We start from the raw sequence: 56,239 nt of genomic DNA, 5'->3' as shown, positions 1-56,239 counted from the left end.
GGAGGAGTTTTCCATCACATCTCTCGACAGGATTAGTCCGTATGCGGACTATGACCATTACAGTAGGCATGCTTAATCACCATCCGAGACCGAAGCTCCGTTATGGCTCAAAGCACCCGTCTGGGAAATCTGATCAAATCTCTACCCGGCTACGCCCCTGGCAAGGTAGTGCCTGGTTGGGGCACTACCCCAGTGATGGCTGTGATCGGCTTCATGTTGCTGATTTTCCTTGTGACCATCTTGCAGATCTACAACCAGTCGCTTCTCCTCCAAAGCATCAGCTTTGAATAGACTGTCCTCGGCTCTGCTGGGCTGAGGTTCGCCTATGAATGTGTTCGGCATCGGTCTCCCCGAGATGGCGGTTATCGGCGCCATAGCACTGCTTGTATTTGGACCTAAACGACTTCCAGAGTTTGGTCGCACCCTTGGTAAAACCTTGAAAGGTTTTCAGGCAGCCTCAAAGGAATTCGAGCGCGAGATTCATAAAACGATGGCAGAACCTGAGTCCATCGAACAGGCTGCGACGGAAGAGTTCAAGCAGCAAGACACCAATGCAATAAGTGAAACCCCTCAGGAGGCTAAAAACCCTCCCGCCAGCTGAGAGTGGTATGAGGCCGGGTCGTTTACGTCTATTGGTAGGCCTAGGTAATCCAGGCTCAAAGTATGTCGGTACCCGTCACAACATCGGCTTCATGGCCCTCGATAAGTTGGCTGCGCAGAAGTCAGTCAGTTTCAGGCCGCAAACAAAGTTCCATGGACTGATGGCGGAAGTGGGGGTTGGCTCAGAGAGGGTTCGATTGCTGATGCCTCAGACTTATATGAATGAAAGCGGTCGGGCGATTCGTGCAGCCATCGATTGGTTTGGCTTGGAGGTTGATCAGTTGCTGGTGCTAGTAGATGACATGGATTTGCCTTTGGGTCGACTGCGGCTTCGCGCCCAGGGAAGTGCAGGAGGTCACAATGGTTTGCGCAGCGCGATTCAACATCTGGGGACTCAGCATTTTTGTCGTCTGAGGATCGGGATCGGTGCTCCAGGTTGTACCTCTGAGGAACGAAGAGCTCGAACCGTCTCGCATGTGCTCGGGGTGTTTAGTCGGCAGGAGAGCCTCCTAGTCGATCGAGTGCTCGATGAGGTGCTGATGGGTTTGGATCTGATTCAGTGCCTTGGGTTGGAACGGGCAGGTAATCGTCTCAATGCTTTTCAACCGGAGGGTTGTTCTGCCTGCTGATGAGTCATTTGCCTGTTACCACGGCTCGCCTCTGTGTTCACCGGCAAAGCTTTGCCGACCAACGCTTGGATGGGGAGGTCTCCGCTGGGGGGTTTCAGTGGCAGTTCAGCTGGGCTTTCGATCGGGGTGAACTGAAAGTGGAACCCTCTCTTGGTCGAGCACTGATTGAGGATGCTTTACTGCGCTTCCTCGTTAAGGCTGACTACCACCTTGAGCCTGGTGGGGATTATATGTTCACTGTTAGGGCCCGATTCTGAAGTTGGGTGGTCCGGGCCAAAGGAGTTGTTGCCCGAGGTGGTCTTCAAGCAACACCATTGCGGCTATGGCGTCCAGATGATGGGGAGGCAGGATCATTCCTCGGGGTAGCCAGCGGCGCCAGTTGCTTGGGGGCCATAGCTCCCAATAGCGATGGCGGGCGCGCAGTGTGCTCCCACGTTCTTCGACTACATGCAGGGGGGCAATGTGCAGCAGAAGGTTTTGCCAGTATTCACTGCTGGTGCCGTTGCCGATCAAGATGCCTTCTAAGGGTGCTTGGTTTTGCCAATGCATGATGAGGTCGAGCACCGCGGCTGCGGCCACCACTTTCCCCTCAAGCACAGCACTTGTTGCTGTATCGGCAAGAACTAATCCACATTTATTGCGACCAGGATCTACGGCCACAAGCTTTGTCATGGTTTGTCTACGGGAATCTTTGTCCAAGGACCACCCACGGGCTGAAGGACAACTGCTACCGGATCGGCCGTATCGCTGTTGCGGAGTGCCACGGCTTCTAGCTCAATCCGCTCTTGAGAACGGTTCAGTAATGCCTTGCCGAGCCGGTTCATTTCACTGCCATCGAACTGCAGTCCTGAACTGAGGGATCCGCGTCTTTTTACCTCTGCCAGAGTTGATGCAAGCAGGAGGCTAAGTCGGTTGCGTACGGTTTCGCTGCTCTTCTCGTTTTGGTCAAGAGTCGTTCGTGCGAGGACTTCGCCTTGTCGGACGATGTTGATATTTTGGCGAGCATCCGGGAAGGCATACACCACGTTCTCCCCACGCAACACGTTTGCGGCAGAGCGCACATAGACCACCCAGGTGCCTGGCTTTCGGATGATCTGTTCGATGCGGTTGATATCGGTGCGTGGCACGAGCAGGATCTGTCGATTGGCTTCTTCACCGGGACGTACGCGTCGAAAAGCCTCCAGGTTTGCATCCTGAAGTAGGCGGTCGATGACAGCTTTCGCCTGGCTGGGGTTGTCGAGCCGCAGGGTGGCTGCGGCAAGTTGCTGCCCACTGCTCAGCACAACATCCCCTCGACGTAAGGCAATGAGGTTGGTCTCGAGTTGCTTCAGTTCTTTTTCAGCCGAGCTAATTCTGCTGCGAACATTGGCTAGTTCAACTTCCGTTCGGCGGATGTCGGCATCTTTTTTGGAAATGTCGCGACTGAGACGAGCTCGTTCCGCTTCGAGCTGTTGTCTTTGTTTTTGTAGTGGTGCGAGTTCGTTGCGAAGGGCGTCAGCCCGCTTTTTGGCTTCCTTCAGTTCATTCTGAACCTGATTGCTGTCCGACCTGGCCTGCTTGAGATCAAGCTCGGCATTGAACTGGGCCGACCGACTTGAATTGAGGGCATCGCGGCTTTGTTGGAGTTTGGCCTGAAGGTCATCCAGTTCAAAAAGTCCTACTCGCAGTTGTCGACTGACCAGCAGCATCAGTCCTAGGGACAGGGCGCTAATCAGGCTGCCAGTGAGAACGGTGATGAATACGGCTGTCCTTCGCGGTCTGAGATTGAACAGGCTCAGCCTTGCTTTGCCTACACGGCTGCCAAGTCGATCGCCGAGGGTGGAGAGCACACCACCGAGGACGAGTAGGGAGAGGATCAGCAGCCAGCCGGTCACGACAATGGGCGGGTGGGATCAGGAATAGTTTCAACCCGTTTCACCATCCTGGACTGGGACGGGGATCAGTTGAATTTTTTAGCAAGGGCAATCGGATCAAGAACGGTGATTTTCTTGCGATCGATTTGCACTAGACCTGAATTGCGCAGGTCTCCCAACAGGCGAGTAATGGTGACGCGAGTCGAGCCGATTGCTTCAGCGATGGACTGATGTGAGAGGCGTAGGTCAATGGTGATTCCTTGTTCCCCTGGAACCCCGAAATCCCTGCAGAGGACTAGTAGGAAACTCACAAGCCTTGATGACATGTCGCGGTGAGTGAGGGTCTCGATCATGGTCTCGGTTTGCAAGATCCGACTTGAGAGACCCTGCAGCAGAAGTAACCCCACGCTGGTGTCGTTTTCGATCGCCTGGCGAACTGAGGTGGCTGGCGCTGTGATCATTTCCACTCGGGTGAAGGCTACGGAGTGATAAAAACGGTCTGAGCGATGGCCTGTGAGCAGAGAGAGCACGCCAAATAGGCTGTTTTCACGCAGTAATGCCACGGTGATCTCTTCACCAGATTCATAGACCCGAGATAGCCGAACGGCGCCGCGTCGAATGAGATAAACCTTTTCGGCAGGATCGCCAGGAAAGAAGATGGTTTTGGAACGCTCCACCATTTCGTTGCTGGCGCCATCCAGTTCACGGATGACTTCCAGCAGGGTTTTCTGGGTTGGAGCAGGCGAGTTGGCCATGCTTCCGGACCCTTGAACATAGGGTTGCTGGGCGTAACGGCTGAAGCCGCGGATGACGCCGGTCATGGCTGCGCAGCAAACGGCAGAAATATGAAGTTAGGGAGTGGACCTCCACCACCATGTAGCAATGGTGACGGTTTTTAGTCTTCTTGCATTAACGCTGAACGTTGGAAGGCTTGTAGATGTTGTAGGCCTGGTTCTGCCAGATTCAGCAAGTCGTTGAGTTGATTCCTGCTGAATGGAGCCCCTTCAGCGGTGCCCTGCAGCTCCAATAGGTGCCCATTGGAGCCCATTACCACGTTTAGATCCACATCAGCCTTGGAGTCTTCGCTGTAGTCGAGGTCAAGGAGGGGATAACTATCGACTAAGCCAACGGATACTGCAGCAACTTGGTCGATGACGGGTTGATGCGTGAGCAGGCCTTGTTCCAGCAAGCGATCGCAGCCTCGTTTTAAGGCGATCCAAGCGCCGGTGATGGCGGCTGTACGTGTGCCGGCATCAGCCTGAATGACGTCACAATCAATTCGCAGGGTGGTTTCCCCAAGAGCGGCCATGTCGATCACGGCGCGCAGGCTGCGGCCAATGAGGCGTTGAATTTCTTGAGTGCGTCCGGAAAGCTTGAGCAGTTCACGGTTCTGTCTTTGCGGTGTAGACCCAGGGAGAAGGCGGTACTCGGCGCTGAGCCAGCCTTTGCCTTGGCCTTTGCGCCAGCGGGGGACACCTTCTTCAACGCAAACACTGCAGAGCACTGCGGTGCGACCAGTGCGGATGATTAAGGAACTGAGGGCAAAGCCCATTGGATCCCATGTGATCTGAAGGGGCCGCATATCGTCAGCAAGGCGGCCGTCAGCACGTGACTGGGGGGATGTGAGCATCGTGCTGTTGGTGGGTGAGATGACCTGAGCCTGGCAGAAACAGGTGCTTTTACACCATGGATAGTGTCAAGAGCCTTGTTAAGCAGCTTCCCACCGCTACATTTGATTTCTGCTGGTTTAGTCGGGGCGATTGAGACTTTTATGACTGCCAGTCTGAGCCCTAGCCATCGCTCCGTGGATCCGTGCATAACGGACCATCGCTTGCAGGAGAGTGATGGGAGTCGGTCTTTGGCAGCAGTTGCTGATAGGCGTCTGCTGCATCTGGTAGCTCCTGAAGGGCAGCTTCAGGTTTATACAGCCCCCTATCGAGGCAGTTTTTCTGTTGTCTTGAGTCAGGCGTTAAGAGCGGCTGGTCTGGGAAGTCGTGTGTTGGTGGCTCAGTTCCTCAAGGGAGGAGTAGATCAAGGCCCAGATGGGCGTGTGCGCCTATGTGGGCGACTTGAGTGGCTGCGCCCGGCGGTTCCTGGCTGTCTGTCTGAGCCTGCTTCAACGCTTGCCGTTGACTCCAGCGCACCTGAGGCCGTGGAGGCCATTTGGCAGGAATGTCGGGATCGCATCTTGGCGAGTGATTTTGATCAAATGGTGTTGGATGAGGTTGGTCTGGCGATTGCTCTTGGTTATCTCAATGAAGCTGATGTGTTAACAACTCTGGAGCAGCGCCCTGGGTCGATGGATGTCATCTTGACTGGCTCAGTCATGCCATCGATCCTGATGGCAATGGCTGATCAGGTCACTGAGTTGCGTCGTGGTTTCTAATGCTTAAAAACGACCGTTGGATCACCGAACAGGCCGCAGCAGGGATGCTTGAACCCTTTCAAGCCGGATTGATTCGACATCTTGATCCTGAGCAGCATCAACGGCCTGTACTTAGTTTTGGCTGTTCTTCCTTTGGTTATGACCTAAGGCTCTCTGCGAAGGAGTTTTTGATCTTTCGCCATGTACCAGGCACGGTGATGAATCCGAAGCGATTTAATCCTGCAAATCTCGAATCCACCCCTTTGCATCAGGACGAGGATGGCGAGTATTTCATCCTGCCAGCTCATTCTTATGGTCTCGGTGTGGCGCTGGAGAAGATGAAGGTGCCATCAAATATCACTGTAATTTGCCTAGGTAAGAGTACCTATGCTCGCCTTGGCATCATCGTTAATACAACTCCCGCCGAAGCCAGTTGGGAAGGGCATCTCACGCTTGAATTCAGCAATAGTTCTGGAGCTGATTGCCGTATCTATGCCAATGAAGGCATTTGTCAGCTTCTTTTCTTCGAGGGTGATCCCTGCGATACCACCTACAGCGATCGCCAGGGTAAATATCAACATCAGCCAGAACGCGTCACTCTCGCCAGGATTTGAACGAAAAAGATCTGTTGAATGCATGTCTGCTCTCAACAGATCTTTTTGATTTTGTAGACATTGATAGAGTGAAGCTACTGATCTCCTCCCCCACTTATGTCAGACAAGCAGCCAAAGTCAGCACCTCCTGAGGTTGAGGTGAATACCTCAGGTGATTATCTTGGTGGATGGGGACAGTTTGGCAACTCTTTTGTCTTTTGGGTGAGTGCTGTCGTTCTCGCCGCTTGTGTAGGAGTTTTGGTGTTCAGTATTAGCCTGCTTCAAGGTTAAAGATGAGATTTTTTGCAACTTAACTCCATGAGACGGACTTCTTTGCTGTTCAGGCTTTCTGCTGGTTTTGAAATTCTTGGTGGGATTTTTGCTCTTGTTCTGCCGATTAAATTTTGTTCACTACTTTTTGGTTATACGCTAGTCACTGAACAGGTAGGTATTGCAAGATTATTTGCATTGGCAATCATTGCTCTTGGCGGGGCGTGCTGGGAAGCATCAAGCCATGCGCCGATGCAAAATCCGAGAAGATCTCTTTGTTATTATAATATTGCTGTTGGCCTTTTGTTAACGTCTATTGGTGTGAGCCAAGATGTAATTGGTGTTCTTTTGTGGCCAGGAGTATTTATTCATCTTGCAATAGGGATTTTGCTTTTGCCTGGCCTTAGAAAGCTAGAGATTTCCTAGGTAAGGGAATTGATGCTATTGATTTGGTTAAATGCCTAAATGGTTTATTTACAAATCAGTCCTAGATATAAGAAGAATTTGGCTAGACAAAGAAACTTGCGATTGTTTAGGGATTGGGATATTTGGCCTAATCGGCTTTTAACGCTAAGTTCAACAAGGCGCCTCAATAACACTGCTCTGACTCAGCAGAAGATGCTTGGCATGAAAGGATGTCTTTAGTATCGTATTGCCGAGCCAATTCTCCAATTATTTTTGGACAAAGGAGTATTGATATGGTTTTCTAAATGCAAAGGCATCAAGATATTTGCTGTTTGGCAAGTGATAACTATCTTCTAAGGCTAATGAAAATACCTCTGAGCATATACGAAGACGAAGCTGACTTTTCTATTGATGATTATTTCTCAGTCTGGCTAAGAATTGAGATTAAATTGATGCATGAGAACTGGAGCAACCATTGCAAATTAGGCCTGCTGAACTTGGATCATTTTGAAAAAGCCAGTCGCAAGGAAGTTGATCACCTTGATATACAAATAAATATTCAGTATCAGGGAATGTGTTTGTATAACGATCCAAAAAGTTATCAAAATTATCCCAACTCCAATGGCCAAAAATCTCTTTTCCACCACAGGGATTTGATTTGGAGGGATCTAAACTTCCGCCAAGACAACAACTGTCATCTCTGGAAATTGCAAATGCAGGAGCCCCTAGCTCTGGGGAGCCAAACTTATCTGGTGAATCAAGGTATGAAGCTGGACCTAAAATTGCATCATGGAATTCTTTGAAAGCCGCCTTTGGGTTGTCTACATTGGAGCTAAAAATGTTGTTTGTCCTAGCATCTGGCTGCGAATAGTATTCATAAACGTTTAACAAAGGAGCGTCCCAGTTGTTCTTGATGCCAAAAGCATTCCAAACTGAAATTCTAGAATAGTTTACATTTTTTCCGTCAAGTGCAGCCTTGAAATTATCAACAAAGTCCATTGCAGTGGCGGCCTTCATTGTCGGAGTGTCTTCTGCATCAACACCTAGCAGAAGCGGTTTTGTGTTGTTGAGCTGTGAAATAATGGTTGCAATATTCTCTAGGTTTTTGTTATAGTAAGGACTAAATTGCAATCCAACCGAAAGCCCAGAGCCCTCAGCTTTGGCCACAAATTCTTGAAGATAAGTCAATGCATCCGCCGGTAAAGTGGCATATCCGTCGAGCATTAGAGTAATCCCAACAGTATCAAATCTCTTGCTAGACGCTGTATCGACTAGCGCATCGATATAGTCAGGCCATTTTTCAGCTGTAAATAAGTCTTTAGCAGGGTCATGGTAACCATCATGCCAGAGCACTCTCTCAGTTGTCATGAGATGTTAAACCTTTTCTGAATGATAGCGAGTGAAAGATTGCCATATCAATCTCAGGAATATGGTTTCATTGATTGGCATTTTTTCTAATCACTTTGCTGTATTGCAATGGCAGGGCAATTGCTTTTGATTCCTTGAGTTGAATCATTTCTTGTAGGTTGTCTAAGAAGACAGCGGCAATCTAAGAAAGCACTTTAAAAACTTCACTGTAGCAAGGTTTGTTTTAGGGTTATGGCCCATAGACTGTTTGTTTAGGCTGCTTGCGATATCTTGTTCGAGCCTTATGCGACTAGAGTCTTAGTTTGCAGAAGGTATTGATATTTTGCTTGATCTATTGAGTCGATATAGTTACATTAGTTGATGGCTCAAGAGTTCATGCAATGGCTCGTCATGTTATCGATATTTGCTGATTGACTGCTTTTAGATTAGCCATGGCTCATTGGCCCAATGGCCTCTAAATCGTTTTGCTTCTCTGTTCGTTCTTGTGATGCATTCAGGTTGCTGATAGCGCCTACACCGGCGAATTTGGGTAGTGGTTGGTTTTGAATCAGAGCGTCAGTTAATTGCTGTAGTTGTTCTTGAGTGCGTGCACCCAGTGAGAGACCCTGCAGTTTGCCTTTGTTATCGAAGAAGTTCAGCTGGGGAATGCCGTTGACGTCGTAGCGATCGACAAGGTCTTGCCAGCGGGGGTTGTCGACGTTCACTAGCACAACGTCGAGCTGGTTTTCCCTTTCACGTTCCGTTGTGAGCATGGCTGGGGCCATTTCACGACAGGCTTGACACCAATCAGCATAAAATTCGATCACGGTCGGTCGACCATTGGTGAGTGCGACATCTGGGTCGAGGGAGCGTCGTGCCAGTTGCTCGAGCGGTGCCTCAGCATTGAGGCCGCCCCGCAGCATGAAAAGAACGACTGCTAATGCCAATGCTGTGAATAGCAGGATCAACCTTTGGCCTTGGCCGAGAGTGGAAGACGGGGAACTTCCGGTCATGATGGGCAAGATTCTCGATGCACTTTGGCAGGTCTGTTTTGTTGTTGTTGCTCGCTTCAATGGGCTAACTGTTCAGAATTGAAGCGTCTTTTCACCATTCGTTGAGGCTGATGCTGATGCTGCGTCTCCTCGTTGTGCCCTTTCGTGCCCCCTCGTTGCTGTTGCTCTTTGGGGTGGCGGTCGTTATGGGCAACCATTGGTCGTTGCTTCAGGCTGAGCAGATAGACAGCCTCGGTATTGATGTTGAGCTCTTCTGGATTGTTGAGGTCCTTCAGGCTGTCGTGTTGGTAGTGATTTGCACGATGCCGGATCTGATCTTGCGTCAGGTCTCCTTGCTGATGGCTGCCAGTCGTGCAATCAGTTTGCTGGTGGTTTTGTTGTTGGTGATCACCGCTGGCCTGTACCTACTGCACCTGAGCCTGCTTGCGGATGTTCTCATCCTTGCTTCTGCGGTATTGCTTGCGCGCTTGGATCTCACTCGCATTCGTGTGGTTCCACCACCGGTTGTGATGGCGATTGCTCTGGGTTTGATTTTGCTTGGTGGGATATGGATTGGCCAGCAGATCTCTACACCTTTACATCCCCGTCTCGCAGAGCTTTTGGCTGGATAGGCCTAAATAGCTCCAGAGGTTGCCGAGAACCTTTTTTGTATACAGCCGTGTCTCTGGGTAAGGGATTCGTTCTGCCCAGAGCTCAGGGTCCGCAGCCAGTTCTGGGGTTAGCCAGTCGGCTACTGCAGCTGGCCCTGCGTTGTAACTGCCCACTGTCAGCCATGGATTGCCTTGCCATTGCTTCAGCAGCATTGCTAGGTAACGGGCCCCAAGTTCAATATTGGTTTCAGGAGTGGCCAGCACTTGCTTGTTCAGAGGGCTATCGCTGAGTTCTGCCGCTGTTTCCGGCATCAGTTGCATCAGCCCTATTGCGCCTACTGGAGACTCCACGCCTGGCGAGAAGCGTGATTCTTGCTTTGCTATGGCCAGCAATAGTTCAGCTCGGAGGTCACTGCGGTGACTCGCTTTTTTGATCTCAGGCCAAAAGCGATATGGATGTTGGCTGTGATGGAGCAGTTGGCGTGTGTGGCAGTCCTCACCTACGAGTCGCAGGCTTGTTCGCCACAGCCGACTTAGCCCCGTCCAGTCATCGCCGACGGCCATCCTGAGCCGCCCTTCCACCATCCTGGTGTTGGGATCATGTTGTGCGCGATCGACTTCAACCCTCAGAGTCAGCCACGTTTCCCAGGCCTCCATTGCCAGACCAAGTCGCCAGAGTTCGTCTACAAGCTTTTCTCCACTGCCTAGTGGGGTCCAGGATGGGAGCTCAGGGTTTGAAATTGATACGGGTTGCCCTAGCAGTGCAGGAAGATCAGCTCGACCAAGGCGTGCCTGGGCGCGCCAGGTGTAGTAACCATTGGGATGGGATCGCAGCAGCTTTTCCCAGATTTTGGTGGCCTCTCGATTGCGACCCTGTTTGGAGGCAGTGAATCCGATCCAGAACTGTTGCCTAGCGGCGAGGGGCTCCGGCAATTTTTGGGTTGGGATGCTTTCGAGAATCGATTGGGCCTTGTTCCATTCCTCTTTCAGCAGAGCGTCTCGGCTCAGATCCCATTGCAGTTGCCAGCTAGCAGGACTATCAGGCCAGCGTTGAAACACCTCGTCTGCTTGGATCCCATTTTCGAGGCGTACGCGGGCTGCCGCCACGCTGGGGGAACGATCAGCAAGGGCAGGCGGCAAGGACTCCAGCAGAGTTGCCTTCGGATGAAGAGGTTCACTGAGGAGGCTCACCGCTTTAAGGCTTTCAGCAGCCTCTGGATCGTTTTGAGCCAGCTTCAAGAGCAGAGATTCGCCCTGGAGTTGTTCTTCCTTATTGCCTCGTAGCAGTGTCTGGCCAATGGCTAGGGCTGTTGCAGGATCAGGGGCTTGTTCTTGTAGGCAGCTCAGGGCTGTTCTGCCGTCGCCTAGTTGTGCAAGACCAAGGGCTAGTTCTTGTCGCTCTTGGTTTGAATGTCCGTTCCTTGCCGGAGCGCTGCAGGCGCTGCGTAGGACTTCTGCGGCACCTGGCCAGAAGACCCCCCAACGCGTGAGGTGAATGGCTCTTTGATGGCGACTGTTGCTGGTATCCAGTTCAATTGCGCTGGCTAGTGCCGCTGGATGAGCAGGATGTTGCTCGAGGAGTTGCTGTCGCAGTTCAGGGTTATGGCGCCCGAGGCTGTAATACGCATCAGCCGCCGTCGTCGTGTTTGGAAAACGTTTCAGCAGGCTTTGCCAAAGATGATTGGCCTTTGATTTTTCCCCAAGACGCTCGGCTGTTTGGGCTTGCAGCTTGAGGGCAACGGCTGCTAAGGGGCTGTTCCCCCAGCCTTGGCCAGCCAACAGCTTCTGATGCCTAAGGGTTGATCCTTTTGTCTTGCTCACGAGCAGCAATGAGGCATCTCGGCGTTGCTGGGGATCGATTGACCAGCGATAGGCCTGCCAGAGCTCTGTTTGCGACATTCTTGGCGTAAGTCGCTTGAGCTGTGGTTTTAAAAGGGCTTGCCCAGCGAGGCTTGCCGCCAAGCTGAGTAGGGCTGTACCTCCGAGTAGAGGGAATCCGCGAAAGGGGCTCGCGATCACGCCAGAGCAGAAACTGTTGGCATTCTGTGGCGATGAAGTCCAGATGTGTGATGCAGTCTTCGCAAGGATTTATGCCGCTTGCTCAGGCTCAGCGCTCTGAGTGTGCACCCGTTGCGGAAGCGGCATGATTCGTTGGGGGATTGCGCTGGCTTTGGCCAATGCAGTTGCGGCCTTGATGGATTGTGGCTTTGGTTATGGCTTTGGTTATGGCTTGAAGTGTGCCTGAGCTCGTCACTTTGCTCTGGGCCCCCATGCTTTTGGCGTTGAGACTGTCTTCGATCATGTCCCCTCTCGATTGAGTCTCAGCCGCATGCCCTTTAATCTTCAGTCCACTATTGAGACCTGATGGTCTTTGCTGCTCTTGACCCCTTAGGTGTTCCCCTCGGGACGGCCCAGGCCAGTTTCGGCACAGATGGCATCCGCGGTCGGGTCGGAACGTTGTTGACGCCTGCGTTTATTTTGCAGGTGGGCTACTGGTGTGGTCAGGTGTTGCCTGATCAAGGCCCGGTGTTGATCGGGATGGATTCCCGTAGCAGTGGGGCCATGGTGGCCTCGGCATTGACGGCTGGTTTAACCGCTGCAGGTCGGGAAGTGTGGACCTTGGGCCTATGTCCTACCCCCGCGGTGCCTGGATTAATTCGCAAGCTTGGCGCTGCAGGCGGTTTGATGGTTTCAGCAAGTCATAACCCACCTGAAGACAATGGCATCAAGGTGTTTGGGGCCGATGGTGCCAAACTCAGCCCAGCAAAGCAGGGTCTCATCGAAGCGGGGCTTCGCGGCGAGGCCATTGGTGACAAAGGTCGACCAACGATCACGAGTTGCGGCCCTGCTTATCAGCGCGACGAGCTTCTTAGCCACTATCGTGATGCCCTGCTTGCCTCAGTGCTGCATCAACGCCTGGATGGCGTGCCCATTGTGCTTGATCTCTGCTGGGGAGCGGCAACAGCCTGTGGTGCTGAGGTGTTTGCGGCCCTTGGGGCTGATCTCACTGTGTTGCATGGTGAACCGGATGGAAGCCGCATCAATGTCGGTTGTGGTTCTACCCAGCTCGAGCCGTTGCGTCGAGCTGTGATTGAGCGCGGCGCGATCATGGGCTTTGCCTTTGATGGGGATGCTGATCGGATGCTGGCTTTGGATGGACAGGGTCGCGTCGTCGATGGTGACCATGTGCTCTACCTCTGGGGATCAGACCTTCAGGATCAGAAGGCTTTACCTCAACAAAGGCTTGTGGCTACGGTGATGTCGAATCTCGGATTTGAGAGGGCTTGGCAGCAAAGAGGCGGGGTTCTTGAACGCACGCCGGTAGGTGATCAGCATGTCTATGCCGCCATGGTGGAGAGCAATGCGGCTTTAGGTGGTGAACAGTCTGGCCATATCCTTTCAGCAGCTCATGGCCTTTGTGGTGATGGTGTACTCACTGCTTTGCAGCTTGCCACCCTCTGTCATGGCAGGGGGCTGAGTCTTGGTGAGTGGTTGGATCAGAGTTTCCAGGCGTTCCCACAAAAATTGGTCAATGTGCGCGTTCCTGATTTGGAACGACGTATGGGTTGGCAGCATTGTGAGCCTCTGCAGGAGGCGGTCTTGGCGGCAGAAGCAGCCATGGGTGAAGACGGCAGAGTCTTGGTAAGGGCGAGTGGAACGGAGCCGTTGTTAAGGGTGATGATTGAAGCGGCGGATTCTGCGGCCGTGGAGTTCTGGACAGCACAGTTGGCCGACCTTGCTGAGCAACACCTCAATCGTGGTTGCGTTTGAGTTGGCGGAGTGCAAGCTGCAGAGCACCATCCAGGGCATCCCCCTGGCCTTTGATCCAGCTTGCAGTAGGCAGTCGCTTGGCTATGGCTTGCTCGATCAGCTCGCGAAAGGGTTGTAGATGTTGAAAGGCTCCGCCGTTGCCACAGATCTTGGGAGCCGATAGCTCAAGGCTTTGGGCAACTCCTGCGATCGCTTCGGCGATGCACTGGGCTGATTGTTCAAGGATTGCAATGGCATCCTTATCGCCTACCTTGGCTTCTGCAACGACGAGTGGCGCGAGTTGAGCAAACCCGGCAGCACCGAAACTGGGCTGCACAACAAGGGCTTTGATAGCTGCTGCCGATGAGCAATTGAGAGCGCGCCAGAGTTTCTCGCGCAGAGGTCGATCGGGGATGCGGCCATCGGCCATGCGCAGGCTGAGCTGTAGCCCCTTTTGTCCGAGGTTTTGAGCTGAGCCACCCTCATCAAGTAGCCAACCCCAGCCCCCACAGCGTTGTTCTTTTCCTTGATCGTTTCGCCCGATGCAGATCATGCCGGTGCCACTGATCAGCACAATGCCTGCGTCTTGGGGAAAGGCCCCATGCAGGGCCGTGCGTTCATCCCCAGTTGCTAGGCATTGGTTTGATGGGATGTTGAGACAACGCGCGAGCAATTGCTGGGCTTGCTCTTGCAGTGGGGTGTCATGTTCTATTCCGCTTGCTCCGACGGCCGCTGCAGAGATCAGAGCTTTTTCAGAGCTCAATCCAGCATTGCCGACAGCCTTGCTGAAGCTGCTTTGCAGTGCTTTCTCAAAGCGTTCTTCACCGTCAGAGGCGTGCAGGTGAATGACGCCGCTGCCGAGGCCCTCTGTAATCGGCAACCACTGATTTTGATGCCAGCGGCTTAGGCGGCATCGGGTTTGGGTTTGGCCTGCATCAAAGCCTGCAAGCAAAAGGCCGTTCACGCTGTCTGTTGGAGTTGCTTTTGTTCTGGATGTGTTTGGGCCAGTGTGGCGAGGCAGAACCAGCCCACGAGTTGAACCTCAGGTCGAAAAAAAATGGTATCTGTGATGCCATGAACCGCAAGCCCAGCCATGGCGGCCAGGCTTGCCAGAGCGGGGAGGGCCAGCGGATTGTTTGAGTTGAGGCCAGCGAGGCCCTTGCGCATGCTGGTGATTACTAGAGCGAGACTTGCAATGAGGCCAGCAAGTCCGGTTTCGACAAGGATTTCCAGGGGAACAGAGTAGGCACTTAGGGCGTTGAATTTGGGCTGTTGAAAGAGCGGATAGATACTGTTGAAGGCAGCGTTGCCAGGGCCAATACCAAGCCACGGGCGTGCCTGAATCATTTCAAGGCTCGATAGCCAAACGTTGATGCGGAAGTTGTTAGAGCTGTCACTTCGTCCTGCGATCAAGCTTGTGATTCGGGTGCGGATGGGCTCAATCTGGGTTGCGGCTATCACCAGCATGGCTGTGCCCAAAACAATCACGATTAGGGGCAGCAGACGACGCCAGAAGAGAGGCCAGTGGCTGGTACTGCGCAACAGCAGCAGCACCAAAATCACAGCTAGAGCGGAAAGCATGCCTAGCCATCCACCGCGGCTGAAGCTGAATAGGGTTGCGGTGATGCCAAGCCCTAAAGCGACCATCGCGTAAAGCTTTGCCCCCAAGCCTTGCCATCTCAGTAGGGCTACTAAGGCCAGCGGCAGGATGGGTATGAGATAGCCGGCTAGCAGGTTGGGATTACCAAGCGGACCATAAATTCGCACTGTCCCTGCCGCCACTGAATTGGGATCTGCCCAGTGGGCCATTTCCTCCGCGGGTGCATAGAGCTGCCTGATTGCGATCACAGAAGAGATCAGTTCCCCGATTAGGAGGGCAGCAACCAGGCGATCCCACCAGTCGCTCCTGGTGGCTAGTAGCTGTCGCATCAGTGCGTACACCCCCAGGTAGCTGATGAGTTTGATCAATCCTTTGGCAGCTGCCAATGGAACGGGTGAGAATCCTGTGGCGAGCAATGCAATAGCGAGAAACACAAGTAACCAGCTACTGATGCTTCCAATTCGGCCAGCTGGTGTCACGCAGCCCCAGATGATCCATAACGCTCCGGCCGCGAGGATTGTTAGTCCAAGCCCGGTTCGAGTCAGCATGGGCAGGGTTGCTAGGAGCATCATCAACAGCAACCCAGCAATCCACTGCAGGCGCATTTGCATCGCCTCAGAGGAGGGAATGCGTCCCTGCCAGCGCAGTAGAAGGGGCTTTGGGATCGCAGTCTTAGGCATCAGCAGTCGCTATGTTCTTCTTCACTGGGATTATCGAACTGTTGCCATAAAGCTTCGAGGCTGGACAGCTCAGGAGCTTGTTGGTCGTTGCGTTGGTAGAGCCTGCGGTAAACCTGTAAGCCCTGAGCGAGCACATAACGTTCTCGCTCCGTCGTCACGGGCATTGGGTTGGCCCTTTGCCAGGCTTGGGAATCATCTCTAGGACGCTCGAAACAGTTGCTTTGTTCAATCAGCATCACCATCGGCTCGATAACAGACAGCACATCACTCTGGATAAAGAGTTCACGGCCTGGTTGCAGAGCTGTTGCTAAGGCGATTAACAGGGAGGGTTGCAGCACCCTGCGCTTCTGATGACGACGTTTAAACCAGGGGTCTGGGAACTGGATAGACACCCATTGCAGCTGATCTCTAGGCAGGGCATCAAGCCATTCCTCAAGGCTCACATTGACGTTGCAGAACAAGAAGCGGAGGTTGTCGAGTTCGAGTTCTTGTCGATCCCTTTCCGCTGAAAGTACAAGCGGGTGCCGAATCTCAACACCCACATGATTCCACTCTGGTTGAAGTGGAGCCAGGCCTAACAGGAAGCCACCTCGAGCACAACCGATGTCGAGATGGAGAGGGCGGCTGGATTGCGCAAACATTTCTTCCGGGCTTGGCAGTGGCCTGGGAAGTTGGAAGAAACGGCTGAGGGGATTGACGTGCTGGCGCACACTTAGAACGATTTGGTTGGTTCCGAGGCAGAGGGGTCATGCCTAAGCAAACCCCAGCAGGCCGTGTAACCGTGAATGTGGGTAGCGCCAACGCCTCCGGCAGGGCCGATTTCACCGTTGCAGAACACTCCAGCTATAGGTAGTTCTGCCATCAGCTTGCGTGCGATGTGTACATCACCATTGGGAACGCCGTAGAGGCCATGTCCTCGCCCGAGGCAAGCCATTAATAGGCCGAATAGAGGGGGGCTGGTATTGCGCTCTCTTGCGGCACCGAGCAGTTGCTCAGATTCCTGCCGTGAGGCCTCAGCTTCCCGCAGCTGAAATTGCACGTTCTGGCCAGCTCTTATTTGCTCGGCGACGGCAACGGCACCATTCTTGGGATCTACTCCGATCAGGTTCCTCACCAAAAAAGCTCCTTGAGGCTGAGGTGCTCCGGTTCCTGCCAACACCAGATCGCGTCGTTCTATTCCTAAAAAAAGTGAATGCCGGACCATCTCTCGTTCTTCTTCTGAGAGATCATCTAACACTCGTTGTAGGCAGGCCATCGGACTGTCCCGCTGGTTTTCGTGACTGAGCTCCAAAAGAATATTTTTTTGAACCTGTTCAATGGCGAACACAGGCCCAATCGGTTTGCAACCCTGTGCGACCACGACTTCCAGATTCCAGTCGCCGCCAAAGCTGCAGCCAACGGCGCCCATGACGACGCGGTCGTCAAAGAAAAGGGAGCCATGAGGGGCATTATGAGGGCCGGCAATGCCACCGAGTTTGGTCGTGGTTGGGTAGGCGTAATCCAGGCCGCTAATGAGATCATTGATGGAGGGTGAGCTGGGATCCACAAGCAGCAACATGCTGCGGGCATTGAAAGGATCAGCGCCAACCCATTCTTGCCAGTGCTGAGCTGGTCCATCCAGGTCTGGTAATGACTGGGTTTCAAGGCAGAAGGGCTTGAGAATGGCTCCTGGCAGCTGCAGCATGGTGATGCTGAGAGCAGGTTCTTTTTCGAGTTCTGAGGCATTCCCTTTAGCGGTGGTGCCAATCACGCCACCACCGGCACACCCCAACCAGTGGGTTGCTTTCAGTCGACGCTGCAATAAAGGCAGCAATCGCGGTAGATCACTGGCGTAGTGGGTGGAGGCAAAGACGAGTGCTAGATCGGCCGAGCTGCCCCCCGCCAGGGCTGCCGCCACCTCGTTGACCGCAGCCTCAAGGGAAGGTTGGCTGGACAATGCCGTTCGGCAGCTGGCCTGGGATGAGCTGCGTCTGAACCAATTGAGCGGAGAGAAGGGCTCCATGAATTGGACCCTAACAACACTGACGGAACTCAGGCCAGCATTGATAATGACGCCTTCACGAACCTCCTAAGTGCCTGAACTCCCCTATCGCACTCTGGTCTGGCTGACCTATCGCCTTGCGGCAATGTTTGCACTGGGCCTGCCATTTGTTTTGTTGATCTGGGCTTCGGTGCGTCGGGAGGCTTCGATGGTGCGTTTACTGACCATCTATTGGAAGATTGCCAGTTTGCTAGCCATCAGCGTGCTGTTGCTGACCGATCAAAGGCCTATTGGTTATCTGACGACCTTCTTGGCCCCCTTGTTGATGGTGGCTTCAGTTTGGTTTTGGGTCGACCTTAATGAGGAGCTTGCCGATTTACCTCCCTGGCGGCCTCTGCCATTAACGGTGCGTATTTGGCGCTGGGCTCTGAGCGGATTCGGTCTAATGGCGGCGGCTATGGCGTCAACCAGTCTTGCTTGCATGAAGGACGTTGCAGGGGCTAATTGTCGCGTCTGGTTTGAGGCTCCGCACGGGTTGCATCGGGTTGCGGAGCGACTGTTCGATTTCGTTTTCGGTGGACAGTGGACCGAAGCGGTCGCCGCATTTATTGGTTATGTGGCCTTGGTGGCTTATGTCGTGGGCTTGCTGCAGTGGCTTCTGGTGCGACTTCCCCGTCAGGGTCGGGTTGCTGGTGAATTCTGACCCTATTGCCTTTGATGCGATAGAGGAGCTGTGAGCAAAATCACCTCAGGTCTTGCGGCGCGTCAACACAACACAGAGAACTTGCGGAGAAGCTATGTGCATCGAGGACAGGTTGTCCTCACAACCAAATCAGGACAATGACATTCGACAAAGCTGAGCTGATTACCGACAAGTTCTTTACTCTGATTGCTGCAATTTGTATTGCTGCGGTTATCTGTGGATCACCTTCCGCAGAGGCTAATACAAATTCGAATGCAGGCCTTTTAGAGCAGGCCAGCAAAGAAGAGAAGTCTTTCTTATCTGGCTTGCCTGACGTTGACCCTCTGCCATTACCGGATTCTGCTGCCGGAGCTTTTTGATGGAGGATTGATCATTGAATCCATTGCTCGATTGAATGATTTTTGGGCTCCCTTTCGATGCTTTTAGTTTTGCTTGTTCAAGCAGAATGTTCAATGACTGCCGTTCTGGATAAGTATGTGCTTCTGATGAGTTGATGTCATCACCGCATTGACTTGGATAAGCCTCTGGATATCGCTAATTAGGCAGAGGCTCAGTGCTGATGGAATTGGTGGTGACATGGTTGTGATGGATGGGGGGATGTCGTGGAGCCCCCCCCTTTTATTGATGTTCGAGCACGCCCACGCAGCGACCGCAAAGGGTGGGATGTGTCGTGTGTTGGCCGACATCAGTTTCGTAGTGCCAACAACGTTCGCATTTGCTACCGCGAGCTCTGGCTACCTCGATCGTAGCCAAGGCGTTGTCCTGACTTGCCAGTAGTTCTGCCCATGGTTCACCACCTACTTGTAAGTGAGACACCAGCAACCAGTCGCGCAATCCATCCACATCGGGATCTCCTTGTTGCCTGAGCCAGTCGAGTGCTTCCTGGAGCGCTTCGCTGTGTGCTTCCAAGCGGACAGCTGCTTCAAGTGCTGCACCCAGCTCCCCTTGGCTTCGGCAGTCTTCTAGAACGCGGTTCACGGCGCTGCGCAGTTCACGTAGCTGGTGCATTGGCGCCATCATTGAGGGGTCTCGCCAGGTCTCTGGGACCGTGGGCCATCCCCTACGAAAGACAGAGTCTTCCGCTACGGAGTAGGGCAGGTTCTGCCAGATGTCTTCGGCCATATGACATAACACCGGGGAAATGGCCCCAGCTAGACGCTCAATAATGAGAGCCATCACCGTTTGACAGCTCCGTCGGCGACGCTCGGATGGTGAGCTCACATAGAGCCGGTCCTTGGCAATATCGAGGTAGAAGTTCGATAGGTCGACCACGCAGTAGCTCTGGAGTAACTGGAAGAAGCGATAGAACTCGTAGCGATTAAAGGCCGTTGAGATCTCATCCATGACCTCAGCTGTGCGTTGCAGCATCCAGCGATCGAGTAGGGGTAGCTCTGACACGGCAATCGCATCGCGCTCGGGATCGAAGTCGTGCAGGTTTCCCAGCAGATAGCGGGACGTGTTACGCACCTTGCGATACACATCTGAGATCTGACGCAGAATGCTGGCTCCGATCGGAACATCGGCGGAGTAATCCACAGAGCTCACCCATAGGCGCAGAACGTCGGCGCCGTAGGGAGGTTCTTGTTTCTGGTTTTTGCCACCGTCGATAATCACCGCTGGATCGACGACATTCCCTAGCGATTTGCTCATTTTTCGGCCCTTTTCATCGAGGGCGAAGCCATGGGTGAGCACCTGCCGATAGGGAGCTTGGCTGTTGATGGCTACGGAGGTCAGCAAAGAAGACTGAAACCAGCCCCTGTGTTGGTCAGAGCCTTCTAGGTACAGCTCGGCAGGGTAGGCGAGGCCATCTTGTTGACTAGCAACAGCCGCCCAACTCGAGCCCGAGTCAAACCATACGTCCATCGTGTCGGTTCCTTTGCGCCATCGTTCAGCTTCTGCGGCATAGGCCGGTGGCAACAGCTCGACTTCGTTGCGTTCCCACCACACGTCGGCACCATGTTCTGTGATCAGGGCCTTGACATGAGCAAGGGTCTCGTCGTTCAACAGCACCTCATTGCCTTCTCTCTCGTAGAACACTGGAATCGGCACGCCCCAAGTGCGTTGCCTGGAAATACACCAGTCGCCCCGTTCTCGCACCATCGCTTCCATGCGATTGCGGCCCGAGGCTGGTAGCCACTCAACGCTGTTGATGGCTGTCAATGCTTCATTGCGGAAGCCTTCGACAGAGGCAAACCATTGCTCTGTGGCACGAAAAATGGTGGGTTTCTTTGTTCGCCAGTCATAGGGGTAGCGGTGGGAATAGGGTTCGTGCTTCAGCAGAGCACCTCTTTCCTTAAGTGCCGCAATGATGGTGGGGTTGGCGTCTTTGAGCACGTTGAGGCCAGCGAATGGACCCGCCTCGCTTGTCATTGTTCCGCTTTCGTCTACTGGGCAGAGCATGCCCAGGTCGTTCTTTTGGCCTGTGTTGAAGTCGTCGACACCATGGCCTGGGGCCGTGTGCACAAGACCAGTTCCCGATTCGGTGGTGATGTACTCACCGCCGATCACGATCGGACCGTCTCGATCCAGTAGTGGGTGTTTGTAGATGAGACCTGCAAGAAGGGCTCCCTTGACAGTGGCGCGAGCTGTGAGTTCCAGCGCGAGGGTGTCGCGTAACGATGGCAACAACTCAGTGGCCACTAGTAGTAGTCGACCTTGGTTGTCAACTGCAAAGGAGTAGTTGAGTTTCTCGTTGACCGAAACCGCAAGGTTGGCGGGAAGAGTCCAGGGAGTGGTGGTCCAGATTGCAATTTGAAGAGCCTGGCCGAGTTCTAGGCCGTTTTTCGGCAGCTCCAGGCCCTGATTGCTAAGAGATGTGCGCAAGCTCTCGGGCAGCTTCGCTGCTGGGAAAGCAGCGTAGACACTTGGGCTGGTGTGACCGTCTGGATATTCCAACTCCGCTTCAGCAAGGGCTGTACGGGAGCTGGGACTCCAGTGCACCGGCTTGAGTCCCCGATAGATGTATCCCTTCTGAAACATCGTGCCGAACACTTGGATTTGGGCGGCTTCGTATTCCTTCTGGAGTGTTAGGTAGGGATGCTCCCAGTCGGCCCAGACGCCCCAGCGGCGGAAGCCTGCCATTTGGCTGTCCACTTGCTTGCGTGCAAAGGCTGCGGCTTTCTTGCGCAATTTCAGTGGTGTGAGTGCTTCGCGCTGCTCTTGATTGAGGTTCTGCAACACCTTCAGTTCGATCGGAAGGCCGTGGCAGTCCCAACCGGGCACGAAACGCACTTGACGGCCACGCAGGATTTGATGCTTGTTGATGATGTCTTTCAGCACCTTGTTGAGGGCATGGCCCATATGCAGGGCTCCATTGGCGTAGGGCGGCCCGTCATGAAGGGTGAAGTTTTGGCCCTGATTGTTCAGACCAAGCTGTAAATCAATACCTTGTTGCTTCCAGAACTCTTGTAACTCTGGTTCTCGTTGGTTTGCATTGGCGCGCATGCCAAAGCTGGTTTGCAAGAGGTTGAGAGTGTCCTTGTAGGAGGTTCGTGCAACACCCTCCGGGTGTTTTTCCTGGGTCACGGTGTCACTGCAGCAGGAGAGATTATCAATGGAAGGCTGTTTCGATTCAGTTTTTACCGCTGGTGTCTCTTGAATGTCTTCAGGGTCTGAAGTTGTTTTTGGCTCGCTATCTGTTGGGGCCTTGGCGGGACCCGCCTGGAGGATGTCTTTGGGCTGTTGGGCTTGAGATGGCTGTTGAGTCTCAGTTGGTTGTTGAGTTTCAGTTGGCGGTTGGTCAAAAGTTTGCTGTGGCGTTGAAGTCTGCAGCTGGCTTGCTTTCGTCTCTTGGCGTTCTTGAACCTTTGCTTCAGGGTGTGTTGAGTCTTTTGGGGAGTCAGTTCTGCCAACTTCAACAGCTTGTTTGTTCTCAGCGGGTTGCTGATCTTCTGATTGTTGCTCAGCGGTCTGCTTGGGGGCTACCGATGTCTTGAGGCTGGTATTGGCTTGAGCCGTAGAACTTTCTTTAAGTTCAGAGTTGGTTTTTGCTTGATCGGCTGGTGCCGCCTCGGTTGACACTGCTGGGGGAATATCCGCGGCTTGTTGATTTGCTGATGAAGGTTGGTTTGTAGATGGCTGTTGCTCAACAGCTGGTGCTGAGTTTTGGTCTGCGGTTGGTTCAGGCCGCACCCATTTCTTATTGCTTGCGTTTGCTTTTGGGCGCACCCGTTCGATCAACCCGTTGAGCTTGTCACCGATGCTTGCCAGTGAGGTCAACAGTTGTTTGAAACTCTCAGTGGTGAGTGGCTCAGGGCTTTCTCCTGATTCAGGGCTGGGTTCAGATCCCTCCGCTGATGTGATCTCGTTGGATAAAGCTGAGTCTTGGTCTGCTTTTGGTTCAGGCCGCACCCGTTCCATCAATCCCTTGAGGGTGCTGCCCAGGTTTGCGATAGAGGCTCCTAGTTGCTTGAGGCTGGTGGTCCATCGTTCCCGAGAAATCAGCCCTTGCTGATCATCCGCACTAAGTTGTTGCCAGCGGTTTTGGGCGACTTCCACCCCGAGCCTGCTCACGAGTAGTGCGCCACAGATCACTGCCAGCATTGGGGTCCCCTGCAAGCGGTCGCTGCTGGTGATCAGCCCCAGCCCCAGCATGAGCACCACAGCTCCCCACAGCCCGTCACGGGGGCGACTGAGTTCAGTGGCAAGCAGCGGTAGCAGGAGTACTGCCAGGCCGAACAGGAGAGAGAACTCTCCGAGGAGGGTGGCCAGCATCTTTGGCACAACGGTGTAGGCCCATTCTGGAGTGGTGTTTAGAGTTCAGTACGTGCCCATCTGGCGGAATTGGTAGACGCGCTGGTTTTAGGTACCAGTGGCTTAGGTCGTGGGGGTTCAAGTCCCCCGGTGGGCATCCTTTTTAAAGCCCTTGGTTTGATCAGGGGGTATGTTTCCATTTGATGACTCAGGTACTCTCCAACCCGGATCCTGTTGAGGCTGAAGCCAGCTCCAAGTCGGCCTCTCAACAGCTAACGGTGCCGAAGGAGTACCTCGATCCGCCTTCCCCTTGGAATCCCACGGTGGGATTGTTCCTGGGCGGTTATGGCTTGGCGGCGCTAACGATTTGGCAGTGGTGTTTTGGTGATTGGCCTTTACAAGTTCTGGTGGCATTGGCGTTCTTCGCCTTGCATATGGAAGGCACTGTGATTCATGACGCTTGTCATAAGGCGGCTCATCCGAATCCTTGGATTAATCAGTTCATGGGTCATGGTTCAGCAATTTTGCTGGGCTTTAGTTTTCCTGTGTTCACAAGAGTGCACCTTCAGCATCACTCACATGTGAATGATCCCAACAATGATCCGGATCACATTGTCAGCACTTTTGGCCCGCTTTGGTTGATTGCGCCGCGGTTTTTCTATCATGAATATTTCTTTTTTCAACGACGTTTATGGCGCCGCTTTGAGCTAATGCAGTGGGGGCTTGAGCGCGGTTTTTTTGTTTCCATTGTGATCGCTGGTCTTCATTTTGACTTCATGAATTTTATTTATAATTGTTGGTTTGGCCCTGCCTTAATGGTTGGGGTCACCCTGGGCCTTTTCTTTGACTATTTGCCCCATCGTCCCTTTACTGCACGGGACCGTTGGCATAACGCCAGAGTGTATCCAAGCAGGATGATGAATTGGTTAATTATGGGTCAGAATTATCATCTTGTTCATCATTTATGGCCGTCTATTCCCTGGTTTGAGTATAAGCCGGCCTACGAAGCAACAAAACCTCTATTGGATGCCAGGGGATCACCTCAGCGGCTCGGATTTTTTGAAAGTAGAGCCGATGGGTTTAATTTTCTCTATGACATCGTTTTGGGTGTCCGTAGCCACACAGCACGTCGTAGCAAGATGCGCCCACTAGCCAAATTGATACCCAGTCGCCGCTGGCGGCGACGTTGGATTGGTTTGTTGCATCGCACTGCTGTCTTGCCAGAACCCAAGAAACGTTGATTATTCGGCCAAAATTTTTGGCACTCTGAAGAAGTCGCCTTCGCGTTGAGGAGCAAGATTTAGAAGTTCTTCGCGTACTGGTGTCGCAGTCACCTCGTCAGTACGCGTCACATTCACCACTTCTACTGCTCGCGTGGTGGGCTTTACGTTCGTGGTATCAATTTTTTCAAGCTGGGCCACGTAAGCAAGGATTTTCTCTAGCTGCTCTGTATAGGTCGCGATCTGATCATCTGGCAGGTCTAGGCGAGCTAGCTGGGCCACTTTGCGTACGTCTTTGGCGGTGATCTTGCTCATGCTGCGGTAAGGAAGTTTGTTAGATCTTCGCTCAACGCGGTAGCCGCTGTCTCTAGCAATGAGGCACCATGCTCTGGCTTAGCGAGGTAGGGGTTGGATCCCATGCGGCCATCCGGATGCCGTCGGCGGAAATCCTCCGGGCCGTGGATCGGTCCTGCAGGGGCTGGCTCCGGTAGAGGCCGTTGTTTGCTGAGCAGACTGGGTTCTATGTGCAAGGTGAGAGCAATTTCGCTGGGAGTGGCGTGCTGGCCTTCTTGATCGCCATATAACTCTCTGGCTGCTCGAAAGACAGAGCCCGCCAAAAACCAGTTGGCCAGCTTGCATCGCAGTTTGGATGCCACGGGTAGGTCGTTGCTGATGGCGCTGCTGTAGGCCTGGGCAAAGGCGGCTTTAGTGGTGGCGATATTGCCGCCATGCCCGTTGATCACAAAGATTCGCTCGAAGCCATGGTTTGCAAGGGATATCACGAGATCGTGGATCAATGCGAGCAAAGTGGCGGGTTTTAAGCTCATCGTTCCGGCGAAACCGAGATGATGTTCAGCCATCCCGAAGGCTTGGGTCGGTGTGACAAGCACCCCTGTGCGACGGCCGACTTCAAGAGCTACTGCTTCAGCGGTGAGTGCATCGGTGCCAATTGCGCCAGTGGGTCCATGTTGTTCGGTGGAGCCAAGTGGCAGGATCACGCCTTTGCAATGGTTCAGATAGTCGTTCACTTCTGGCCAGCTACGCAGGGCTAGGCGAATGGAGTCGACGCTGCTGACGGCGCCGGGCAGGGTGGAGGACATGATGGGGAGGGGAGTCTGTTATGAATGCTCAATAGGAGCGATAATCTCTTCCTGATTATCAATGTGGCAGTAGGAAGGATGTGTTCCTTGCAGCCTAATTGGTTCTTACGATCACTCTGTGGCGCAATATCAATATTCTACGGTCATGAAGACTTAGAACAATGAATGGATACTCCCTAAGAGGATCTAAGATGTCTTTGCTTAATAGTGTATATGTGGCTTGATGGAGAGAAAAAGATAGTGGGAAAATAAAAAATGAAGAATAAATTGATTGGAAATTTATTCTTTCATGTTCGACATAAGCTTTAGATGCCTACAAGTTAAAGATTAAATCTTTGCAAGAACATCTTGCCAGTTGCCAATTTCTTTTTGTCGATAAATCGCTATGCTTTCATACCAATCGCATTGATTTCCTGTGCAGCCCCAGCGCCAGTCGGAGCTAAAAGGCAGAAGTAATTTTGTTGCTTTCCCCAGTGCTCCAGCCAGATTTACAGTGACATTGTCTATGCATACCACTTCATCACAAGCACAAATTAAAGCAGCTAGGCCGTCAAGATCATTATAGAGATCGAGCTCTTTGTTGTTGTAAATTTCAATGCCGTTCACTCTGGCGAGGTTATTGATTTCATCATCAACTCTTCCGTATTGTAGATTTATCAATCTATTTTTCGGACTATAAGTGGCTATGGCAATTTCTTCCAGGCTTATATTTTTCTGCTTAGCAAGGGATCTTTTTGCTGTAGAGTGCCAACTAAGGCCTATTAAATGGTCAAACTTATTATCCAGCAATTTCAATCTAAATTCCCGCGCCTTTGCAGTATCTTCTTTAAGGTAGCCTTTTGAAGATAGTTTGAAGCTGTCAGCGGATGGCCGAAAGAATTGTGGAGCAGAACCCATTGGGATATGGTAATCGTAATCACTTTCAGGAATGATCTCACCTCTTTCTCTGTATTCAATATCTTTAGGGAAGGAACGACTAAATAAAGGCAGAAGTCGCTTATCTGCCTGAACAATTAGCCTGTCACAGGCTTTATAAATATCTGGAATCATAGAAGCAAAAAGAATTTCGTCTCCAATGCCTTGCTCTGGCCAAAGCAAAATACTTCCTTGCATTCCAGGTACCCAGGTGGGCCTATTCTTCGCTATTCCTCCTCCATTGTCTCCATTCTTTTCCCAATTCTTCCAGCGCCATTCATGTTGCTGCCAACCATTAGGATAATCTCCTTTAGATAGGAGGGATAAAGATAGGTTGTAATGAGCAGCTGGATAATTACTGTTTCTGCTGATGGATTTCTTAAATGAAGAAATGGCGGCTTCGAGATCACCTTTTTCTTCAAGGGCCGTACCTAGGTTTGATAATATTTCAGGATTATCAGGATCTAGTGCAAGAGCTTTTTTGAATATGAGTATAGAATTTTCAAGATCACCTTGGGCTCTGTAGACACAACCCAGATTATTTTGAGGCTCTCGGTAGTTTGGTTTAAGATTAAGCGCTTTTTTATAAGACTCAATTGCAGCATCTAGCTCACCTTTTGCTTGGAGAGAATTTCCGAGATTATTGAGAGCTTCTGGATAGTTCTCTTTTAAGAGAAGTGCTTTCTTAAAATAATTGATGGCAGTTTCTATATTGCCTTGGTCTAGATAAATAGAGCCCAAATTATAATAAGCTTCGGGGAAGTCTGTTTTGATTTCAAGTGCTTTCATCCATGAATTTATAGCATTATTTATTTCACCTTTTGCTTTGAAGGCGAGGCCAATATTATTGAGAGCCTCTGGATTGCTCCCTTTTAAGAGAAGTGCTTTGTTGAAATAATTAATAGCAGTTTCTATATTGCCTTGATTTAGGTAAATAGAGCCCAAATTGCAGTAAGCTTCAGGGAAATCTGGTTTAATTTCTAGGGCTTGTGCGAAGGAGTTAATAGCAAGATTTTTTTCTCCTTTGGCCTTAAGAGCGAGTCCAAGACTATTGTGCGCTTCTGGAAAATCTGTTTTTAAATGAAGTGAGTTATTGAAATAGTTAATAGCAGCTTCTATGTTGTTAAGCGCAAGATAGGTGATGCCAAGATTATAGTGTGCTTCTGGGAAGTCAGGTTTAAAATCAACTGCTGTTTTTAAAAATGCGATTGCAGCATTTAGTTTACCTTCTTCTAATAGAGCATTGCCTAAATTATAATTTGCTTTAGGGCAGCTTGGATTGATGCTTAGCGCTTTCTGAAATGATTCAACAGCTGCCTGTAAGTGGCCTAACCTCTTAAGAGCAATACCGATGTAATTATGAGCATCAAAATAGTTGGGCTCTAGCTTGAGTGCTTTTTCTAGCATAGCAATTAATTCTTGCCATCGACCTTCTATTCCATAAATAATGCCAAGGTTTCCATAGGTCAGGTGATTATTGGTGCCACCCTTAATAAGTCTGGTATAGATTTCTTCCGCTTCTTTTATCCTGCCTTCTTGAAATAGAGAGAAAGCATAATCGGCTTGTTTGTCTAGCACAGATTGAAGATCATTTGACTCTGACTTTTCATTCATTGACTTCTGTTCGAAAATCTGATTTCTAGAATATAGACCAATCAATTATGCCGCTTTACTAAGGTAGAATCCTATATTCTTAACAACAAGGAAAATATTAGTGCATTAGTGATCCTGTTGCGCCAAGATCTATAGAGGAAGGATAGAGCTTTGCCTTTAGCGCCTTCGAGGTCTTTTGATGATTAGCCATCTCCTTCTATATTTCCTTGTCTTAACGTTATTTAATTCATTTGTTATATTTTAAAATATCGTGTTTGGCAAGAACATAAGAGCATCAGTGGCAGAAATGATATTGTTTTCACTTCGCTTTATCATTTTCCTGAAAAGCTCTATGCGTTAGGAGTCTCAATTATCTTTGTGCCTCTTTCTGTTTATCATCTAATATTATTTGCTGGCCGAGAGGTATCTACTTTTGGATGGCGAGCAGAGTCCATAGTAGTTCAGCCTTGAACTTTTAAAATCTGTGGCAGTGGTTATTGGTGTAGTATTAAATGATAATTGTTTAACTGTTTTTGACCTTGCTCCCAACCTCCTTTGCCAAGAGTCTTTGTGCATTTATTTCTGTTGGTGCAATGATTGTCCCTCAATATGCACAAGCTGAAAATCTTACATATAAACTGATTAACGGAGATGTGGTCAGTGGCGAATACTTGCCAGAGGAAAGTAGCAATAAGGTAAAAGTCCTTCTTAGCCCTTATTTTGGTCGTATTGAAATTGATACCTCTTTCATTACACCAGAGCCCACTCCATCGCGATGGCTCAGCTCGGTTGACGTAGGCATTGATGGATCGAATACGGGAGATGATTTGTCATTTGGCTATGCTATTTCAGCTTCCACTCGTTTCAAGGGGAAGGATCATGAGTTGAATGCTTCGGCGAGCTTTGACTTTGATAAGAGTGTAGATGCTGAAGGTGTGTCAACGATTGATACGAATCAAGGAGCATTCTCTATTCGCTATGACAGATCTTTATCCACTCCCAAGTGGAGTACATATGCTTCCACGGATTACATTTATAATGCTCTAAATGATGTTGGCGTAAACACGAATATTTTTTCCGTTGGTTTTGGCTATAAGGTTTTAGATAATAAGAAATTATCTTTGAGAGTCTCTTTAGGCCCTTCTCTCATCTGGTTTGATGGTGGCTCTGGTTGCAGCACAGGCGATGACATTTCGGATGGAATTTCTTTGCAAAAATACTGCGGAGAGATCATTCCATCTGGAACAATCGGAGCTGCAATAGATTGGGATGTTAATGAGCAATTTCGTCTGTCAATTAAGGATCAATTGACAGGATCATTCGTCAATGGCATGGCTGCAGGAAATGATTTGAGTGGTACGCTAAAGTTTTTCCCTTCCAAAAACTCTAAATTTTATATGTCTTTAGTGGCTCGGCTGATTTATAGTGCTCTTCATTCACCTGATATTGATAATACATTTAATTTTAAACTAGGCACAGATTTTTAATTCTCCTAGAAGAAGTAGAAGCAATAGGAAAAGACTATCGCCAGGATAACAACAGCTTCTGGTGATGCTTGATATCAGGCTCAATCAAGTCCCAGTGGACTTGCATCAGCTTGCGGTGAGGTTTAGATACGCGAATGGCATACGCGATGGCGATAGTGAGCGAAGATTTTGGTGATTGAGTTGATGGAATATGGTTAGCAGTAGGCGGAAGAAAGTGGAGTCTTTATTTTCTACAAGCTTGAATTTAAACCTGAGTTAGTGTTATGGGTGGACTTAAGCTGAGCCTTTATGAGATACCAGCGGAGTTGGTGGGCTTGTTCTCTCAGCTTGCTCAAGCTTATGCTTCCAATCAATTTCACATAAAGTTGTGTTTATCAATATACTTATGAAGAAAATGCTTAAGATTTCAGCCAGCAATATCTCTTTTAATCAAAGAGTAAAGTCATTTTTCCATCAGTTGAGAATGAGCTGAAGAGAAAGACCAAGATGAGTAAGTTAGCTTGTTATAAGAAGGCATTCCTGGAGTAGTATTACAGGCTGATTTAATCAAATGTGATGAGGCATAGTCGAATCAAAAGTTAAAGATTAATTATATAAAACTTGAGGCTCAGATGTAGGAGCTTTTGCAGCTCACCCACTTTGCTTCGGTGGAGGAATATCTTTTGGCTTTAGCCGCAAGAGACTTCTTAGCAGTGCTGCGAGTCAAGAAGTTGCTGTAAAATTAGATTACAGCTAGAGAAGTATGGTGAATCAAGAGGAGCTTTTTCAGAAACTCCAGGCAGCGGTTTCATTTCATAACCAGGGAGAGCTGGATAAAGCCGAAGCGATTTATAGAGATGTGTTGGCAGTTGATGCGAAAAACTTTTATGCACTTAACTTCTTAGGCTGTATTCTGAGAAGCAAGGAAATGCTAGACGAAGCGAGGAATCTTCTTGCAGCTGCTGTCATAGTAAAACCTGGAGATATTGGAGCTCAGTTTAATCTAGGGAATGTTCTTAGAGATATGGAGTCATGGGATGAAGCATTGGCTTGTTACCAAATAGCTCTGAAACTAAATCCTATTGACTCCTCAGTCTTGTATGAGGCGGGAAATGCTTATAGAATGCTAGGTGATACATTAGGGGCAAGTGAGAGTTATCGGAGGGCGATAGAGGTCAAGCCAGATTTTGCGGAAGCGTATTTGAACTTAGGGAATCTGTTTAAAGAGGAGGGAGAGTTAGAGGAAGCGATTGGAAGTTACCGGAAGGCTATTGAGTTAAAATCTGATTTTGCGGAAGCGTATTTGAATTTAGGGAATCTGTTTAAAGAGGAGGGAGAGTTAGAAGAAGCGATTGGAAGTTGCCGGAAGGCGATTGAGTTTAAACCTGATTTTGCCGAAGCATATTTCAATTTAGGGAATCTATTGAAAGAGGGGAGAGACTTTGAGGCAGCGATTATGAATTATCACAAGGCAATAGAGCTGAATCCAGACTTCGTGAATGCTCTTTCTGAGATGGCTGGAATTTTATCCGAGAATTGTGAATATGAACAAGCCATCTCCCTTTATCAACGAGCACTTGATGTTGATGATGAGCATGTCAACTCTATTGCTGGCTTGGGCTGGACTTTCTTGAGGGCTGATAGGCATCAGCAGGCGATTGTTTATTACGCGTCTTTGCTACGAAAGACTTCTATCAATACGGACGCATTCTTTTTCTTGTTTGAGAGCTTCAAAGGACGCCTCCAGAAAAAGTTAGTAAAAGAATTCTCTTATACTGAACAGTTCCTTGGTGATGTTCTGAACACTCTAAGTGTTTCAAGGATAGTTGCCTTTGGCGATTCGCATGTTCTACTCTTTGAAGATATTAAAGATATTGAAGTCAATCATGTTGGAGCATCGACTGCTTATAATTTGATCAAGAAGGATACGTCAACAGGTGGGCGTCAGCGGGTGCTTAATCGGACAAAGCGAATGGATCCAAAGGATGAAGCAGTTTTGCTTTGTTTTGGAGAAGTTGATATACGGGCTAATATCCTGAAGTATTGCTATAGACATAATCTTTCAATTCAAGTCTGTGTGTCTAATGTGGTATCTCGATATCTTGAGTTTGCTGATGAGATCATTTCTCAGGGTTTTAAAGTGCTTGTTTATGGAGGATATGGTTCTGGCTCCGACAGAATTGCTTTTGGCTCTGAGGCGGAGCGTAATTATGCTGCTGATTATTTGAATAGGACATTAGATGAGGCATGCAAGAAAAAAGGAATTATCTATTTTTCACTTCATGATTGTTTTTTTGATTCTGCTTCTCTTAAGACTGATTCGCGTTTCCTAGTTGATGATTTCCATCTTTATTCAGATGGAAATGCTCTGAGAGAAGTCCAGTTGCTTTTGCTTGAGCGAATGTCTCGGGTTGCCAAGAAATTTGCGGGAGCTTTGGAAGAACGACCATCTGCCCAGCTCGTGCTAGGGAATGTCGGGTGTGATGGAATGGTGGTCAAAGGCTCTCTTGATGGTGAAGTACTCGTTTGGGAGTCCGAGGTTGATTTCTTGCACTCAATTGTATTCGATTTAAATGCATTTATTAGCTTTGATTCAGTGATTTTATTATTTGCTGATGAGCTGGATGTTGACGCGGTGAATTTTGTCCTGGATGGACGTGCTATTGCTGTTGATGTAGTCCAAGAGGCTCCCTGTAAGTGGCGCTGGACTCCGGCAGATCTCTCAAGTCGATTCGTTGGGCGTTATCCGATGTTGAAAGCTGAATATAGTATCTTGTTGTCTCTTAATGGTGTTTCATTCAAAGTTAGGTCTTTGCTGGAAAGGTCAGCTGATTCTGCTCTCTGAGACGTGGTTGATATGAACGCCGTAAATCAACCCACCTTGTGAGCGATGGCATCCACCACTGCGTGAATGTGGTGACGGATCGCTGAGATTGAAGGCAGGGATTGGGTTGGTGGGAACTACAGAGAGCTAAAGCAAACGGGAAAGGCTTGGCTTTTGATGTGAGTTGGCTTTAACTCGCAGGGAAGCCACACTCGTAGTGGGGGGGAAGAGGAAGTTGTGATGAGGAGACCACCGTCACTGCGAAATAACAACGGAGCTCTGCAGGTCAGGGTGTGACTGGGAGGTAAGGACCATTTCATTAACCGCTTGGGGCGATGGGATGACCCAGTGGCGTTGGCACGAGCGCAGGCACTGAGCACCAGGATCTGGAGTGATGGCAAGGCAGGAATCCTGGATCAGAGCCTCAAGCGGTATCGGATTCCCTGCTGTTAGCAGCAGATGCTGAGACATTATCCTAGATGCCTCTGGAGGAGGTGGAAGAAGTGAAACCCTCTGGGACTCAGTATTTGCCTAGAGGTGGGACAAGTGATCATCAATTGTGGAGAAGATCTCAGAAGTTGATACCTGTTCATCTGTATCTTGGAGAGAAGAAAAGGTTCTCAGAGTGTCAGGAATCTCTGAGCATTGAATAGAAAATTGCTAAAACTCTTATAGGTAGAATGTGCCCTTTGAGAATTAAAATCTCTAAGAGCTTTGGGGAGATGCGGAAGAGGCTCTGAGAGATCTAAACCTCTGTGGAAATTCTATAGAGCCTAAATAGATACAGGATCAAGTCTGATGAGATTTTGCTCAAGGGATAAGAAAAGCACTTCCTAAATGTGATGCTGCTTGACATCTCAGAGAGCTTCTCTGTGCTACCGCCAGGCTGATTTCAATAAGGCTTCATTAGTCAATCAACGCTGAAGACAATGCTAAAAACACCAACAAGCAATACCTCCTTTAATCCAAGAGAGAAGTCCTTCTTCCAATACTTGGAGGAAGAGATGATGAAAAAGACAAAGATGAGTAAGTCAGGTGGCTACAAGCAAGCGTTGCTGGCGTATCACTCCAAGCTGACGGAATCAGCCGTTATTCGCTGAAGGTGTCAGGATGCTGAAGATCAATAACCGAAAACCAGAAGCTCAGGTGAAGGAGATCCAGCAGCAAGCGCCGTATGCATTTGCGGACGAGTATTTGATGGCAAGAAACACTAGGTATCTTGAGGCAGTGAAGCGAGGCAATAAGTTGCAGTAAACTGGCAAAAGAGAGAGATGGCTGGTGAATCAAGAGGAGGTCATGCAGCTACTGGAGGCAGCAGTGGAGGCATATCAGGGTAAAGATCTTGATGGTGCTGAGGCTATTTTTAAGCAGATTCTTGCAGTGAATCCTAAGGAGCCAAATGCACTGCATCTCTTGGGATGCATTTATAAAGATCGTGGACAGCTGGAACAGGCTGTTGATTTAATCCAGGCTTCTATTCGAGAAGATGCTAGTAATCCGATTGCCTTTCTTAATCTAGGCAAGATTCTTGCGATTGCTGGTCAGCATGAGAATGCTGCTTTTGTCTTTCAGGAGTCTTTGAAAAGAAATCAGCAGATTCCTGAAGCATGGTTTTGTTTTGGGAATGCTTTAAGGGTGATGGAGAAAAATAAAGAAGCAATGCAGGCATACCGCAAAACGTTGGAGCTGAATCCTGGTCTTGCTGAAGCAGCTTCCAACTTGGGGGCACTGCTCACTGACGAGAGTGAGTTGGATGAAGCTGAAGACTTGTTTGTTAAAGCAATTCAAAAGACTCCCAGTGATGTAAATTTGCGAATTAACTATGGAAATTTATTGTCAAGGAAGGTAGAGCATTCTGCGGCAATAAAGCAATATCAGCTTGCTCTGCCTTTGGCTCCTAATTCTCCAGAGCTGATCTTTAATTACGCCAACTCATTGAAAGAAGTGGGAGAGGTAGAGGAGGCGATTGGGAGTTATCGAAAGGCAATCGAGTTGAAGTCTGATTTTGTGGATGCTTATTTGGGATTAGGGAATGTATTGAAGGAAAAGGGAGAGTTAGAGGAAGCAATTGGGAGTTATCGAAAGGCAATCGAGTTGAAGTCTGATTATGTGGATGCTTATTTGGGATTAGGGAATGTATTGAAGGAAAAGGGAGAGTTAGAGGAAGCAATTGGGAGTTATCGAAAGGCAATCGAGTTGAAGTCTGATTATGTGGATGCTTATTTGGGATTAGGGAATGTATTGAAGGAAAAGGGAGAGTTAGAGGAAGCAATTGGGAGTTATCGAAAGGCAATCGAGTTGAAGTCTGATTATGTGGATGCTTATTTGGGATTAGGCAATGTCTTCAGAGAGTTGGGAGATGCCGAGGCCGCGATTGGGAGTTATCGAAAGGCGATCGAAGTGAAGCCTGGCTTTGTAATTGCGTATATGGGGTTAGGCAATGTTTTCAGAGAGTTGGGAGATGCCGAGGCCGCGATTGGGAGTTATCAGAAGGCAATCGAGTTGAAGTCCGATTTTGTGTATGCCTATTTGGGGTTAGGGTTTGTATTGAAAGAAGAGGGAAAGGTTGAGGAAGCGATTGCGAGTTATCGGAAGGCAATCGAGTTGAAGCCAGATTTTGCAAATGCTTATTTGGTGTTAGGGAATGTATTGAAGGAGTTGGGAGATGATGAGGGGGCTATTGAAAGTTTTTACAAGGCAATCGAGGTAAAGCCTGATTTTATTGACGCACTTTCCCGGCTTGCAGGCGAGCTAAGTCGGATAGAGAGTTTTGATGAAGCGATTTCTCTTTATAAGCGTGTGTTGTTGGTCGATAGTCAGCATATGAATTCAATTGCTGGATTGGGCTGGTGTTTTATTAAGAGTGGGAAGTCAGAAGAGGCAATTGACTATTACTTCCAAGTGATTCAGCAGTCGCCATCTAATACAGATGCGATCTTCTTTTTGTTTGAAGTTATCAGAGGAAATTTAAGTGGAAAGATGCATCAAGATTTCTCCTATTCGGCTTGCTTGCTTGATAAAAGCTTGGAGTTAATGGGCGTCTCGCGAATTGTTGCTTTTGGCGACTCTCATGTGCAGCTTTTTGAGGATCGAGACGAGATTGAAGTGAATTATGTCGGAGCATCCACTGCTTATAACCTGGTCAAGGAAAACTCTTCCACCGGTGGGCGGCGGCAAGTCTTAAATCGTGTTAGGCGGATGAATTCTGGTGAAGAGGCTGTGATGCTCTGCTTTGGAGAAGTCGATGTCCGCGTCAATATCCTTAGATATTGCTATCAGCAGGGTCTCTCTATTGAGGCATGCGTGGAAGATGTTGTTTCTAGATATATTGCTTTTGCGAGCGAGATTGCCTCTTACGGTCTCCAGGTGGTGATATACGGCGGTTATGGAGCTGGCGGCGATAGAAATTCTTTTGGCAGCGACCGAGAAAGGAATTATGCCGCAAAATGCCTTCATACCAGACTATTCGAGTTGTGTAGGCAAAGGGGTCTTGTCTATTTTTCGCTGCATGATCTATCTTTCAATGAAGAGACTCTGTCTACTGACACTTCTTATTTGTCGGATGGTTTCCATCTTTATTCTGAAGACAATGGCTCGAGGCGGGAAATTCACTTGCTTCTGTTTGAGAGGATGTATGGAGCGGCTAGTGCTCTATATTCCACTGCTGAGCTAGACGTTTGTCCCCAATTGATTTTGGGAAATGTGGGCTGTAGTTATTCTTTGAGAAAAGGGGAATTGGTATTTGGTCGTATCTCATGGGATGACGATATAGATATGCTCGAGTCTGTAGTTTTTGATTTGAGATCTTTTGTTTGTTTAGAGTCGATTGATCTGGAGTTTGATGAGGATTTGGGTGCGGGCGGGTTGAAATTGTTCTTAGATGGCTGTCAGGCTGATGTTGAAGTCATCAAGGAAAATTCCAGTCAGTGGCATTTGCGTCCCAAAGGGCAACCTGTCTCGTTAATTGGGCGTTATCCAATGCTCAAAGCGGAATCAAGCGTGTTGTCTTCGCTTAAGGGAATTTCTTATAAGAAGAAGTTTCTTGTTTGATGTCGCGCTGAGATTGATGCCTCAACGCTTGTATTGCTGTCATAAGCCAGAAAACAAGCCACCCTGGAAGGTATGGAGGCGTTACCGCTGAGTTTCTATGAGCGACCTGCAGAGGTGGTGGGCCCCGAGCTGATTGGCTGCAGGTTGGTGAAACGCCAAGAAGACGGAAGCCTGCTTTGGGGCGTGATTGTGGAAACGGAGGCGTATTCACAGGATGAGCCTGCCTGCCACGGCTGTCGCAGGCGTTCGCCGCAGAACGAAACGCTGTTTGGCGAGCCTGGTCGGTTTTATGTGTATGTGAGCTATGGCATCCACCACTGCGTGAATGTGGTCACCGATCGTGCTGAATGGGCCAATGGTGTTTTATTGAGGGCGATTGCGCTGCCGGATGAACCGGAACGCGTCGCGGCGGGTCCCGCTTTATTGGCGCGTCGTTTTGGTTTGGATCGCTCCCATGACAGGGCAGCCGTCACAGGAGAGAATGACGTGTGGCTGGCACCTAGGCCAGCTGATTTCGGTACGCCAACGATTGTGAGCACAACCAGGATCGGTATCTCTCAAGGACAAGACATTCCTTGGCGTTGGTATCTCAAGAACTGTCGCAGCATTAGTCGCCGTGCCAAGGGAGATCGCACGCCGCCTTTGCAACAAGCCTGGGCTCTTGCTCCTGTTGTCAGTGATGGCCAATGACCGGCTGGTCCCATCGACACATCCTTGATCTGGCCAGCTTCTCCCTTGAGGATTACAGCTCTGTTCTGGAGCTAGCGCATCGCTTCCGCTCCATGCCTGTCAAGGGTGCACGAAAGTTGCCGGCGTTGCAGGGGCGTTTGGTGGCAACGTTGTTTTTTGAGCCCAGTACGCGCACCCGAAGCAGCTTTGAGTTGGCGGCCCGTCGTCTTTCGGCTGATGTGCAGAGTTTCACTCCAGCCAGCAGTTCACTCAGCAAAGGAGAGACTTTGCTTGATACAGCTCGCACTTATGTGGCGATGGGGGCTGATGTTCTGGTGGTGCGTCATAGCTCGACCAGCGTTCCCGAACAACTTGCTTGTGCTTTAGATCGTTCAGGCGAACGCACTGCCGTGCTCAATGGTGGCGATGGGCTGCATAGTCATCCCAGCCAGGGATTGCTTGATCTCTATACCCTCGCCCATCATTTCGATCCGGATCACCCTCTGCCTGAAGCCCTTCAGGGCAAGCGGATCGTGATTGTTGGAGACGTTCTCCATTCACGTGTGGCGCGATCCAATCTTTGGGCACTCACTGCCTGCGGTGCAGATGTTGTGTTGTGCGGCCCGCCGAGCCTTGTGCCTCAAGATTTTGTCGCTTTTGTCGAGGCGCCACCTCCTGGTCAATCACATGACCCTGTTCAACATCGTGGTTGTGTAGAGGTGGTGCGAACCCTTGAGGAGGCCTTGCCTGGCGCGGATGCAGTGATGACTTTGAGGTTGCAGAAGGAAAGGATGCATCAGCATTTGCTTACTGATCTCAACCGCTTTCATCGTGATTATGGGCTCACCCACGAGCGCCTCAAGTTATGCGGGAAGCCTGTACCTCTGCTCCATCCTGGGCCTGTGAACAGAGGGGTTGAGTTGGGTGGATCATTACTGGATGATCACTCCATCAGTCTTGTCGAAGAGCAGGTGCGCAATGGCATTCCTATCCGCATGGCCTTGCTTTATTTGATGGCAGCTGTTGAGTCTTCCCCAGATCCTTCCTTAGCAGCCATCGGCTGAGGAGCTATGCCTGCGATCTGAGTGCTGTAGTACTTCATGGCGGCTTGTAGTGCTGCGTCCGGTGCTGCGATTGAGGGGCCTAAACCAGGCTGCATTGGGAAATGAGCATCTGGGGCATCAATGTCGATGTGCTGGCTGGGCATTCCCGTGAGCAGCATCGATGAGCGTTGTTGAGACACCACGGCGACTAACCATTTAAAAAGCAGCGTGATGCGGTTCTCTGGGTTGGGCATGAAGGCCAAGTGGGCAAGAGCCCAGCACATCCAGCCAATCCCTCCTGAGAATTTGAAGCCACGCAGATCTGCCACCGCTGCCACACGATCAAGAACCGCCATGCTGCCGAAATCAAACCAGTTGAATGTTGGCCGGGATGACCCGCTCACTAGTGCAGCGATGTCTTTGCCCACAAATCCGCCGGCTTGGGTAGCTGGGCCGGCCATGCCAGGTAGGGGTGTCTGATTGGTTGTGTGCCGATAGGAGCAGAGGTCTCCAACGACTCGGATTTCGGGATGGCCGGCAACGGAGAAGTCTGGTTCCACAACGATTCGCCCCCCCTTGTCGAGTTCACAACCGACCGAGTCGGCCAAATTGCGGCCGAGGTGCGAAGGACGCACGCCAGCTGTCCAGATCACTGTTGCGGCCTGAAGATACTGATCACCATTCGGGGTGCTAATCATCACCTCTCCGGGTTGCATGGACTGCACCCTGCCTTTGAAAACCATTTTTACACCGAGTGATTCGAGAGTCGTGCGGGCTGATTTCGACAACATTTCAGGCATGGCGCGCAGCACCCTTTCGCCAGGATCAACCAAGTAGATCTTGGTTTGGTCCGGATTGAGTTGTTTGAATTCACGGCGCATGGCATTGCGCATTAACTCAGATACGGCTCCTGCCATCTCACAGCCAGTGGGCCCTGCACCCACAATCACGACGCTCTGTAGGAATTGACGGGCGTTGGGGTCGGGTGTTTGTTCGGCCTGCTCCATCGCCATCAGCAGTCGACGACGGATTTCTTCGGCGTGCTCAAGGATTTTCATCGGTGGAGCAAAGCTGCGCCATTCCTCATGCCCGAAATAGGTGCTGCCAGATCCGGTGGCGAGCACGAGGTAGTCGTAACTCAAGCTTTTGTTATTGAAAACGATCTGTTTGTCTTGCGGATTGAGCTGGGTGACTTCACCGAGCAGAACTTGCACATTGAATTGCCTGCCAACCAATTGGCGTAGGGGGGTGGCAACATCTCCTTTGGAGACAAGGCCTGTAGCGACTTGGTAGAGGAGAGGTTGGAAGAGGTTGAAATTTCTTTTGTCGATCAGAGTGACGCGCACCTCTGTATTTGCTAGAGCTTTGCAAGCACGCACTCCTGCGAACCCACCACCAATAATCAAAACATGGGGTGCACGGCGTAGGCGTTCTTCTGGTGGCTCTAATTCGAGGAAGAAGTGCTCTTTGCCCATGCTCCCTCTGATGATGGTGTTACTTAAAGGATATGGAGCATGTTGGCAATTTCCTTTGAGGTCATTCTTCTCACTTAGATCACAACAACTTGAAGCCTTCTAGTAGCAGGCCGTAAAGCAGACCAATCCTTGCCATGTCTAATAATTGACGGGCCAGAACGGCCCGTTTGGGAGCAGGCCACTGGCGCCGTAATCGCACCATCACTTCCCAAATCACGACAGTGAGAAGGGCTCCGATGGGGTCCATGAGGTCTAACGCGCCACTGATCGTTCCAACCGAGCTGCCTAACAGAAAGGTTATTAATAAAACGATCACAAACAGTGAGCTTCTCCGCCATGGGTTCACAGCCCAAAATTCCAGTCGTTCACCTGCTTGACCAACACTGCGTTGAAAGCGAGTGAACTGAAGCTGTTGGGGCATAAGTAAAAACTGGCAGGGTTGGATTGAGTTGAACCCCCATCACCCAGCCTGGAATCCTTCCAGACCCTTTTGCAAAACTTGTAGCGTATGTGTCTTCATTCTCTCCAATAGTTAGTGGATTTGAAGAAAAAAGCTTGCTAGGCAGGGTGTGGCAAGTGATCTGGGCGATTAACTAGCTTCAGCTTTGGCTTTACGCGATGACTTGCCTTCGAGTAGCTCAAGCAAAGCTTCCATTTGTGCCATGACTCCACGCACCTCGCCTGCTTCGGGGAGAAGGCCATCTTCCATGACTCCTTGATGCATTTCTCGTAGCTCTTGGCGGATGTAGCGAAGATGACTCACCACCTGTTCACGTTTTGATTGCGACATTGAGGACCAGATCCTTCTTCACTCTCTTTTAACGCATGGACTGTCAAAGAGTGCTGATGTCCGCATGTCAGATTTCCTGCAAGGGCAATTAAGGCAAATGTGAGTAGGGCTGAAGGACGTGTGATCACCGTCATCGTGACAAGACCTGCCAGTCCAATCAGGATCTGATGTTTGTGCTTACGGATACTTCGAAGAGGAGACTCCATGGCCTTAAGACTTGTCTAAGCGGATTTGCATCTGACAGCCTCTCTATAGCAATCGATCTCGTTGAGACCTGAATGGAGAATAGGGGATTCGAACCCCTGACCTCTGCGGTGCGATCACAGCGCTCTACCAACTGAGCTAATTCCCCAGCGGCAGGAACCTAGCGTCCAGGCAGAATGGAGCTGCTCTTTACTTGAGCAAACTCCATGCGGAACTCCAAGCTGCTTTCCATGGATATTGCTGGTGCGATTACTCCAGAACGTCTTGAGGCCTTTGATGATGAGGCAACTGCGGTACTTGCTAGGCGTCTTGAAGATGACGATTACCCCACGCCCTTTGCCGGGTTAGGCGATTGGCATCTATTGAGGGCTTTGGCGATTCATCGCCCTGAGCTGACAGCTCCATACGTGCATCTGATCGATCAGGAACCCTTCGATGAAGATTGAGGCGGCACGCCCTCTGATGGGTCGCCGTCTGCTTGTAGCAGTCACTGGCAGTATCGCGGCTGTTAAAACACCATTGCTGGTGAGTGCTCTGATCAAGGCCGGCGCTGAGGTGCGCTGTCTTGTGACTCCTAGTGCTGCTCGTCTAGTTAGCCCTGTTGCTCTGGCCAGTCTTAGTAGGCATCGCTGCTACAAGGATGAGGATCAATGGAATTCGAGTGAACCTCGTCCTTTACATGTGGCCCTGGCTGAATGGGCTGAGCTTGTCATTGTCGCTCCTTTAAGTGCAACGAGTCTTGCTCGCTGGACGCAGGGGCTTGCAGATGGGCTGCTGGCAAGTTTGTTGCTGGCTTGTGAACGGCCGGTGCTTGCAGCGGCAGCAATGAACACTGCCATGTGGTCCAATCCTGCCGTGAGGAGGAACTGGCAAGAGTTGCAGACTGATCCACGCGTGCTGCCATTGGCACCTGAATCTGGGCTGCTGGCCTGTGATCGGATCGGGGATGGCCGCATGGCCGATCCGCAGTTGATTGAGCTGGCTGTGGTGAGTGGGCTTTTGCAGGCTGATGAGACAGGCAGGCTGCAACGCGATTGGCAAGGGCGAAGGTTGTTGGTGACCGCTGGATCGACAGTGGAGGTTTTGGATCCAGCCAGGCTGTTGATCAATCGCAGCAGCGGCCGTATGGGGGTGTTGCTGGCGCAGGCAGCTCGGCTACGCGGTGCCCAGGTGGATTTGGTGCATGGTCCTTTGAAACTACCTGTTGCTTGGTTGGAGGGGTTGGCGTCCTATCCAGTGGCAAGCGCAGATGAGATGCAGAACATGCTGGCGCAGCTGCAGTCCAAAGCAGATGCAGTGGCAATGGCGGCGGCGGTTGCGGACGTCCGTCGGGTTAACCCTGCTCAGACTGAGAAACTTTCGAAGGATTGCTTGCTTCAGTCTTTTTCTCAGGGCTGGGAGCAAGTCCCTGACCTTCTAGCTGAGCTTGTTCTCAGGCGACCAGCTGGTCAGGTTCTGCTTGGTTTTGCTGCTCTAACTGGTAATGAAGCTCAGATTCAGCAGCTTGGTGAGGAAAAGCGTCTTCGCAAAGGCTGTGATCTGCTGATGGCGAATCCGATTGATCGCCCTGGTCAGGGTTTTGAGGAGGATTGCAATGGTGGTTGGTTGCTTGCTGCCGGTGGCAGCGTCCGTTCTTTACCTGTTACGTCCAAGCTGGCATTGGCGCATCAGTTGCTTGATGCCATTTTGGAGGTTCAGGTCGTGATTTCGACGCCATCTTGACCAAGTAGATCGATGAAAGTGCGCAGTTGCAGCCTTGGGATATATGGCCAGCCTCCGCTTTTCTCCATGGTCTGAAGCAGGGTGCAAAGGTCTTGACGGTCTTCCGGCAAGCTTTGGCGAAAGGGACCTTTCTGGATATCGCGATGGATCGTTTCAATCTCCCGGCATTAATGCCAGCAGGGTCTCTGCCTGTTTGAGCTCATCGGCCACCTCTCCTATTTCAGTTGTCAGTGGGGCTATACGGCCTTTTATGGCGTCTTCGCTGTGGGTGGTCACTGAGCCCGGTAAGCGACGGGTTGTTGAGAGGTGCAAGAGGCTAGCCGTAACGCCTATTTGTGCCCTGTAGGATCCAAACGATCATTTTGGGCGGTTCATCCCGCAGTTATCTGGCCTTTCGGCTTCTTCCCATGCTGTTTCGTCCTTTGCTGGCCCTGGTGCTGGCTTTCTGTCTCACCTTTGTAGCTGCCCCAAGCAGTGTGTCCGCCGCAATCACAGATGGCGCGGGCAATAGCGATTTCGTTGTTGGCAATGAACGCGCTAATGCACGTTTTGGCAACATCGTTAATACCGGTAGAGCAAACGATTGCCCAACCATCGCCGCTGGTTCAAGTGGATCCATCAGCATTGGTTCTGGCGATACTCTCAGCGACATTTGCTTGCAACCCACTGAGGTGTTTGTGAAGGTTTCGCCTACAAAGCGCAAAAAAGCTGATTTCGCTAAAACTAAGATCATCAGCCCATCCAATAACACCACTATTGAGCAGGTTTTCGGAGACATTTCTGGTTCTGGCGCCTTCGCTGAAAAGGGTGGTATTGACTTTCAATTAATTACCGTCCTCGCACCTAATGGTGAGGAAGTGCCTTTTGTCTTCTCAGCTAAAGACATGCAGGTGGATTCAAACAGTTCTTCAATCTCGGTTGGTACTGAGTTCAAAGGCACAACAAGGACACCTAGTTACCGCACTAGTAACTTCCTTGATCCCAAAAGTCGTGCTTTGACTACAGGTGTTGACTATGCCCAAGGCCTCGTTGCATTGGGTGGTGATGACAAGGATCTTCAGACTGAAAATGTCAAGCGCTATATCGATGGCAAGGGTCAAATCACCCTTTCTGTCGATAGTGTTGACGCTGGCTCCAATGAATTTGCTGGCACCTTCGTCGCATTACAGACTGCTGATACAGACATGGGTTCTAAGGAAGCTCGTGATCTCAAGATCTCTGGGGTCCTCTATGGCCGTAAGGGCTGATTAGAAGACTTCTCATCGTCTCCAATCCCAATCAACTGAATATTTTTCAAGGGGGCCTATGGGCCCCTTTTTTTTGACCATGCTTTAGTTGCGCCTGGTCTTAGCTGAGCAAAACCATCCGTCTGGGAGAATCTCCCGGCATCCCCAGGCTTGTCATGATTGCCAGTCCCTCTGCATCTGCCCAGTCTCCCGGCGTGATCGCCCCCTATGGAGGGACACTGGTGGATTTGATGGTGGCTACTGATCAGCAGGAAGCTGTCAAGGCCAGTGCCAATCTTGTGTTGGAGTGCTCAGATCGCAATGCTTGCGATCTGGAGTTGCTTGTCGGTGGAGGCTTTTCGCCTGAGCGGGGCTTTATGCATCAGGGTGATTACGACGCTGTTGTTGCAGGCCATCGCACTCTTTCCGGCTATCTTTTCGGCCTGCCAATCGTGATGGATACCGATCGAGAGGATGTAGCGATCGGTGATCGGGTGTTGCTGAGTTACAAGGGTCAGGATTTGGCAGTTCTTCAAGTCGAGGACAAATGGGAGCCCGACAAGGTGGTGGAAGCCAAAGGTTGCTATGGCACCACCTCTCTAGAACATCCCGCTGTGCGCATGATTGCCACTGAACGCAAGCGCTTTTATCTCGGGGGCACCTTGCAGGGTTTGGAGTTGCCTAAGCGTATTTTTCCTTGCAAGAGCCCTGCTCAGGTTCGGGCGGAACTTCCTGCCGGGGAGGACGTTGTTGCCTTTCAGTGTCGCAATCCCATTCATCGCGCTCACTACGAGTTGTTTACGCGAGCCTTGCATGCCAGCAATGTGAGCGAGAACGCTGTTGTGTTAGTGCATCCAACCTGTGGACCAACTCAGCAGGATGATATCCCTGGTGGCGTACGTTTTCAGACCTATGAGCGGTTGGCTGCTGAGGTAGATAATCCCCGCATTCGCTGGGCCTATCTTCCCTATGCCATGCATATGGCAGGTCCGCGCGAAGCCCTGCAACACATGATTATTCGCCGTAATTATGGATGTACCCATTTCATCATCGGTCGTGACATGGCCGGATGTAAGTCCTCCCTTAGCGGCGATGACTTCTATGGCCCTTACGACGCGCAGAACTTTGCACAGGAATGTGCAGGAGAGCTGGCAATGGAAACGGTCCCCTCGTTGAATCTTGTTTTCACTGAAGAGGAGGGCTACGTCACTGCCGAGCATGCCGAGGCTCGTGGATTACATGTCAAGAAGCTCAGCGGTACGCAGTTTCGCAAGATGTTGAGAAGTGGCGAGGAGATCCCTGAGTGGTTCGCCTTCCGTAGCGTGGTTGAGGTGCTGAGAGCCACGTGATTCCCTGAGCCCGAATAACATTCTTTCATTACAGGCAGGAGAATCTTGGATAAACGCTGGCGCAACGTAGGCCTTTACGTTCTTCTGGTGGTCGTGGTGGTCGTGGTCGGCACGGCCTTCCTCGGCAAACCTGGCACGACTGAGCGGGAGACTCTCCGCTACAGCGAATTCGTTGAAGCAGTTCAGGACAACCAAGTGAGTCGTGTGCTGATCTCCCCAGACCAGGCGACCGCTCAGGTTGTTGAAAGCGATGGTCGACGCGCGGATGTCAACCTTGCCCCTGACAAGGACCTTTTGAAGTTGTTAACGGATCACAACGTTGATATTGCTGTTCAACCAACCCGCCAGGCAGGTGCTTGGCAACAGGCCGCCGGAAGTTTGATTTTCCCCTTGTTGTTATTGGGTGGACTTTTCTTTCTCTTCAGACGTTCTCAGAGTGGCGGCGGCGGTGGTAACCCTGCCATGAATTTTGGCAAGAGCAAGGCCAGAGTTCAGATGGAGCCGTCCACTCAGGTCACCTTTAGTGATGTTGCTGGGATCGAAGGGGCAAAGCTTGAACTTACCGAAGTCGTTGACTTTCTCAAAAACCCTGATCGATTTACTGCTGTTGGCGCAAAAATCCCCAAAGGTGTTCTGCTTGTAGGCCCTCCTGGAACTGGCAAAACACTGCTGGCCAAAGCAGTGGCTGGTGAAGCGGCGGTGCCGTTCTTCTCGATTTCAGGCTCGGAGTTTGTCGAGATGTTTGTTGGGGTTGGTGCCAGTCGAGTCCGTGACCTATTTGAGCAGGCCAAGAAGAACGCTCCTTGCATTGTTTTCATTGATGAAATTGATGCGGTGGGTCGGCAGCGGGGCGCTGGCCTTGGCGGTGGCAACGATGAGCGTGAGCAGACTCTTAACCAGCTGCTGACTGAAATGGATGGTTTCGAGGGCAATACCGGCATCATCATCGTGGCGGCCACCAATCGGCCTGATGTGCTTGATTCGGCGTTGATGCGCCCTGGTCGCTTTGACCGACAGGTTGTTGTGGAGCGCCCTGATTACAGCGGTCGCCTGCAGATCCTCAATGTGCATGCCCGCGATAAGACCCTGTCCAAGGATGTTGATCTCGACAAAGTGGCGCGGCGCACACCAGGCTTCACAGGGGCTGATCTTGCCAACTTGCTCAATGAAGCGGCAATCCTCGCAGCTCGTCGAGAGCTCACAGAAGTGAGCAATGATGAGATTAGCGACGCCATTGAGCGGGTCATGGCTGGTCCTGAGAAGAAGGATCGTGTCATGAGTGAACGGCGTAAGCAACTGGTTGCTTATCACGAGTCTGGTCATGCCCTGGTAGGAGCCCTTATGCCTGATTACGACTCAGTGCAGAAGATTTCCATCATTCCTCGTGGTCAGGCTGGTGGTCTCACATTCTTCACCCCGAGTGAGGAGCGGATGGAGTCTGGTCTCTATTCCAGGGCTTATTTGCAGAACCAGATGGCTGTTGCTCTGGGTGGTCGAGTTGCAGAAGAAATCGTCTACGGCGAAGACGAGGTGACCACTGGTGCATCCAATGACCTTCAACAGGTCGCTCAGGTCGCCAGGCAGATGGTGACGAGGTTCGGGATGAGCGACAAGCTTGGTCCAGTCGCTTTGGGGCGGTCTCAGGGAGGGATGTTCCTTGGTCGTGACATCGCCTCTGAACGCGATTTCTCTGAAGACACTGCAGCGATTATCGATGCAGAGGTCTCTGATCTGGTTGATGTGGCTTACAAGCGTGCCACCAAAGTCTTGATCGAGAATCGTTCTGTTCTTGATGAGTTAGCGGATTTGCTTGTCGAGAAGGAAACTGTTGATGCTCAGGATTTGCAGGACTTGCTGATCCGACGCGATGTCAGGGTTGCTGAATACGTCTGAGCGCTGGGGTGATTGTCTCTGGCTTGATAGACAAGAGGTCTTGATAGCCTTACTAAGTGCTCAGCCCTTGTTTCAGTTAAGGCATAGCGTTTAAGACCATCTTGAGTGATGTGGCTCCAGATCGTCTTTGTTTGCAGTTTTCGAGCAGTTGCATCTTGTCGGAGTTCGGCATAGGCAGCTGGCCTGGTCTGCTCATCCTGGTTGGATGTCTTTGATGAGGGAGCTGTAGGAGTGCTTTGCAGGGCTCTGCATGGGAACAGCTTCTATGAGCTGTCCAGAAGCCTTGCCGTCTGTGGCAGAGCTAGGCCTTGCTTATGCCATGACTTCATCATTGGCATGCCGACCTTCATCAGCAGGCGCGGGACATGTATTAGGTGCTTGTGCCTGTGCTGTTCACTCCCATTGAGATCCAGCAGGCTTAACGTTGTCGATTGCCGGCTCGTTCAGTTGCTCTCTGCATCAGTTTTTTGGGGCTGACTACTGGCGTTAGTTGGCAGGACCGATGAAGGCTTTGCCCTGTCTGATTGCAGCGGGTGGGCTGACGCTTCAAGGCTTCATCCCTTGGCTTAATGAGGGGTATGACGCTGTTGCTTTGGGACGTGAGCTGGTTCAACAGGGGTGGCTTGATCATTCATTGAAGGCTTGTTTGAAGCCTCCGGCAACGACAGGCTAACTTCGACTATTTGTTGACATTCGGTTGAGATGCTACATATAAGATAGCTATTTATTCTTCAATGTCTCAGCTAACCATCAAGCTCAGTGTTAAAGCCGATGCTCTGATCGCACAGCTTCAGAAGGAGATCTTTAATCGTCGCCGTAAGAAGGTCAGCGCAGCTGGAGTGGTGGAAACCTTGGTCGAAAGCGGTGCCAAGTCTCAGTCAGACAAGCGCTTTGCGACGTCCTGGACCAATTTGATCAAGGACATCGAAAAGGCAGCCAAGCTCGCCAATACCCATGGCAGCAAGCCTTCAAATCTCACTGCTGATGAGTGGGCCATGGTGTTGACTCATCGCAGTCGTGGTCCAGGTAAATCAACGAGTAAGACTCCTGCAAAGAAAGCCTCTGCTGCTAAAGCCCCTGCAAAGAAAGCCTCTGCTGCTAAAGCCCCTGCGAAGAAAGCCTCTGCTGCTAAAGCCCCTGCGAAGAAAGCCTCTGCTGCTAAAGCCCCTGCGAAGAAAGCCTCTGCTGCTAAAGCCCCTGCGAAGAAAGCCTCTGCTGCTAAAGCCCCTGCGAAGAAAGCCTCTGCTGCTAAAGCCCCTGCAAAGAAAGCCTCTGCTGCTAAAGCCCCTGCGAAGAAAGCCTCTGCTGCTAAAGCCCCTGCAAAGAAAACCTCTGCTGCCAAGGCCTCCGCGAAGAAGTCTTCCAGCACATCAGTTGGCACGTCGCGACCAGCTCGCCGTGCACGCAAAGCTAGTGGGAGCAAAAGTATTGTTGCCTCCACGTCTGTAGCAAAACGCATGGCGAAGGCAGCTGGTCGTCTCGGGACCTCTGTCGTTAGCTCGGCTGTTGGCGCCAACGGTAGCGTTCCATTAGAGCTCAAATGAGCACTTGATGCTTGGAGGTGACTGGCTGATCCAGTGCCTCCATTTGTCTTTTAAGGCCTCGGGCGAATGGCTAAAAACCAACGGTTTTGCCAGTCGTACTAAGAGGCCTTTTTAATTGTCGAGCCAGTGGTTTGGCAGTGGCGATCCCGCCGGTGATTAAGGCTCCATGGCTCGTGAATCAGCACCATCACGAGGGAAGAGCGCCATTGGCAGCGCATGCTTTAACTATTTGTTGATGATGATCTAGTAATAGGACCTTGTGAAGGGGGAATCATTGCTTGGTCTAGGTAGCTCAGATTTGCTTTACCAGAGACTGCACTGTCCTTGTTGGCGTAAGAGGTGATCAGCGAGTACAAGGGACACCATGGCTTCAACTATCGGTACGGCCCTAGGCAGCACGCAGGGATCATGACGACCTTTGGCAGACAGTGTCGTGGTGTTGCCATCAGCGTCAATTGTTTGTTGATCTTTACGGATGGTGGCTGTTGGCTTGAATGCCACTCGGATCAGGATGGATTCACCGTTAGTAATCCCTCCCTGGATGCCACCAGAGTTGTTGGTGGCTGTTCGTAGGCGACCATCATTGCTGGGGAGGAAAGCGTCGTTGTGCTCGCTGCCTTTTAGCAGGGTGCCGCCAAACCCCGAGCCGATCTCAAAGCCCTTGCTGGCAGGTAGTGACATCACGGCCTTGGCGAGGTCTGCCTCAAGCTTGTCGAACACAGGCATCCCCAGACCCATTGGGGCATTGCGTACAACACACTCGATCACACCACCGCATGAGTCGCCTTCACGGCTGATGGCTTCAATACGCTCCACCATTTGCGCTGCCATGACTTGGTTCGGGCAACGCACGATGTTTGCTTCGACGTCATCAATGCTGACGTCCTGGGCATTGATTTCGGCCTCCAGGGTGTGAATGCGTTTGACCCATGCCAGTACTTCGGTGTTATGGGCTTTGGTCAGTAATTGCTTGGCAATCGCTCCAGCGGCTACCCGCGCAATCGTCTCTCTTGCGGAGGCTCGCCCTCCACCGCTTCGAGCTTGGATGCCGTACTTCGCCTGATAGGTGGCATCGGCATGGGAAGGCCGAAATGCAACATTCATCTCCTTGTAGTCGCCAGGCTTGTGATCCTTGTTGCGCACCACCATGGCGATTGGTGTTCCAAGGGTTGTGTTGTTGAGTAGACCGCTGAGGATTTCGACTTGATCTTCTTCCTTGCGGGGTGTACTGATCTTGCTTTGGCCAGGTTTGCGTCGATCTAGCTCGGCCTGAATCTTCTGTAGGTCAAGCTCAAGCCTTGGTGGGCAGCCTTCCACGATGACTCCCACGCCCCCTCCATGAGATTCACCGAAGGTGCTGATTCGGAATAGATCCCCAAAGCTGCTGCCCATCAAGAACTCATTCTTATTAGAGAGTAATTAGTCGCTGCGCAGCGGGGAGATTGCTTTGCTCATCTTCAATTGATGCTGGGAGTTTCAGAGACAACGGCTTGATTGATTAGCGCTTAGGAGAAGCGCAGTCATTGTTAGCGTCGCTTTCAGCTTGAGCAATCGCTGAGATCCTGCGCTCTTGACCAATGGGTTCCGCTTCATCCTTTGAGGTTTCTAGAGGATTTTCCTCGCAGGTAGAGGAGCGTGTGCTGCTGGTGAGGTTGCCCTGCAATCCCATCTTTCCAATTGGGCCGATTTACCTGGCCGATCACCTGCACAAGTGTTTCCCGGACCTTCCTCAACGGATTTTGGATTTGGCTGCTTTGCCTGTCCTGGATGTTGAACGGGTGTTGTTGGCCACGATTGATCAGTTTCGCCCCACCCTGCTGGTTTTTTCTTGGAGAGATATCCAGATCTATGCGCCGGTGGATGGTCGCACTGGCAATCCGCTGCAGCACTCCTTTGAGGTGTTTTATGCAAGTAATCCTTTGCGACGCCTCCGGGGCGCCTTCGGTGGATTGTTGTTGATGAAAAGCCATTACGGAGAGCTCTGGCGCAATCAGCGACTTGTGCGACATGGGCTGCGAGCTGCTCGTCGCCATGTCAGCCATGCCCGGGCTGTCTTGGGTGGTGGTGCAGTGAGTGTGTTCTATGAGCAACTTGGTCGCTCTTTGCCGAAGGGCACCATCGTGTCGTTGGGGGAAGGGGAGCCCCTATTGGAGAATTTGCTGCGCGGCGTTTCCCTGAATGATCAACGCTGTTTTGTGGTGGGTGAGCCAGTGCGAGCTGGTCTGATTCATGAGCAGCCTGAAAGTCGTCCTAAAACCGCCTGCGATTACGACTACATTTCATCGATATGGCCTCAATTGAATTGGTACCTAGAGGGTGGTGACTTCTACGTCGGTGTACAGACCAAGCGGGGTTGTCCCCACAATTGTTGCTATTGCGTTTACACCGTTGTGGAGGGGAAACAGGTAAGGCTCAATCCTGTCAAAGAGGTGGTGGCGGAGATGCGCCAGCTTTATGACCGTGGCGTACGTGGCTTTTGGTTCACTGATGCACAGTTCATCCCCGCCCGCCGATACATTGAGGATGCCAAAAATCTTCTGACGGCGATCAAGGCTGAAGGGCTCAATGGAATTCGTTGGGCCGCCTACATCCGTGCCGACAACCTTGATGCCGAGCTTGCGGAGTTGATGGTGGCAACCGGCATGAGTTACTTCGAGATTGGCATTACCTCAGGGTCTCAGGAGCTCGTGCGCAAGATGCGCATGGGGTACAACCTGCGCACTGTGCTTGAGAACTGTCGGCTGTTAGTCCGCGCTGGCTTCCGCCAACACGTGTCGGTGAACTACTCCTTCAACGTGATTGACGAAAGACCGGAAACGATTCGTCAATCCATCGCCTATCACCGCGAGCTGGAACGGATTTTCGGGCCCGACAAGGTGGAGCCTGCCATCTTTTTCATTGGCCTCCAACCTCACACCCATCTGGAGCAGTATGGCTTTGAACAGGGTTTGATTCAACCCGGCTACAACCCCATGAGCATGATGCCCTGGACGGCTAGGAAGCTGCTCTGGAACCCTGAACCGATGGGAAGTATTTTCGGAAGAATCTGTCTCGAGGCTTTTGAGACTGAGCCTGGCAATTTCGGACGTACCGTGATGGCCTTGCTTGAGCGGGATTACGGGGTGGCGCCTTTGGAGGAGGCTCTACGGGCTCCAGTGATGGGGCGGGCGGCCTTGGCTAATGCCGTGAGTTGATAGACGAGTAAGGCAGCCATCGCCAGCATGCCGACCACTCCACCGAGGGGGTTGTCAGCTGGCCCGGTGAGCCAAAGCGGCGACTGAGGGGAAAATTGGATGAGGCCGGATTGGAGGGCAAACCAGCCACCCACCAAACCTCCGTGCAGTCCTACACATCCCCAGAGGGAGCCATGGTCGAGGCGCCTGCGAATGGCCAGGACCAGGCCCAGTAGGAACAGCCCGCTCAGCAGGCCGAGCATTGGCCAGATTCCAATGTTAAAGCGTGTGTGCACCAGGCTGAAAATCAGGGCTTGAATGGGCAGTGCCAGCCGTGCTCCGATCAGTAGCTTGAGCTCTCCCCAGAGCCAGCCGCGGAATATCAGCTCTTCCAGCAAGCCCACGACGAGGCAGAGCAGAACGGCATTGAGCTGTTTCTCGGCGTTGAGATCCCCTAGCCAGTAGCCCCAATGGCCGCTGATCGTGATCACGCTGATTAGCAGCAGCAGGGCCCCGGCCCCGGCCAATCCCAGTAGCAGGGGTTTCAGAAGGGTGTCGCCAACGCCTGCACCAGTGATGCCCAAGCTGCGCCATGGATGTTGGCTGATCCAGCGGGCCCTAACCCAGCCAGGCAGTAGCACTAGAAACAGCAGTGCACTGCAGAGGGTTCCCAGCAGGCCGCGCCATTGGAGCGGCAGCCCTGGCAGGAACAGGACGGTCGGTTGCATGATCAGCCATCCCAACCCGTAGAGCAGGGGGATCAGGGTCACTGTCGGCAACCAGCGCCAACGTTGGTTTAACCATGCTGACCAAAGCGGATGTAGGCCAGACCTGTTCAGCTTTCCTGTTCCAGTGTGCTGGTCAGCCCCTTGGCTTTCAGTGTTTCGCAGTAGAACTCGGCTGGTTCGAGGTCGCAGACGATCACCAGCCCGACGCCGGTGTTGTGGGCTTCCAGCATCACGGCCATGGCGTCCTGCTCGCTTAGCTGGGGTACCACCTGCTGGAGGGTGACCACCACGTATTCCATGGAGTTCACTGGATCGTTGTGAAGAAGCACCTTGTAATGAGGCGATTGCTTGCGGATCCGCTCGGTTTGCTTCTCGAGGACGGCGGCACCACCGGGACTGGGGCTGGGGGCATTCACCGCCATGGCCAGGACAATCGGGAGGGCCCCAATGTACGTGGGCCGCTCACCCATGGTGAAGATGGTGAGCGATCCCAGCTTCAATGGCGGGGGATAGATCCTGTGATCTCAGAGGGCACGGATCCGACGCATGGCCTCGTCCACATTGACGCGACTGTTGAAGGCGGAGAGACGGAAGTAGCCTTCGCCTGCAGCACCGAAACCGCTGCCTGGGGTGCCTACCACGTGGGCGTTGTGGAGCAGATGATCGAAGAAGCCCCAGGAATCCATGTCGTCCGGTGTCTTCAGCCACACATAGGGCGCATGCTCACCACCATGCACTTCGATCCCGGCGGCCGTAAGTTCCCTGCGGATGATGGCGGCGTTTCTCATGTAGAAGCTCACTAGCGCATTGATCTCCCCCTGGCCTTGGGCGGAGTAAACCGCTTCGGCGCCACGTTGAATGATGTAGCTGACGCCGTTGAACTTGGTGCTTTGGCGCCTGTTCCAGAGATTCCAGAGTTCCACATCTGATCCATCGTCGCTTTTGCCCTTCAAGCCTTTCGGTACCACCGTGAAGGCGCAACGGGTGCCGGTGAATCCAGCATTCTTGGAGAACGATCGGAATTCGATGGCACACTCGCGCGCGCCCTCGATCTCATAGATCGAATGGGGTAGGTCGGGATTCTGGATGAACGCCTCATAGGCAGCGTCAAACAAAATCAAGACGTTGTTGGTGCGGGCATAGTTCACCCACTCCTGGAGCTGGGCTCTTGTGGCTACCGCTCCGGTGGGGTTGTTGGGGAAACACAGATAGATCAGATCGACTGGTTCGGAGGGGATCTTGGCTGCAAACCCATTTTCGGCGTTGATTGGCAGGTAGCTCAGGCCTGCGTAGCGGCCGCTTTGATTGGCGTCGCCGGTGCGACCCGCCATCACGTTGCTGTCGACATACACCGGATAAACTGGATCTGTAACGGCGATGCGATTGCTGCTCCCAAGGATGTCGAGGATGTTGCTGCTGTCGCACTTCGATCCGTCGGAGACAAAGATCTCCTCGGCATTGATCTGACAGCCTTTGGTCTGGAAATCATGCTTGGCGATCGCTTCGCGCAGCCAGTCGTAGCCCTGCTCAGGGCCATAGCCATGGAAGCCAGTGAAGGTCCCCATCTCGTCGATGGCGACCTTCATCGCGTTTCTGCATGCCAGTGGCAGTGGTTCGGTTACATCGCCGATGCCGAGGCGGATGAGCGCAGCATCCGGGTTGGCTTCACTGAAGCTTTTGATCCGCCTGGCGATTTCGGGGAATAGATATCCCGCCTTGAGTTTGAGGTAGTTGCTGTTGACCTGAACCACTGATGAGCTGGCTGTCTTGGCAGGCATCTTGCTACGTCACGGGACCTTGCGCTGTGTCGGGGGGGTGGCCAGCGTTGTCCATACGATGGGATTAGTGCCCTGCTGGCCATGACCGTCGCCTCACTCCGTCTGGAGCCGGTGGATTTCGACAGCCTGGTCAATGCCGGGATCAATCGCCCTACCCGTTACATGGGCCATGAGTTGGGGGTTGAGCCTCGCGATTGGCAGGCCTCTCGGGTGCGCTGGGCTCTCTCCTACCCGGAGATCTACGAGGTGGGCGCGAGCAATCAGGGCCACATCATTGCTTTATTCGATTCTCAACGCAGTTCCAGGTCAGCTTTGTGACAGGGCCTATCTCCCCGCTCAGGACCTGGCCCAGCGCTTGCGGGACCTACGGCAGCCTCTGTTCGCTGTGGAGAGTCGCCGTCCTCTCCAGGCCTTCGACATCCTTGGCTTCAGCTTCTGTTATGAGCTTGGGGTCACAAACATCCTTGAGATGCTTGATCTGGCAGAGATTCCTTTGTTGGCAAGCGACCGTGGTGATCAGCCCCTGAATGATCTAGCGGCACCACCATTGATCTTTGCTGGCGGACCAACGGCTACCAGTAACCCTGAGCCCTATGCCGCTTTTTTTGATTTTGTAGCCCTTGGCGATGGTGAAGAGCTGCTGCCTGAGATTGGTTTGGTAGTGGCTGACGCTAAGGCCAATGGATTGAGTCGCTCAAGCCTTTTGCAGGACTTAGCTCAGGTGCCTGGCGTTTACGTGCCGGCGCTTTACGGTCAAGGCCCTGATGGCACCTCCATCGTTCCTTTGGAGCCTGCTGCGCCGGCCAAGATTCTGCGTCTGGAGGCAAGCATTGATTCGATGGGCCGTAGCCTTAAACCTGTTCAGGTGCAGCATTGGCTTGCAGAGCAGATGGGTGAGTCCTTGCGCATGACCGGAGTGCAAAGGCAGGGACTCAAATTGCTGCGGTGTTAGAGTCAAAATATGACGTGAATGCAGGGGCAATTTTTGCCACTGGTCCGTCCCGGCCTTCTTCACTCCAATTCTGAGCAAAGCGAGGCTATTTGCTGCTCGTTCATTCCGTTCCCTCTGTTCGGGAGCAGTGAGACACATAACCCATAGGAGTTTTGGACTCCGTCTGCTTCTTCAACGGCCTTTGGCTGTTAATTCGTTTTCCACCCGATGCATTGAGCCGGCAGGCTATTGATCGGTTCTGAGTCCAGCAGGGCTCCCTATTTATTTTCTATGCCCCAGCAAATTGTCATCTCTGAGCAGCTGCGCATCGCAGCCTTGCTCTCAGATGAGCGAGTCGATGAGTTGATCGTCGCTCAGGGTCGATACCAGATCGGAGATGTCTACCTCGGCACGGTCGAGAACGTTCTCCCGGGAATTGATGCCGCTTTTGTGAATATTGGGGAAAGTGAGAAAAATGGTTTTATCCATGTCACTGATCTGGGCCCTCTTCGTTTGAAGAAGGGTGCTGCAGGGATCACCGAGCTGCTGGAGCCCCGTCAGCAGGTGTTGGTTCAGGTCATGAAGGAGCCAACAGGGTCTAAGGGGCCAAGGCTTACTGGCAACCTGGCGCTGCCTGGTCGCTACTTGGTGCTGCAGCCCCATGGCCAGGGGGTGAACATCTCTCGCCGGATTAATTCCGAAGGGGAACGCAATCGCTTGCGAGCACTTGGCGTACTAGTGAAGCCGCCGGGTGCTGGCCTGTTGATTCGCACCGAGGCCGATGGCATTAGTGAAGATCTGCTGATCGATGATCTGGAGGTTTTACTCAGGCAATGGGAAGCGATCCAGCAGGCGGCAGACAATGCTCTACCACCGGTACTGCTCAATCGCGATGAAGATTTCATTCATCGCGTTTTAAGAGATCACGTCGGTCCAGATCTTGTGAGAGTAGTGGTGAATGATGCCGCTGCCATTGAGCGTGTGAGCAGTTTCCTTGGCCAGGAAGGGCCAAATGTATTAGTTGAGGCCCATAACGAATCCACCGAACTTCTTGAGCATTACCGAGTTAATGCGGCCATCCGCGATGCTCTCAAGCCCAGGGTAGATCTGCCATCTGGTGGCTACGTGATCATTGAGCCGACGGAGGCACTCACTGTTATTGATGTCAATTCAGGCTCGTTCACTCGTTCGGCCAATGCTCGTCAGACGGTGCTCTGGACCAATTGTGAGGCAGCTATTGAGATTGCCCGCCAGCTGAAGCTTCGCAATATTGGCGGTGTGATCATCATCGACTTCATCGACATGGAGTCGCGCCGTGATCAGTTGCAGTTGCTGGAGCATTTCACAGCAGCAGTTCGCGATGACGCTGCTCGTCCTCAGATTGCCCAGTTGACTGAACTGGGGCTGGTGGAACTCACTCGTAAGCGTCAGGGGCAGAACATCTATGAATTGTTTGGCAGGGCTTGTCCTGCCTG

At 51.5% G+C, this 56,239-nt stretch carries 54 protein-coding genes, 2 tRNA genes and 1 pseudogene (2 of these 57 only partly in view); 32 read left to right on the top strand and 25 right to left on the bottom strand.

Annotated features, from left to right (window positions below):
• On the bottom strand, positions 1-15 hold the beginning of the coding sequence (psbN, locus tag SIB74_RS09225; protein WP_063396845.1) for a photosystem II reaction center protein PsbN. 129 nt of this gene lie to the left of the window's left edge; the window shows 15 of its 144 coding nt (coding positions 1-15); its start codon is at positions 13-15; its stop codon lies beyond the left edge, outside the window.
• 87 nt (positions 16-102) lie between these two features.
• Between psbN and psbH the strand changes: the two genes are divergently transcribed.
• The 4 genes from psbH to SIB74_RS09205 are packed head-to-tail and all read left to right on the top strand — an operon-like array spanning position 103 to position 1,486.
• Positions 103-291 carry a photosystem II reaction center phosphoprotein PsbH gene (gene psbH, locus SIB74_RS09220; RefSeq protein ID WP_063396846.1) on the top strand — a complete coding sequence of 63 codons (189 nt, stop codon included), beginning with the start codon at positions 103-105 and terminating at the stop codon, positions 289-291.
• A 34-nt stretch (positions 292-325) separates the two neighbouring features.
• Positions 326-601, top strand: coding sequence for a TatA/E family twin arginine-targeting protein translocase (locus SIB74_RS09215; RefSeq protein WP_063396847.1), 276 nt, complete (start codon positions 326-328; stop codon positions 599-601).
• A 7-nt stretch (positions 602-608) separates the two neighbouring features.
• Positions 609-1,229 carry an aminoacyl-tRNA hydrolase gene (gene pth, locus SIB74_RS09210; protein ID WP_063396848.1) on the top strand — a complete coding sequence of 207 codons (621 nt, stop codon included), beginning with the start codon at positions 609-611 and terminating at the stop codon, positions 1,227-1,229.
• Positions 1,229-1,486, top strand: a complete 258-nt coding sequence (locus SIB74_RS09205; RefSeq protein WP_011131201.1) for a DUF3146 family protein — start codon at positions 1,229-1,231, stop codon at positions 1,484-1,486. Before pth ends, SIB74_RS09205 begins: the two co-directional genes overlap by 1 nt.
• Here the strand turns inward: SIB74_RS09205 and SIB74_RS09200 are convergent.
• From SIB74_RS09200 to rph, 4 genes are all read right to left on the bottom strand, one after another.
• Positions 1,470-1,901: a resolvase gene (locus SIB74_RS09200; protein ID WP_231906136.1), complete on the bottom strand. Its 432-nt coding sequence runs from the start codon at positions 1,899-1,901 to the stop codon at positions 1,470-1,472. The genes SIB74_RS09205 and SIB74_RS09200 overlap by 17 nt on opposite strands.
• On the bottom strand, positions 1,898-3,103 hold the full coding sequence (locus tag SIB74_RS09195; RefSeq protein ID WP_063396850.1) for a DUF3084 domain-containing protein: 1,206 nt from the start codon (positions 3,101-3,103) through the stop codon (positions 1,898-1,900). Before SIB74_RS09195 ends, SIB74_RS09200 begins: the two co-directional genes overlap by 4 nt.
• Before the next feature lie 65 nt (positions 3,104-3,168).
• Positions 3,169-3,903 carry a global nitrogen regulator NtcA gene (gene ntcA, locus SIB74_RS09190; RefSeq protein WP_041374935.1) on the bottom strand — a complete coding sequence of 245 codons (735 nt, stop codon included), beginning with the start codon at positions 3,901-3,903 and terminating at the stop codon, positions 3,169-3,171.
• 74 nt (positions 3,904-3,977) lie between these two features.
• Positions 3,978-4,712, bottom strand: a complete 735-nt coding sequence (rph, locus tag SIB74_RS09185) for a ribonuclease PH (RefSeq protein WP_063396851.1) — start codon at positions 4,710-4,712, stop codon at positions 3,978-3,980.
• A 141-nt stretch (positions 4,713-4,853) separates the two neighbouring features.
• Here rph and SIB74_RS09180 point away from each other — a divergent pair, with 141 nt between their 5' ends.
• The 4 genes from SIB74_RS09180 (at position 4,854) to SIB74_RS09165 (ending at position 6,736) form a co-directional block, all read left to right on the top strand.
• On the top strand, positions 4,854-5,468 hold the full coding sequence (locus SIB74_RS09180; protein WP_063397005.1) for a cob(I)yrinic acid a,c-diamide adenosyltransferase: 615 nt from the start codon (positions 4,854-4,856) through the stop codon (positions 5,466-5,468).
• Positions 5,468-6,061, top strand: a complete 594-nt coding sequence (dcd, locus tag SIB74_RS09175) for a dCTP deaminase (protein ID WP_011131195.1) — start codon at positions 5,468-5,470, stop codon at positions 6,059-6,061. Before SIB74_RS09180 ends, dcd begins: the two co-directional genes overlap by 1 nt.
• A gap of 96 nt (positions 6,062-6,157) precedes the next feature.
• Positions 6,158-6,331, top strand: a complete 174-nt coding sequence (locus SIB74_RS09170; RefSeq protein WP_156486177.1) for a hypothetical protein — start codon at positions 6,158-6,160, stop codon at positions 6,329-6,331.
• Between the two features lie 27 nt (positions 6,332-6,358).
• Positions 6,359-6,736 (top strand): hypothetical protein, encoded by a 378-nt coding sequence (locus tag SIB74_RS09165; RefSeq protein WP_231906137.1) that lies wholly within the window; start codon positions 6,359-6,361, stop codon positions 6,734-6,736.
• 423 nt (positions 6,737-7,159) lie between these two features.
• On the opposite strand, the gene SIB74_RS09160 is transcribed toward SIB74_RS09165, so the two are convergent.
• Positions 7,160-8,083, bottom strand: a complete 924-nt coding sequence (locus tag SIB74_RS09160; RefSeq protein ID WP_063396853.1) for a hypothetical protein — start codon at positions 8,081-8,083, stop codon at positions 7,160-7,162.
• Positions 8,084-8,508: 425 nt separating this feature from the next.
• A complete protein-coding gene (locus SIB74_RS09155; RefSeq protein WP_063396854.1) occupies positions 8,509-9,075 on the bottom strand; it encodes a thioredoxin family protein in 567 nt (188 codons plus the stop codon).
• A gap of 116 nt (positions 9,076-9,191) precedes the next feature.
• Here SIB74_RS09155 and SIB74_RS09150 point away from each other — a divergent pair, with 116 nt between their 5' ends.
• On the top strand, positions 9,192-9,686 hold the full coding sequence (locus SIB74_RS09150; protein ID WP_082818532.1) for a hypothetical protein: 495 nt from the start codon (positions 9,192-9,194) through the stop codon (positions 9,684-9,686).
• On the opposite strand, the gene SIB74_RS09145 is transcribed toward SIB74_RS09150, so the two are convergent.
• Positions 9,651-11,684, bottom strand: coding sequence for a lytic transglycosylase domain-containing protein (locus SIB74_RS09145; protein ID WP_063396856.1), 2,034 nt, complete (start codon positions 11,682-11,684; stop codon positions 9,651-9,653). The genes SIB74_RS09150 and SIB74_RS09145 overlap by 36 nt on opposite strands.
• A gap of 345 nt (positions 11,685-12,029) precedes the next feature.
• On the opposite strand from SIB74_RS09145, the gene glmM reads away from it, so the two are divergent.
• A complete protein-coding gene (gene glmM / locus SIB74_RS09140) occupies positions 12,030-13,436 on the top strand; it encodes a phosphoglucosamine mutase (protein ID WP_063396858.1) in 1,407 nt (468 codons plus the stop codon).
• Here the strand turns inward: glmM and SIB74_RS09135 are convergent.
• The 4 genes from SIB74_RS09135 to SIB74_RS09120 are packed head-to-tail and all read right to left on the bottom strand — an operon-like array spanning position 13,417 to position 17,697.
• Entirely contained in the window at positions 13,417-14,379 is a 963-nt protein-coding gene (locus SIB74_RS09135; RefSeq protein WP_063396859.1) for an N-acetylglucosamine kinase, read from the bottom strand. The two genes, glmM and SIB74_RS09135, sit on opposite strands and share 20 nt — an antisense overlap.
• Complete coding sequence (locus tag SIB74_RS09130; protein WP_063396860.1) at positions 14,376-15,695, bottom strand: IctB family putative bicarbonate transporter; 1,320 nt, start codon at positions 15,693-15,695, stop codon at positions 14,376-14,378. Before SIB74_RS09130 ends, SIB74_RS09135 begins: the two co-directional genes overlap by 4 nt.
• Positions 15,695-16,405 (bottom strand): tRNA (guanosine(46)-N7)-methyltransferase TrmB, encoded by a 711-nt coding sequence (gene trmB / locus SIB74_RS09125; protein WP_063396861.1) that lies wholly within the window; start codon positions 16,403-16,405, stop codon positions 15,695-15,697. Before trmB ends, SIB74_RS09130 begins: the two co-directional genes overlap by 1 nt.
• Positions 16,406-16,407: 2 nt before the next feature.
• Positions 16,408-17,697, bottom strand: coding sequence for an FIST N-terminal domain-containing protein (locus SIB74_RS09120; protein ID WP_063396862.1), 1,290 nt, complete (start codon positions 17,695-17,697; stop codon positions 16,408-16,410).
• Between the two features lie 70 nt (positions 17,698-17,767).
• Here SIB74_RS09120 and SIB74_RS09115 point away from each other — a divergent pair, with 70 nt between their 5' ends.
• Both SIB74_RS09115 and SIB74_RS09110 read left to right on the top strand, forming a co-directional pair.
• Positions 17,768-18,379: a DUF3177 family protein gene (locus tag SIB74_RS09115; protein WP_063396863.1), complete on the top strand. Its 612-nt coding sequence runs from the start codon at positions 17,768-17,770 to the stop codon at positions 18,377-18,379.
• A gap of 137 nt (positions 18,380-18,516) precedes the next feature.
• Positions 18,517-18,738 (top strand): hypothetical protein, encoded by a 222-nt coding sequence (locus SIB74_RS09110; RefSeq protein ID WP_063396864.1) that lies wholly within the window; start codon positions 18,517-18,519, stop codon positions 18,736-18,738.
• A 259-nt stretch (positions 18,739-18,997) separates the two neighbouring features.
• Here the strand turns inward: SIB74_RS09110 and ileS are convergent, their stop codons facing one another.
• Positions 18,998-21,904: an isoleucine--tRNA ligase gene (ileS, locus tag SIB74_RS09105; protein ID WP_063397006.1), complete on the bottom strand. Its 2,907-nt coding sequence runs from the start codon at positions 21,902-21,904 to the stop codon at positions 18,998-19,000.
• A 1,242-nt stretch (positions 21,905-23,146) separates the two neighbouring features.
• Here ileS and SIB74_RS09100 point away from each other — a divergent pair.
• Both SIB74_RS09100 and crtR read left to right on the top strand, forming a co-directional pair.
• Positions 23,147-23,228 (top strand) — tRNA-Leu (locus SIB74_RS09100).
• A 46-nt stretch (positions 23,229-23,274) separates the two neighbouring features.
• A complete protein-coding gene (gene crtR / locus SIB74_RS09095) occupies positions 23,275-24,312 on the top strand; it encodes a beta-carotene hydroxylase (protein ID WP_063396865.1) in 1,038 nt (345 codons plus the stop codon).
• Here the strand turns inward: crtR and gatC are convergent, their stop codons facing one another.
• From gatC to SIB74_RS09080, 3 genes are all read right to left on the bottom strand, one after another.
• Positions 24,313-24,606, bottom strand: coding sequence for an Asp-tRNA(Asn)/Glu-tRNA(Gln) amidotransferase subunit GatC (gene gatC / locus SIB74_RS09090; protein WP_063396866.1), 294 nt, complete (start codon positions 24,604-24,606; stop codon positions 24,313-24,315). It abuts the gene before it with no gap.
• Positions 24,603-25,391 carry a creatininase family protein gene (locus tag SIB74_RS09085; RefSeq protein WP_063396867.1) on the bottom strand — a complete coding sequence of 263 codons (789 nt, stop codon included), beginning with the start codon at positions 25,389-25,391 and terminating at the stop codon, positions 24,603-24,605. The genes gatC and SIB74_RS09085 overlap by 4 nt, the downstream gene beginning before the upstream one ends.
• Positions 25,392-25,718: 327 nt before the next feature.
• Positions 25,719-27,920: a tetratricopeptide repeat protein gene (locus SIB74_RS09080; RefSeq protein WP_063396868.1), complete on the bottom strand. Its 2,202-nt coding sequence runs from the start codon at positions 27,918-27,920 to the stop codon at positions 25,719-25,721.
• A 518-nt stretch (positions 27,921-28,438) separates the two neighbouring features.
• Between SIB74_RS09080 and SIB74_RS09075 the strand changes: the two genes are divergently transcribed.
• From SIB74_RS09075 to SIB74_RS09045, 7 genes are all read left to right on the top strand, one after another.
• Positions 28,439-29,386: a DUF481 domain-containing protein gene (locus SIB74_RS09075; RefSeq protein ID WP_231906138.1), complete on the top strand. Its 948-nt coding sequence runs from the start codon at positions 28,439-28,441 to the stop codon at positions 29,384-29,386.
• 742 nt (positions 29,387-30,128) lie between these two features.
• Entirely contained in the window at positions 30,129-32,210 is a 2,082-nt protein-coding gene (locus tag SIB74_RS09070; RefSeq protein ID WP_063396869.1) for a tetratricopeptide repeat protein, read from the top strand.
• A 306-nt stretch (positions 32,211-32,516) separates the two neighbouring features.
• Positions 32,517-32,642, top strand: a complete 126-nt coding sequence (locus SIB74_RS09065) for a hypothetical protein (protein WP_413681670.1) — start codon at positions 32,517-32,519, stop codon at positions 32,640-32,642.
• A 476-nt stretch (positions 32,643-33,118) separates the two neighbouring features.
• A complete protein-coding gene (locus SIB74_RS09060) occupies positions 33,119-33,289 on the top strand; it encodes a hypothetical protein (protein ID WP_413681669.1) in 171 nt (56 codons plus the stop codon).
• A 178-nt stretch (positions 33,290-33,467) separates the two neighbouring features.
• Positions 33,468-36,239: a tetratricopeptide repeat protein gene (locus SIB74_RS09055; RefSeq protein WP_197463326.1), complete on the top strand. Its 2,772-nt coding sequence runs from the start codon at positions 33,468-33,470 to the stop codon at positions 36,237-36,239.
• A gap of 72 nt (positions 36,240-36,311) precedes the next feature.
• On the top strand, positions 36,312-36,929 hold the full coding sequence (locus tag SIB74_RS09050; protein ID WP_063396871.1) for a DNA-3-methyladenine glycosylase: 618 nt from the start codon (positions 36,312-36,314) through the stop codon (positions 36,927-36,929).
• Complete coding sequence (locus SIB74_RS09045) at positions 36,926-37,972, top strand: aspartate carbamoyltransferase catalytic subunit (protein ID WP_063396872.1); 1,047 nt, start codon at positions 36,926-36,928, stop codon at positions 37,970-37,972. The genes SIB74_RS09050 and SIB74_RS09045 overlap by 4 nt, the downstream gene beginning before the upstream one ends.
• Here the strand turns inward: SIB74_RS09045 and SIB74_RS09040 are convergent.
• From SIB74_RS09040 to SIB74_RS09025, 4 genes are all read right to left on the bottom strand, one after another.
• On the bottom strand, positions 37,915-39,426 hold the full coding sequence (locus SIB74_RS09040) for an NAD(P)/FAD-dependent oxidoreductase (protein WP_063396873.1): 1,512 nt from the start codon (positions 39,424-39,426) through the stop codon (positions 37,915-37,917). The two genes, SIB74_RS09045 and SIB74_RS09040, sit on opposite strands and share 58 nt — an antisense overlap.
• A 79-nt stretch (positions 39,427-39,505) precedes the next feature.
• Positions 39,506-39,847 carry a DUF565 domain-containing protein gene (locus SIB74_RS09035; RefSeq protein WP_011826981.1) on the bottom strand — a complete coding sequence of 114 codons (342 nt, stop codon included), beginning with the start codon at positions 39,845-39,847 and terminating at the stop codon, positions 39,506-39,508.
• 168 nt (positions 39,848-40,015) lie between these two features.
• Complete coding sequence (locus tag SIB74_RS09030) at positions 40,016-40,216, bottom strand: hypothetical protein (RefSeq protein WP_011131171.1); 201 nt, start codon at positions 40,214-40,216, stop codon at positions 40,016-40,018.
• A 279-nt stretch (positions 40,217-40,495) separates the two neighbouring features.
• Positions 40,496-40,568 (bottom strand) — tRNA-Ala (locus tag SIB74_RS09025).
• 58 nt (positions 40,569-40,626) lie between these two features.
• On the opposite strand from SIB74_RS09025, the gene SIB74_RS09020 reads away from it, so the two are divergent.
• Positions 40,627-40,866 (top strand): DUF2555 domain-containing protein, encoded by a 240-nt coding sequence (locus SIB74_RS09020; protein WP_011826979.1) that lies wholly within the window; start codon positions 40,627-40,629, stop codon positions 40,864-40,866.
• A complete protein-coding gene (coaBC, locus tag SIB74_RS09015) occupies positions 40,856-42,142 on the top strand; it encodes a bifunctional phosphopantothenoylcysteine decarboxylase/phosphopantothenate--cysteine ligase CoaBC (protein WP_063396874.1) in 1,287 nt (428 codons plus the stop codon). The genes SIB74_RS09020 and coaBC overlap by 11 nt, the downstream gene beginning before the upstream one ends.
• Before the next feature lie 153 nt (positions 42,143-42,295).
• Here the strand turns inward: coaBC and SIB74_RS09010 are convergent, their stop codons facing one another.
• Complete coding sequence (locus tag SIB74_RS09010; protein WP_413681667.1) at positions 42,296-42,454, bottom strand: hypothetical protein; 159 nt, start codon at positions 42,452-42,454, stop codon at positions 42,296-42,298.
• A 95-nt stretch (positions 42,455-42,549) separates the two neighbouring features.
• On the opposite strand from SIB74_RS09010, the gene SIB74_RS09005 reads away from it, so the two are divergent.
• The 6 genes from SIB74_RS09005 (at position 42,550) to SIB74_RS08980 (ending at position 48,154) form a co-directional block, all read left to right on the top strand.
• Entirely contained in the window at positions 42,550-43,389 is an 840-nt protein-coding gene (locus SIB74_RS09005; RefSeq protein WP_063397007.1) for a photosystem II manganese-stabilizing polypeptide, read from the top strand.
• Between the two features lie 155 nt (positions 43,390-43,544).
• Complete coding sequence (gene sat / locus SIB74_RS09000) at positions 43,545-44,717, top strand: sulfate adenylyltransferase (protein WP_063396875.1); 1,173 nt, start codon at positions 43,545-43,547, stop codon at positions 44,715-44,717.
• Positions 44,718-44,762: 45 nt separating this feature from the next.
• Positions 44,763-46,610 (top strand): ATP-dependent zinc metalloprotease FtsH3, encoded by a 1,848-nt coding sequence (ftsH3, locus tag SIB74_RS08995; protein ID WP_011826974.1) that lies wholly within the window; start codon positions 44,763-44,765, stop codon positions 46,608-46,610.
• A gap of 250 nt (positions 46,611-46,860) precedes the next feature.
• On the top strand, positions 46,861-47,016 hold the full coding sequence (locus SIB74_RS08990) for a hypothetical protein (RefSeq protein WP_156486179.1): 156 nt from the start codon (positions 46,861-46,863) through the stop codon (positions 47,014-47,016).
• Between the two features lie 84 nt (positions 47,017-47,100).
• Positions 47,101-47,283: a hypothetical protein gene (locus SIB74_RS08985; protein ID WP_413681665.1), complete on the top strand. Its 183-nt coding sequence runs from the start codon at positions 47,101-47,103 to the stop codon at positions 47,281-47,283.
• 61 nt (positions 47,284-47,344) lie between these two features.
• The gene (locus SIB74_RS08980; RefSeq protein ID WP_413681664.1) at positions 47,345-48,154 is read left to right on the top strand and encodes a hypothetical protein; all 810 of its coding nucleotides are present in this window, start codon (positions 47,345-47,347) and stop codon (positions 48,152-48,154) included.
• Between the two features lie 303 nt (positions 48,155-48,457).
• Here SIB74_RS08980 and aroC read toward each other — a convergent pair whose 3' ends face one another.
• On the bottom strand, positions 48,458-49,546 hold the full coding sequence (gene aroC, locus SIB74_RS08975; RefSeq protein WP_063396877.1) for a chorismate synthase: 1,089 nt from the start codon (positions 49,544-49,546) through the stop codon (positions 48,458-48,460).
• Between the two features lie 185 nt (positions 49,547-49,731).
• Here aroC and SIB74_RS08970 point away from each other — a divergent pair, with 185 nt between their 5' ends.
• The gene (locus SIB74_RS08970) at positions 49,732-51,348 is read left to right on the top strand and encodes a photosystem II high light acclimation radical SAM protein (protein WP_011826969.1); all 1,617 of its coding nucleotides are present in this window, start codon (positions 49,732-49,734) and stop codon (positions 51,346-51,348) included.
• On the opposite strand, the gene SIB74_RS08965 is transcribed toward SIB74_RS08970, so the two are convergent.
• The 3 genes from SIB74_RS08965 to SIB74_RS08955 form a co-directional block, all read right to left on the bottom strand.
• Positions 51,270-52,055: a CPBP family intramembrane glutamic endopeptidase gene (locus tag SIB74_RS08965; protein ID WP_063397008.1), complete on the bottom strand. Its 786-nt coding sequence runs from the start codon at positions 52,053-52,055 to the stop codon at positions 51,270-51,272. The two genes, SIB74_RS08970 and SIB74_RS08965, sit on opposite strands and share 79 nt — an antisense overlap.
• Before the next feature lie 107 nt (positions 52,056-52,162).
• Positions 52,163-52,477 carry an ATP-dependent Clp protease adapter ClpS gene (gene clpS, locus SIB74_RS08960; protein ID WP_036915950.1) on the bottom strand — a complete coding sequence of 105 codons (315 nt, stop codon included), beginning with the start codon at positions 52,475-52,477 and terminating at the stop codon, positions 52,163-52,165.
• A 102-nt stretch (positions 52,478-52,579) separates the two neighbouring features.
• Positions 52,580-53,806, bottom strand: coding sequence for an LL-diaminopimelate aminotransferase (locus SIB74_RS08955; protein WP_063397009.1), 1,227 nt, complete (start codon positions 53,804-53,806; stop codon positions 52,580-52,582).
• Positions 53,807-53,914: 108 nt separating this feature from the next.
• On the opposite strand from SIB74_RS08955, the pseudogene SIB74_RS08950 reads away from it, so the two are divergent.
• Together SIB74_RS08950 and SIB74_RS08945 are read left to right on the top strand one after the other, a co-directional pair.
• A pseudogene (locus tag SIB74_RS08950) lies at positions 53,915-54,662 on the top strand (B12-binding domain-containing radical SAM protein); the annotation flags it as partial.
• A 393-nt stretch (positions 54,663-55,055) separates the two neighbouring features.
• A protein-coding gene (locus tag SIB74_RS08945; RefSeq protein WP_063396880.1) for an Rne/Rng family ribonuclease crosses the window boundary here: on the top strand, positions 55,056-56,239 show its 5' portion. 760 nt of this gene lie beyond the right edge of the window; 1,184 of the gene's 1,944 nt are visible here — the first part of the coding sequence; its start codon is at positions 55,056-55,058; the stop codon falls past the right edge of the window.

The organism is Prochlorococcus sp. MIT 1306 (assembly GCF_047304515.1).
Classification (GTDB): Bacteria; Cyanobacteriota; Cyanobacteriia; order PCC-6307; family Cyanobiaceae; genus Prochlorococcus; species Prochlorococcus marinus_D.
Note: the sequence above shows the minus strand (reverse complement) of the source record. Positions and strands in the feature narration are given on the sequence as shown.

What these genes read in the sequence shown, in the direction of transcription:
- SIB74_RS09030 (WP_011131171.1), bottom strand. Translation starts at nt 40,216, where the DNA reads ATGTCGCAATCAAAACGTGAACAGGTGGTGAGTCATCTTCGCTACATC.
- SIB74_RS09040 (WP_063396873.1), bottom strand. Translation starts at nt 39,426, where the DNA reads ATGGGCAAAGAGCACTTCTTCCTCGAATTAGAGCCACCAGAAGAACGC.
- rph (WP_063396851.1), bottom strand. Translation starts at nt 4,712, where the DNA reads ATGCTCACATCCCCCCAGTCACGTGCTGACGGCCGCCTTGCTGACGAT.
- dcd (WP_011131195.1), top strand. Translation starts at nt 5,468, where the DNA reads ATGCTTAAAAACGACCGTTGGATCACCGAACAGGCCGCAGCAGGGATG.
- SIB74_RS09165 (WP_231906137.1), top strand. Translation starts at nt 6,359, where the DNA reads ATGAGACGGACTTCTTTGCTGTTCAGGCTTTCTGCTGGTTTTGAAATT.
- crtR (WP_063396865.1), top strand. Translation starts at nt 23,275, where the DNA reads ATGACTCAGGTACTCTCCAACCCGGATCCTGTTGAGGCTGAAGCCAGC.
- SIB74_RS09020 (WP_011826979.1), top strand. Translation starts at nt 40,627, where the DNA reads ATGCGGAACTCCAAGCTGCTTTCCATGGATATTGCTGGTGCGATTACT.
- ntcA (WP_041374935.1), bottom strand. Translation starts at nt 3,903, where the DNA reads ATGACCGGCGTCATCCGCGGCTTCAGCCGTTACGCCCAGCAACCCTAT.
- gatC (WP_063396866.1), bottom strand. Translation starts at nt 24,606, where the DNA reads ATGAGCAAGATCACCGCCAAAGACGTACGCAAAGTGGCCCAGCTAGCT.
- SIB74_RS09155 (WP_063396854.1), bottom strand. Translation starts at nt 9,075, where the DNA reads ATGACCGGAAGTTCCCCGTCTTCCACTCTCGGCCAAGGCCAAAGGTTG.
- SIB74_RS09130 (WP_063396860.1), bottom strand. Translation starts at nt 15,695, where the DNA reads ATGCCTAAGACTGCGATCCCAAAGCCCCTTCTACTGCGCTGGCAGGGA.
- SIB74_RS09060 (WP_413681669.1), top strand. Translation starts at nt 33,119, where the DNA reads ATGCTAAAAACACCAACAAGCAATACCTCCTTTAATCCAAGAGAGAAG.
- SIB74_RS09050 (WP_063396871.1), top strand. Translation starts at nt 36,312, where the DNA reads ATGGAGGCGTTACCGCTGAGTTTCTATGAGCGACCTGCAGAGGTGGTG.
- SIB74_RS09005 (WP_063397007.1), top strand. Translation starts at nt 42,550, where the DNA reads ATGCTGTTTCGTCCTTTGCTGGCCCTGGTGCTGGCTTTCTGTCTCACC.
- SIB74_RS09085 (WP_063396867.1), bottom strand. Translation starts at nt 25,391, where the DNA reads ATGTCCTCCACCCTGCCCGGCGCCGTCAGCAGCGTCGACTCCATTCGC.
- SIB74_RS09200 (WP_231906136.1), bottom strand. Translation starts at nt 1,901, where the DNA reads ATGACAAAGCTTGTGGCCGTAGATCCTGGTCGCAATAAATGTGGATTA.
- SIB74_RS09035 (WP_011826981.1), bottom strand. Translation starts at nt 39,847, where the DNA reads ATGCCCCAACAGCTTCAGTTCACTCGCTTTCAACGCAGTGTTGGTCAA.
- SIB74_RS08970 (WP_011826969.1), top strand. Translation starts at nt 49,732, where the DNA reads ATGGGTTCCGCTTCATCCTTTGAGGTTTCTAGAGGATTTTCCTCGCAG.
- aroC (WP_063396877.1), bottom strand. Translation starts at nt 49,546, where the DNA reads ATGGGCAGCAGCTTTGGGGATCTATTCCGAATCAGCACCTTCGGTGAA.
- SIB74_RS09045 (WP_063396872.1), top strand. Translation starts at nt 36,926, where the DNA reads ATGACCGGCTGGTCCCATCGACACATCCTTGATCTGGCCAGCTTCTCC.
- SIB74_RS09160 (WP_063396853.1), bottom strand. Translation starts at nt 8,083, where the DNA reads ATGACAACTGAGAGAGTGCTCTGGCATGATGGTTACCATGACCCTGCT.
- coaBC (WP_063396874.1), top strand. Translation starts at nt 40,856, where the DNA reads ATGAAGATTGAGGCGGCACGCCCTCTGATGGGTCGCCGTCTGCTTGTA.
- SIB74_RS09120 (WP_063396862.1), bottom strand. Translation starts at nt 17,697, where the DNA reads ATGGAGCCCTTCTCTCCGCTCAATTGGTTCAGACGCAGCTCATCCCAG.
- SIB74_RS09215 (WP_063396847.1), top strand. Translation starts at nt 326, where the DNA reads ATGAATGTGTTCGGCATCGGTCTCCCCGAGATGGCGGTTATCGGCGCC.
- SIB74_RS09170 (WP_156486177.1), top strand. Translation starts at nt 6,158, where the DNA reads ATGTCAGACAAGCAGCCAAAGTCAGCACCTCCTGAGGTTGAGGTGAAT.
- SIB74_RS08980 (WP_413681664.1), top strand. Translation starts at nt 47,345, where the DNA reads ATGTCTCAGCTAACCATCAAGCTCAGTGTTAAAGCCGATGCTCTGATC.
- sat (WP_063396875.1), top strand. Translation starts at nt 43,545, where the DNA reads ATGATTGCCAGTCCCTCTGCATCTGCCCAGTCTCCCGGCGTGATCGCC.
- SIB74_RS09110 (WP_063396864.1), top strand. Translation starts at nt 18,517, where the DNA reads ATGACATTCGACAAAGCTGAGCTGATTACCGACAAGTTCTTTACTCTG.
- psbH (WP_063396846.1), top strand. Translation starts at nt 103, where the DNA reads ATGGCTCAAAGCACCCGTCTGGGAAATCTGATCAAATCTCTACCCGGC.
- SIB74_RS09080 (WP_063396868.1), bottom strand. Translation starts at nt 27,920, where the DNA reads ATGAATGAAAAGTCAGAGTCAAATGATCTTCAATCTGTGCTAGACAAA.
- pth (WP_063396848.1), top strand. Translation starts at nt 609, where the DNA reads ATGAGGCCGGGTCGTTTACGTCTATTGGTAGGCCTAGGTAATCCAGGC.
- SIB74_RS08990 (WP_156486179.1), top strand. Translation starts at nt 46,861, where the DNA reads ATGGGAACAGCTTCTATGAGCTGTCCAGAAGCCTTGCCGTCTGTGGCA.
- SIB74_RS09070 (WP_063396869.1), top strand. Translation starts at nt 30,129, where the DNA reads ATGGTGAATCAAGAGGAGCTTTTTCAGAAACTCCAGGCAGCGGTTTCA.
- SIB74_RS09150 (WP_082818532.1), top strand. Translation starts at nt 9,192, where the DNA reads ATGCTGCGTCTCCTCGTTGTGCCCTTTCGTGCCCCCTCGTTGCTGTTG.
- clpS (WP_036915950.1), bottom strand. Translation starts at nt 52,477, where the DNA reads ATGGCGGTGAATGCCCCCAGCCCCAGTCCCGGTGGTGCCGCCGTCCTC.
- SIB74_RS08965 (WP_063397008.1), bottom strand. Translation starts at nt 52,055, where the DNA reads ATGCAACCGACCGTCCTGTTCCTGCCAGGGCTGCCGCTCCAATGGCGC.
- glmM (WP_063396858.1), top strand. Translation starts at nt 12,030, where the DNA reads ATGGTCTTTGCTGCTCTTGACCCCTTAGGTGTTCCCCTCGGGACGGCC.
- SIB74_RS09205 (WP_011131201.1), top strand. Translation starts at nt 1,229, where the DNA reads ATGAGTCATTTGCCTGTTACCACGGCTCGCCTCTGTGTTCACCGGCAA.
- SIB74_RS09180 (WP_063397005.1), top strand. Translation starts at nt 4,854, where the DNA reads ATGACTGCCAGTCTGAGCCCTAGCCATCGCTCCGTGGATCCGTGCATA.